Origin of the sequence: Salinibacterium xinjiangense (assembly GCF_014645015.1) — a bacterium.
In the GTDB taxonomy this organism is placed as follows: domain Bacteria; phylum Actinomycetota; class Actinomycetes; order Actinomycetales; family Microbacteriaceae; genus Rhodoglobus; species Rhodoglobus xinjiangensis.
On record NZ_BMLC01000001.1, the window covers coordinates 1220096 to 1276885 of the forward strand.

General features: G+C 62.6%; 55 protein-coding genes, 2 tRNA genes and 2 pseudogenes (2 of these 59 only partly in view). 22 read left to right on the forward strand and 37 right to left on the reverse strand.

The window, feature by feature from the left end:
• From IEW81_RS05720 to IEW81_RS05745, 6 genes are all read right to left on the reverse strand, one after another.
• Positions 1 to 243, reverse strand: partial view of an L-fuconate dehydratase gene (locus IEW81_RS05720; RefSeq protein ID WP_097060044.1) — the 5' portion only. 1167 nt of this gene lie to the left of the window's left edge; only the first 243 of its 1410 coding nucleotides appear in the window; it begins with the start codon at positions 241 to 243; its stop codon lies beyond the left edge, outside the window.
• Positions 244 to 351: 108 nt separating this feature from the next.
• On the reverse strand, positions 352 to 675 hold the full coding sequence (locus tag IEW81_RS05725) for an L-rhamnose mutarotase (RefSeq protein WP_097060043.1): 324 nt from the start codon (positions 673 to 675) through the stop codon (positions 352 to 354).
• Positions 672 to 1514, reverse strand: a complete 843-nt coding sequence (locus IEW81_RS05730) for an amidohydrolase family protein (protein ID WP_218839983.1) — start codon at positions 1512 to 1514, stop codon at positions 672 to 674. Before IEW81_RS05730 ends, IEW81_RS05725 begins: the two co-directional genes overlap by 4 nt.
• Positions 1515 to 1528: 14 nt before the next feature.
• The gene (locus IEW81_RS05735) at positions 1529 to 2281 is read right to left on the reverse strand and encodes an SDR family NAD(P)-dependent oxidoreductase (protein ID WP_097060042.1); all 753 of its coding nucleotides are present in this window, start codon (positions 2279 to 2281) and stop codon (positions 1529 to 1531) included.
• 11 nt (positions 2282 to 2292) lie between these two features.
• Positions 2293 to 3141, reverse strand: coding sequence for a fumarylacetoacetate hydrolase family protein (locus IEW81_RS05740; RefSeq protein WP_097060041.1), 849 nt, complete (start codon positions 3139 to 3141; stop codon positions 2293 to 2295).
• Positions 3142 to 4300: 1159 nt separating this feature from the next.
• Positions 4301 to 5575 (reverse strand): alpha-L-fucosidase, encoded by a 1275-nt coding sequence (locus IEW81_RS05745; protein WP_179691788.1) that lies wholly within the window; start codon positions 5573 to 5575, stop codon positions 4301 to 4303.
• A gap of 258 nt (positions 5576 to 5833) precedes the next feature.
• Here IEW81_RS05745 and IEW81_RS05750 point away from each other — a divergent pair, with 258 nt between their 5' ends.
• The 5 genes from IEW81_RS05750 to IEW81_RS05770 all read left to right on the forward strand — a co-directional run bounded on the left by IEW81_RS05750 (position 5834) and on the right by IEW81_RS05770 (position 11928).
• Positions 5834 to 6664, forward strand: coding sequence for a fumarylacetoacetate hydrolase family protein (locus IEW81_RS05750; protein ID WP_308421885.1), 831 nt, complete (start codon positions 5834 to 5836; stop codon positions 6662 to 6664).
• Entirely contained in the window at positions 6657 to 7247 is a 591-nt protein-coding gene (locus IEW81_RS05755) for an SDR family NAD(P)-dependent oxidoreductase (RefSeq protein ID WP_308421886.1), read from the forward strand. The genes IEW81_RS05750 and IEW81_RS05755 overlap by 8 nt, the downstream gene beginning before the upstream one ends.
• Positions 7240 to 8241, forward strand: a complete 1002-nt coding sequence (locus IEW81_RS05760; RefSeq protein ID WP_229671250.1) for an aldo/keto reductase — start codon at positions 7240 to 7242, stop codon at positions 8239 to 8241. Before IEW81_RS05755 ends, IEW81_RS05760 begins: the two co-directional genes overlap by 8 nt.
• A gap of 101 nt (positions 8242 to 8342) precedes the next feature.
• Entirely contained in the window at positions 8343 to 9617 is a 1275-nt protein-coding gene (locus IEW81_RS05765) for an enolase C-terminal domain-like protein (RefSeq protein ID WP_097060036.1), read from the forward strand.
• The gene (locus IEW81_RS05770) at positions 9610 to 11928 is read left to right on the forward strand and encodes a DUF5703 domain-containing protein (RefSeq protein ID WP_097060035.1); all 2319 of its coding nucleotides are present in this window, start codon (positions 9610 to 9612) and stop codon (positions 11926 to 11928) included. Before IEW81_RS05765 ends, IEW81_RS05770 begins: the two co-directional genes overlap by 8 nt.
• Here IEW81_RS05770 and IEW81_RS05775 read toward each other — a convergent pair.
• The 5 genes from IEW81_RS05775 to IEW81_RS14760 all read right to left on the reverse strand — a co-directional run bounded on the left by IEW81_RS05775 (position 11925) and on the right by IEW81_RS14760 (position 16933).
• Positions 11925 to 12614 (reverse strand): FadR/GntR family transcriptional regulator, encoded by a 690-nt coding sequence (locus IEW81_RS05775; protein ID WP_097060034.1) that lies wholly within the window; start codon positions 12612 to 12614, stop codon positions 11925 to 11927. The genes IEW81_RS05770 and IEW81_RS05775 overlap by 4 nt on opposite strands.
• A 53-nt stretch (positions 12615 to 12667) precedes the next feature.
• Entirely contained in the window at positions 12668 to 13510 is an 843-nt protein-coding gene (locus IEW81_RS05780) for a carbohydrate ABC transporter permease (RefSeq protein ID WP_097060033.1), read from the reverse strand.
• A 4-nt stretch (positions 13511 to 13514) separates the two neighbouring features.
• The gene (locus IEW81_RS05785) at positions 13515 to 14405 is read right to left on the reverse strand and encodes a carbohydrate ABC transporter permease (protein WP_097060032.1); all 891 of its coding nucleotides are present in this window, start codon (positions 14403 to 14405) and stop codon (positions 13515 to 13517) included.
• 123 nt (positions 14406 to 14528) lie between these two features.
• Entirely contained in the window at positions 14529 to 15746 is a 1218-nt protein-coding gene (locus tag IEW81_RS05790) for an ABC transporter substrate-binding protein (protein ID WP_188732685.1), read from the reverse strand.
• Positions 15747 to 16786: 1040 nt separating this feature from the next.
• Positions 16787 to 16933, reverse strand: a complete 147-nt coding sequence (locus IEW81_RS14760; RefSeq protein ID WP_097060030.1) for an L-rhamnose mutarotase — start codon at positions 16931 to 16933, stop codon at positions 16787 to 16789.
• Between the two features lie 227 nt (positions 16934 to 17160).
• On the opposite strand from IEW81_RS14760, the gene IEW81_RS05800 reads away from it, so the two are divergent.
• A complete protein-coding gene (locus IEW81_RS05800; RefSeq protein ID WP_097060029.1) occupies positions 17161 to 20058 on the forward strand; it encodes a ricin-type beta-trefoil lectin domain protein in 2898 nt (965 codons plus the stop codon).
• A gap of 1379 nt (positions 20059 to 21437) precedes the next feature.
• Here the strand turns inward: IEW81_RS05800 and IEW81_RS05805 are convergent.
• The 3 genes from IEW81_RS05805 to IEW81_RS05815 all read right to left on the reverse strand — a co-directional run bounded on the left by IEW81_RS05805 (position 21438) and on the right by IEW81_RS05815 (position 22818).
• On the reverse strand, positions 21438 to 21878 hold the full coding sequence (locus IEW81_RS05805; RefSeq protein ID WP_097060028.1) for an ATP-binding protein: 441 nt from the start codon (positions 21876 to 21878) through the stop codon (positions 21438 to 21440).
• Positions 21871 to 22203 carry an STAS domain-containing protein gene (locus tag IEW81_RS05810; RefSeq protein WP_097060027.1) on the reverse strand — a complete coding sequence of 111 codons (333 nt, stop codon included), beginning with the start codon at positions 22201 to 22203 and terminating at the stop codon, positions 21871 to 21873. The genes IEW81_RS05805 and IEW81_RS05810 overlap by 8 nt, the downstream gene beginning before the upstream one ends.
• A 180-nt stretch (positions 22204 to 22383) precedes the next feature.
• Positions 22384 to 22818, reverse strand: a complete 435-nt coding sequence (locus IEW81_RS05815) for a hypothetical protein (RefSeq protein ID WP_097060026.1) — start codon at positions 22816 to 22818, stop codon at positions 22384 to 22386.
• Positions 22819 to 23063: 245 nt separating this feature from the next.
• Between IEW81_RS05815 and IEW81_RS05820 the strand changes: the two genes are divergently transcribed.
• The 4 genes from IEW81_RS05820 (at position 23064) to IEW81_RS05835 (ending at position 30296) form a co-directional block, all read left to right on the forward strand.
• Complete coding sequence (locus tag IEW81_RS05820) at positions 23064 to 24308, forward strand: glycoside hydrolase family 26 protein (RefSeq protein ID WP_229671251.1); 1245 nt, start codon at positions 23064 to 23066, stop codon at positions 24306 to 24308.
• A 193-nt stretch (positions 24309 to 24501) separates the two neighbouring features.
• The gene (locus IEW81_RS05825; RefSeq protein WP_097060024.1) at positions 24502 to 24912 is read left to right on the forward strand and encodes an ATP-binding protein; all 411 of its coding nucleotides are present in this window, start codon (positions 24502 to 24504) and stop codon (positions 24910 to 24912) included.
• Positions 24909 to 26201, forward strand: coding sequence for a PP2C family protein-serine/threonine phosphatase (locus IEW81_RS05830; protein WP_097060023.1), 1293 nt, complete (start codon positions 24909 to 24911; stop codon positions 26199 to 26201). The genes IEW81_RS05825 and IEW81_RS05830 overlap by 4 nt, the downstream gene beginning before the upstream one ends.
• Before the next feature lie 1071 nt (positions 26202 to 27272).
• Complete coding sequence (locus IEW81_RS05835) at positions 27273 to 30296, forward strand: fibronectin type III domain-containing protein (protein WP_097060021.1); 3024 nt, start codon at positions 27273 to 27275, stop codon at positions 30294 to 30296.
• A 552-nt stretch (positions 30297 to 30848) separates the two neighbouring features.
• Here the strand turns inward: IEW81_RS05835 and IEW81_RS05840 are convergent.
• A tRNA-Arg gene (locus IEW81_RS05840) sits at positions 30849 to 30924 on the reverse strand.
• A gap of 215 nt (positions 30925 to 31139) precedes the next feature.
• On the opposite strand from IEW81_RS05840, the gene IEW81_RS05845 reads away from it, so the two are divergent.
• Both IEW81_RS05845 and IEW81_RS05850 read left to right on the forward strand, forming a co-directional pair.
• Positions 31140 to 32345 carry a kynureninase gene (locus IEW81_RS05845; protein ID WP_097060020.1) on the forward strand — a complete coding sequence of 402 codons (1206 nt, stop codon included), beginning with the start codon at positions 31140 to 31142 and terminating at the stop codon, positions 32343 to 32345.
• A gap of 218 nt (positions 32346 to 32563) precedes the next feature.
• Positions 32564 to 33091, forward strand: coding sequence for a MarR family winged helix-turn-helix transcriptional regulator (locus IEW81_RS05850; protein WP_229671252.1), 528 nt, complete (start codon positions 32564 to 32566; stop codon positions 33089 to 33091).
• A gap of 41 nt (positions 33092 to 33132) precedes the next feature.
• On the opposite strand, the gene IEW81_RS05855 is transcribed toward IEW81_RS05850, so the two are convergent.
• From IEW81_RS05855 to IEW81_RS05870, 4 genes are read right to left on the reverse strand one after another with little or no spacing between them, the layout of a single operon-like run.
• Positions 33133 to 33909 carry an enoyl-CoA hydratase gene (locus IEW81_RS05855; protein WP_097060019.1) on the reverse strand — a complete coding sequence of 259 codons (777 nt, stop codon included), beginning with the start codon at positions 33907 to 33909 and terminating at the stop codon, positions 33133 to 33135.
• Positions 33906 to 34820 carry a 3-hydroxyisobutyrate dehydrogenase gene (mmsB, locus tag IEW81_RS05860; RefSeq protein ID WP_097060018.1) on the reverse strand — a complete coding sequence of 305 codons (915 nt, stop codon included), beginning with the start codon at positions 34818 to 34820 and terminating at the stop codon, positions 33906 to 33908. The genes IEW81_RS05855 and mmsB overlap by 4 nt, the downstream gene beginning before the upstream one ends.
• A complete protein-coding gene (locus tag IEW81_RS05865; protein WP_097060017.1) occupies positions 34817 to 35872 on the reverse strand; it encodes an enoyl-CoA hydratase/isomerase family protein in 1056 nt (351 codons plus the stop codon). The genes mmsB and IEW81_RS05865 overlap by 4 nt, the downstream gene beginning before the upstream one ends.
• Complete coding sequence (locus tag IEW81_RS05870) at positions 35872 to 37008, reverse strand: acyl-CoA dehydrogenase family protein (RefSeq protein ID WP_097060016.1); 1137 nt, start codon at positions 37006 to 37008, stop codon at positions 35872 to 35874. Before IEW81_RS05870 ends, IEW81_RS05865 begins: the two co-directional genes overlap by 1 nt.
• A gap of 155 nt (positions 37009 to 37163) precedes the next feature.
• Between IEW81_RS05870 and IEW81_RS05875 the strand changes: the two genes are divergently transcribed.
• From IEW81_RS05875 to IEW81_RS05885, 3 genes are all read left to right on the forward strand, one after another.
• Positions 37164 to 37943 carry an electron transfer flavoprotein subunit beta/FixA family protein gene (locus IEW81_RS05875; protein WP_097060015.1) on the forward strand — a complete coding sequence of 260 codons (780 nt, stop codon included), beginning with the start codon at positions 37164 to 37166 and terminating at the stop codon, positions 37941 to 37943.
• 9 nt (positions 37944 to 37952) lie between these two features.
• On the forward strand, positions 37953 to 38945 hold the full coding sequence (locus IEW81_RS05880) for an electron transfer flavoprotein subunit alpha/FixB family protein (protein WP_097060014.1): 993 nt from the start codon (positions 37953 to 37955) through the stop codon (positions 38943 to 38945).
• A 71-nt stretch (positions 38946 to 39016) separates the two neighbouring features.
• Entirely contained in the window at positions 39017 to 39913 is an 897-nt protein-coding gene (locus tag IEW81_RS05885; RefSeq protein WP_097060013.1) for a glucose 1-dehydrogenase, read from the forward strand.
• Positions 39914 to 39984: 71 nt separating this feature from the next.
• Here IEW81_RS05885 and IEW81_RS05890 read toward each other — a convergent pair whose 3' ends face one another.
• The 12 genes from IEW81_RS05890 to IEW81_RS05945 form a co-directional block, all read right to left on the reverse strand.
• On the reverse strand, positions 39985 to 41160 hold the full coding sequence (locus IEW81_RS05890; RefSeq protein WP_097060012.1) for an alcohol dehydrogenase catalytic domain-containing protein: 1176 nt from the start codon (positions 41158 to 41160) through the stop codon (positions 39985 to 39987).
• Between the two features lie 61 nt (positions 41161 to 41221).
• Positions 41222 to 41839 (reverse strand): DedA family protein, encoded by a 618-nt coding sequence (locus IEW81_RS05895; protein WP_097060011.1) that lies wholly within the window; start codon positions 41837 to 41839, stop codon positions 41222 to 41224.
• A 45-nt stretch (positions 41840 to 41884) separates the two neighbouring features.
• Complete coding sequence (locus tag IEW81_RS05900; RefSeq protein ID WP_097060010.1) at positions 41885 to 42232, reverse strand: LysR family transcriptional regulator; 348 nt, start codon at positions 42230 to 42232, stop codon at positions 41885 to 41887.
• Positions 42233 to 42237: 5 nt separating this feature from the next.
• Positions 42238 to 42582, reverse strand: coding sequence for a DUF202 domain-containing protein (locus IEW81_RS05905; protein ID WP_179691784.1), 345 nt, complete (start codon positions 42580 to 42582; stop codon positions 42238 to 42240).
• 13 nt (positions 42583 to 42595) lie between these two features.
• Complete coding sequence (locus IEW81_RS05910; RefSeq protein ID WP_097060008.1) at positions 42596 to 42976, reverse strand: YidH family protein; 381 nt, start codon at positions 42974 to 42976, stop codon at positions 42596 to 42598.
• 11 nt (positions 42977 to 42987) lie between these two features.
• Positions 42988 to 43992, reverse strand: coding sequence for a sugar phosphate isomerase/epimerase family protein (locus IEW81_RS05915; RefSeq protein ID WP_097060007.1), 1005 nt, complete (start codon positions 43990 to 43992; stop codon positions 42988 to 42990).
• A 1-nt stretch (position 43993) separates the two neighbouring features.
• Positions 43994 to 45157 (reverse strand): Gfo/Idh/MocA family protein, encoded by a 1164-nt coding sequence (locus IEW81_RS05920; RefSeq protein WP_097060006.1) that lies wholly within the window; start codon positions 45155 to 45157, stop codon positions 43994 to 43996.
• A gap of 152 nt (positions 45158 to 45309) precedes the next feature.
• Positions 45310 to 46176 carry an NmrA family NAD(P)-binding protein gene (locus IEW81_RS05925; protein WP_179691783.1) on the reverse strand — a complete coding sequence of 289 codons (867 nt, stop codon included), beginning with the start codon at positions 46174 to 46176 and terminating at the stop codon, positions 45310 to 45312.
• Positions 46173 to 46541, reverse strand: a complete 369-nt coding sequence (locus tag IEW81_RS05930; RefSeq protein ID WP_179691782.1) for a MarR family winged helix-turn-helix transcriptional regulator — start codon at positions 46539 to 46541, stop codon at positions 46173 to 46175. Before IEW81_RS05930 ends, IEW81_RS05925 begins: the two co-directional genes overlap by 4 nt.
• A 59-nt stretch (positions 46542 to 46600) precedes the next feature.
• Positions 46601 to 47233, reverse strand: coding sequence for an NAD(P)-dependent oxidoreductase (locus IEW81_RS05935; protein ID WP_097060003.1), 633 nt, complete (start codon positions 47231 to 47233; stop codon positions 46601 to 46603).
• Positions 47234 to 47589: 356 nt separating this feature from the next.
• On the reverse strand, positions 47590 to 48000 hold the full coding sequence (locus IEW81_RS05940; protein WP_097060002.1) for an ester cyclase: 411 nt from the start codon (positions 47998 to 48000) through the stop codon (positions 47590 to 47592).
• A gap of 67 nt (positions 48001 to 48067) precedes the next feature.
• Entirely contained in the window at positions 48068 to 48985 is a 918-nt protein-coding gene (locus IEW81_RS05945) for an alpha/beta fold hydrolase (protein WP_097060001.1), read from the reverse strand.
• Between the two features lie 683 nt (positions 48986 to 49668).
• Between IEW81_RS05945 and IEW81_RS14690 the strand changes: the two genes are divergently transcribed.
• Positions 49669 to 49983, forward strand: a complete 315-nt coding sequence (locus tag IEW81_RS14690) for a site-specific integrase (RefSeq protein WP_097060000.1) — start codon at positions 49669 to 49671, stop codon at positions 49981 to 49983.
• A 160-nt stretch (positions 49984 to 50143) separates the two neighbouring features.
• Positions 50144 to 50413: pseudogene (locus IEW81_RS14765) on the forward strand (DEAD/DEAH box helicase family protein); the annotation flags it as partial.
• Positions 50414 to 50615: 202 nt separating this feature from the next.
• Here IEW81_RS14765 and IEW81_RS14770 read toward each other — a convergent pair.
• Positions 50616 to 50922: pseudogene (locus tag IEW81_RS14770) on the reverse strand (transposase); the annotation flags it as partial.
• A 63-nt stretch (positions 50923 to 50985) separates the two neighbouring features.
• Here IEW81_RS14770 and IEW81_RS05965 point away from each other — a divergent pair.
• Both IEW81_RS05965 and IEW81_RS05970 read left to right on the forward strand, forming a co-directional pair.
• Entirely contained in the window at positions 50986 to 51627 is a 642-nt protein-coding gene (locus IEW81_RS05965) for a DNA-3-methyladenine glycosylase (RefSeq protein ID WP_229671253.1), read from the forward strand.
• Positions 51628 to 51663: 36 nt separating this feature from the next.
• Positions 51664 to 52026 (forward strand): DUF488 domain-containing protein, encoded by a 363-nt coding sequence (locus IEW81_RS05970; protein ID WP_097059999.1) that lies wholly within the window; start codon positions 51664 to 51666, stop codon positions 52024 to 52026.
• A gap of 311 nt (positions 52027 to 52337) precedes the next feature.
• On the opposite strand, the gene IEW81_RS05975 is transcribed toward IEW81_RS05970, so the two are convergent.
• Entirely contained in the window at positions 52338 to 52505 is a 168-nt protein-coding gene (locus IEW81_RS05975) for a hypothetical protein (protein WP_179691781.1), read from the reverse strand.
• 66 nt (positions 52506 to 52571) lie between these two features.
• A complete protein-coding gene (locus IEW81_RS05980; protein ID WP_097059998.1) occupies positions 52572 to 53186 on the reverse strand; it encodes a transketolase C-terminal domain-containing protein in 615 nt (204 codons plus the stop codon).
• A 38-nt stretch (positions 53187 to 53224) separates the two neighbouring features.
• On the opposite strand from IEW81_RS05980, the gene IEW81_RS05985 reads away from it, so the two are divergent.
• Positions 53225 to 54631, forward strand: coding sequence for an LLM class flavin-dependent oxidoreductase (locus tag IEW81_RS05985; protein WP_097059997.1), 1407 nt, complete (start codon positions 53225 to 53227; stop codon positions 54629 to 54631).
• A gap of 626 nt (positions 54632 to 55257) precedes the next feature.
• Here the strand turns inward: IEW81_RS05985 and IEW81_RS05990 are convergent.
• Positions 55258 to 55347 (reverse strand) — tRNA-Ser (locus tag IEW81_RS05990).
• 43 nt (positions 55348 to 55390) lie between these two features.
• Between IEW81_RS05990 and IEW81_RS05995 the strand changes: the two genes are divergently transcribed.
• Together IEW81_RS05995 and IEW81_RS06000 are read left to right on the forward strand one after the other, a co-directional pair.
• Entirely contained in the window at positions 55391 to 56116 is a 726-nt protein-coding gene (locus IEW81_RS05995) for an SGNH/GDSL hydrolase family protein (protein ID WP_097059996.1), read from the forward strand.
• The gene (locus tag IEW81_RS06000; RefSeq protein WP_097059995.1) at positions 56113 to 56475 is read left to right on the forward strand and encodes a hypothetical protein; all 363 of its coding nucleotides are present in this window, start codon (positions 56113 to 56115) and stop codon (positions 56473 to 56475) included. Before IEW81_RS05995 ends, IEW81_RS06000 begins: the two co-directional genes overlap by 4 nt.
• On the opposite strand, the gene IEW81_RS06005 is transcribed toward IEW81_RS06000, so the two are convergent.
• Both IEW81_RS06005 and IEW81_RS06010 read right to left on the reverse strand, forming a co-directional pair.
• Positions 56441 to 56746, reverse strand: coding sequence for a hypothetical protein (locus tag IEW81_RS06005; protein ID WP_097059994.1), 306 nt, complete (start codon positions 56744 to 56746; stop codon positions 56441 to 56443). The two genes, IEW81_RS06000 and IEW81_RS06005, sit on opposite strands and share 35 nt — an antisense overlap.
• On the reverse strand, positions 56743 to 56790 hold the 3' end of the coding sequence (locus IEW81_RS06010; protein WP_097059993.1) for a hypothetical protein. It continues 417 nt past the right edge of the window; only the last 48 of its 465 coding nucleotides appear in the window; its start codon lies beyond the right edge, outside the window; the stop codon is at positions 56743 to 56745. Before IEW81_RS06010 ends, IEW81_RS06005 begins: the two co-directional genes overlap by 4 nt.

A 56790-nucleotide genomic window follows, 5' to 3' on the forward strand; every position in this document is an offset into this window, starting at 1 on the left:
CTCCTCAACATTGCGACCGACGAGGCGCGATTCGAGTGCCGCGATCGCAACCTGCTGCACATCGTTGCCGCGGCCGATCGTGAAGACGAACCCGTGGCCTTCCAGGCGGTCAGCGGCATCGGTGACGATCCGCACGTAGGCGGCGGAGTAGTCAGGGTCGGCATTCATCGCATCGGAGCCGTCAAGGCTCGTTGAAGTGGGGAACCTGACATCACTGGTTTCCAGTGCCACGATTTCAGACAAGAAACTCTCCTTTAGCACGCAAGTCGAGCATAGACATCCGATGTATTTGATGTCAAGTTCCTCTTAGGGGGCGGTCGTAACAGCTTTCACTTCCGATAGCTCGGAGGTTTAATCCAAATGCCATAGTTCGTCGGCGTCGGCCCACAGGGTGCCGGGCTCGGCGCCGGAAACGGGAATCTGACACGGGTCGGTTAACTGCCACCACTGCCGCGTCGTCGGATCGGCGGCAATCAACTCGCAGTCCCGCTCGAAGTCGCCGCCGCGGTACTCGAAGTATGCGATGAGCAAGTCATCACGGATGAAGATCGAATAGTTCGTGATGTTGCTGGCGGTGAGGCGCTCCTCGACCTGAGGCCACACTGCGGCGTGAAGCCGGAGGTACTCATCGCGCTTTTCAGGTCGCACGTGGACCAGTTGGACGTGCCGTTTCATGATGTTCCCGCGCGGCTGGAGAGCCCATAAACCGACGTGGCCGTTCCGCGCCACAAAGAGTCGCGTTCGGCGGCAGTCAAACCGGGGATCGCCGCCTCTACAAGATTTACGACTTCGCCATACTCCGCCGCCAGCAGGGAGACCGGCCAGTCGGAGCCGAACATGCATCGATCGGGGCCGAAGAGTTCCAGTGCTGCGTTGATGTAGCGCTTCAGGTGCTGCGTTCGCCACGAGCGCCAGTCGGCCTCAGTGACCAGTCCGGAAATCTTGCAGAACACTGCAGGATGCGAGGCCATGGCCACCATCCACGCGTACCAGCTGGACCACTCCCCGGCGGCGATCTCGGGTTTCGCCAGGTGGTCGATCACGAAATATTGATCGGGCATCGACGCCACCAGCCGCAATGCGGCCGGCCGTTGTTGTCGGCGCACCAGCAGATCGAACGGAAGGCCGGCGTCACGGACCGCGCCGAGCCCCTGGATGACCTCCGCCCGGACGAGCCACGCGGGATCAGGTTCATCCTGAGCCTGATGCCGGATACCGACCAACGGCAGGTTGGAGAGCTGCATCAGCCGCTCAGAGACCCCTGGCCGCAACAGGTCCACCCAACCCACGACTCCCAGGATCAAATCCGAGCTCTGCGCTGCATCGAGGAGCCAGCGCGTCTCCTCATCCGTGGAGGTAGCTTGCACGACCACCGTGCCCTTCACGGGGAGTTCGGCGATCGCCGCCGAGAGATCCGATGACTCGAAGGCCCGATCGAGTGAGGGCACGTCCGAAAGCCATGGGTACCGACGCGAGCGGGGATCCCAGAGATGGTGATGGGCGTCGATAATCACACCCTCCCGGATCGTCACGGCGTGCGCATCCTGAGATTCTGCATCCCGCCGTCGACCGCAAGACTAGCTCCCGTCGTCGACCCCGCGCCCGGACTCGCGAAGTAGAGAATTGCCTGTGCGATCTCTCCCATCGACACCAGTCGCCCGTGCGGCTGTCGCGCCGCGAGCGCCGCACGCTCCGCGTCCGGATCCGGCGCCGTCGCAAGAAGCCTGCCGACCCAGGGGGTATCCGCTGTGCCCGGATTAACGCAGTTGACGCGAACTCCATCCGCCAGATGGTCTGCTGCCATCGCCCGCGTCAACGCCAGGACGGCTCCCTTGCTCGCGCTGTAAAGAGCGCGTTGCGGTAGCCCGGCCGTTGCAGCGATGGAAGCCACGTTGACAATGCTTGCCGTCGGCGAGGCCCGCAGCCAGGGCAGCGCTGCTGAGGCCACGCGTGCCATTCCCGTCACGTTCACGGAGAGCACTCTGGCCCATTCAGCGTCATCGACGACCTCGACCGAGCCCTGTGCACCGATGCCGGCGTTGTTGACCAGAATGTCGATCCCGCCGTACTGAGCGACGACCTCGGCGATCGCCGCCTGGACCGACGCGCTATCGGAGACGTCGGCGCTGATCGCTAGGCCTCGAGGATCGGCACTCTCCACATGAAGGTCGAGCACGGCCACGCGTGCACCGAGGTCGAGCAGTTGGCGGGCAACCTCTGCTCCGATGCCTGATGCGCCTCCCGTGATGATCGCGACACGATCGATGAACTCTGATGTCATTCCCGTCCTCCTCATGCTTGGCCAAACACTTGACGCTGGCGCCCGAGACCCTCGATTTCGATCTCGACCACATCGCCCGCGCGCAGATAGGGAAACCTGCCCGACAAAGCGACGCCTTCCGGCGTACCGGTGAGCACCACGTCGCCGGGCTCCAAGGCGAGGAACTGGCTCAGGTGCCAGATCACGTAGTCCACATCGAAGATAAGGTCGGCGCTGTTGGAGTCCTGACGAGGCTCTCCGTTCACCCAACTTCGCAGCCTCAGATCGCTTGAATCGATCTCGTCGGCCGTCACGAGCCAGGGACCGAGGGGGCTGAACCCCGGAGCTGACTTCCCCTTGCTCCACTGGCCGCCGGAGACTTCGAGTTGGAACTCGCGCTCGGACAGATCATTGGCCGCGAGGAAGCCTGCGATGTGCGCCCGAGCCGCGGCCGGGGAGTCGAGATAGAGGGCACGAGTGCCAATGACGACACCGAGTTCGACCTCCCAGTCGGTCTTCCGGCTCTGACGAGGGATGTCGACGGGGTCGTTCGGGCCCACGACCGTGTTCGGCGTCTTCAGAAAGACGATCGGCACCTCGGGCGGCTGTGAGCCGGACTCCGCAGCGTGTGCGGCATAGTTCATCCCGATGCAGATGAGCGCACTCGGTCGGGCCACGGGCGCGCCGATGCGAAGAGTCTCAGCGCCAACCAACTCGGGTAAGCCTCCACTATTCACGACCTCAGCAAGGTGTGCGAGACGGGATGGAGAAAGGGTCGACCCGTCGAGATCGGAAACCACCGAGCTCAGGTCGATGAAGCGATCGCCGATGACGGCGACCGGAATTTCGGAGCCCTGCGCTCCCAGTCGTGCCAACTTCATTGATCCGCCTTCCTTGTCAGGGATACCATACATCGGATGTCTCGTCTTTACTGTGCACCTGAGCACGGCGAGCGAGTCAGCCACTAGACGACTCGGCAGACAAAGGCCGCCGCACCCCGCCGAGCAGGAGGGGCAATGTGCTGCTTGGAACCCCGCCACAGCATCGACCGTGACCCACTGAGCGCCGGCGGTGCAATGCGGCTCTCTGGGCGACGTGTGCCCGGCCCCTTGCATTGGAGGATTCGATGCGGTCACGTCCCCCGGCCGGGCTGCACGTTAGCCCCAGCTGATCAATTGACCAAAGGTCAATAGGTCAACTTCGCCCGTTGGTCAGATCCCATATAAACACTCGGCTCGGACTCCATGTGGAGATCAGATATCAGCCCAGAAACGGTCTCAGATGATTTCAAGTGTGGGCAGGATGTGGGCAGAAACCACAACAGGCCCGACCGCATTCCTATGATGTCTCAGGACATCGGTAAGACTTAGAGAGTTTGGCGTGGTCCGCGTGGTCCGCGTGGTCCGCGTGGTTCGTGTGGTTCGTGTGGTTGGCCGCTGCCGACGTGTTTGGTTCCAAGTTCCGGCCAGGGGTGCTCGATGAGAAGGGTGGCCTGGTCGTCGAAGACCTGCGAGATCTTGTTGAACGGCTACCTGATCGGGCACCGTACTCACCGATCGAACCCAGATCGACGTGGCATCGGCCGTTGGTCCCCGGCACCAACGTTTTGGAGATCGTTCTAGCGAATACGCTCGCCAATCACTGCCGTCATCTCCCATCCCCCTATTCGCGCATGCAGAAACCGGGCGGGGAGATCGTTGGGGTGAAGTTCTGGGCGTCGAAGGGATGAGCAGTTATTCGCTATGACCCTCTAGCCTTGACTCCCACCATGGATCTGATTCGTGTTCCCGGAGCGAGATTTGAAGTGGCGCGGTGAGCTCTCACCACCGCTGGGTTATTGGATCTGCGGCGATGAGTGCCGTGTCGGCGTCCTAGTCCTCGCCGACGTATTCCATGGAGGAGCGGAGCAGTTCGCCGTAACGGTAGATGGAGTAGCTGCGGATGTTGCTCAAACTGAGCCGTTCGAGCACCCCTCGCGATGGAGTTGTTCATACGTCTCCATGTCGCTGCTGGCCACAGCGATGACGGACGCGATCCGCTTCATTGCTCCCCCTCGCCCGGGTATCGGAGCTCGATAACAGTGTGGTGCTCGTCCCACGACTCCATTCGCATAGTGAGTCCGAGTGCCGACTCGGTGACTGACACCCCCACCTCGGCTCCTGATCTCACGCAGAGGGCGCTCCTGGGGATATCGTCGGACGCTCGTCGGGGGAGCAATACACGGCCGCTCGTGGGTCGGCGAAGGACGTGAACGTAAGTCGCCTCGTCGTTCTCAGTCGCGACAACCCAATCGAGGGAAGTGGCGGTGGACCGGTCCGGCGCTGGCCAACGACTACTTGGGCGCGCCCCGACGATCGACTTCCGGATGGGTTTTAGGCGTCGCCCTAGCTCGATCAGCGCCTCGCGGACACCGGGCTCCCACCCGCCACCGACCAGGGGACCGGCCGCAATTGCTAATCCTCCACCGGTGATGTTGACCGCTGTCTGGATGGCCAAGTATCCCAACAGGTCCTCCGGGCTGAAGCCGATCTCGAATTGAGTGGCTCGACCGGCCCACCAGATGCTTCCCAATACGGTTGAGACGCTCTGGGTGCGGTACGCCGGCCAGTGGTCAAGGGTCGATTCGGCGAAGTCTCCCCAGCGGTAATACTCATGGTCCGCGACATCCGCAGAATAGAGATTGCCGTAGAAGTTCTGCTGGATGACAAGGTGTTCCGCTCTGCTGAGAATCGTTTGCCTCAGGCGTTCATAGTCCACGACCCACGTACTGTCGGCCCGCTCGGACCCTTCGTCCCAATAGATCGACTGCACGCGAGACCCGTATCTGTCTACTAGCTCGGCGTACGCCTCCGTTATGAAGTCGTTCCACCGCGAGAACACGAACGAGCGGGGATCCGGATCCGGGTTGCCGATCGGGGCGGTCGCGCCCCAGCCTGTCCGCTCCTGATCACGCCGATCCATATCGTGACCATCGCGGGGGTGAGTGTACAGCTGGGTCGCAATCCCCTCCTTCGATAGAGCTTCGATCAGTTCCCCGATGATGTCTCGTGACGAACTCGAGCGCTCGCCCCGCCAATGTGTCATTACGTCGCTGGGATACAACGGGAACATGCCTTGATGCCACGCCGTGAAACGAACGTATTCGACACCGAATGCAACGACGTCGGCAACGAACCCCTCAAGATCGAATAATGAGCACAACTCGTCCAGGCTGGCGGGCTTTCCAAACCCGTCGACCGAAAGCCCTGGGACGTAGTGGACGAAGATTCCGTAGTTGACATCCAGGCGACGCGGTCCATCTGGTGGGCCAGCCATTCCGCTCGCATTAGGGGCGTGAGCTCGGGGAACGGAATCGACTGCCATTTAAACGAGTCTCTTTCTAGGAATTCATCGGAGCTATCAGGAGTCAAGTCGCAATTATCTCACTATAAGTCGCGGAAAAATAGATAATGTATGTCAACTGCACTCTTATAGTTCGGATGATTACCATGGTCGCGCAACATTGTTGTCGACGAAATAGATAGGAACAGGATGAGATTGGGGCGTCTGGGGCACCCGGAGCGGGAGCTCCCGGTGGCGATCGTCGATGAACGGACTTACGACCTTCGGAGCGTCACGAACGACATCGATCCAGAATTGTTCGAGTTGGGCGGGTTTGACCTTGTCGAGCGGGCGATCCGGGACGGCGCGGTCGTGGAGTACCGCGAGCCGTTCGGACCCCGGTCTCCGCGGATCGGCGCTCCGCTGTCACAGCCAACCGCGTTAATTTGCATCGGCATGAACTACGCGGTGCATGCCGTCGAGTCTGGGTCGGCACCGCCGTCGGAACTCGTCCTCTTCTTCAAGCATCCCCATACGATCGTGGGGTCGAACTACGCGGTTCTGGTTCGGCCGCGCTCTGAGAAGACGGATTGGAAGGTCGAGCTCACGGTGATTGGCGGCAGACGGGCGAGGTATCTGAACTCCGAGGCCGAAGCTGTGACCCACGTCGCCGGGTTTGCAATCTCGAACGATGTTTCCGAACGCAAGAATCAACTTGAAACCGCGGGCGGTCAGTGGAACAAAGGCAAGTCTTCGGAGACTTTCAACCCGTTCGGCCACTGGATCATCAGCGCCACCTCAATTGATCATTCGGACGACCTGCGCATCCAATCGTGGGTGAACGGGCAACCACGCCAAGATTCGAATACGAGCGACCTTATCTTCCGAATCGGGGCGATCATCCAGCAGCTCATTAATGTCATGGTGCTTGAACCGGGCGACGTGATAAACACCGGAACACCGCAAGGTGTAGCGCTTTCGGGCAGATTCCCATTCTTGAGGGCGGGAGATGTCGTCGAGTGCGAGATCGAAGGACCAGGACCGCAGCGCCAGGTTGTCGAGAATGGATGGTCCGATGAGTGAGTCCGAGTTCTCCGGCTTGGTGGCCGAGGTGACTGGAGGGCGATCCGGCCTCGGCCTAGCAAGCGCTCGAGAGCTGTCCCGACGGGGGGCGTCGACCTGGATCCTCGACCTGGATCCTCGACCTCGATGCGTCCCCGCTAGATGGGCAGTTCACCGTCGTCGAATGCGACGTGGCCCACGATCAATCGGTGGAAAGGCCATCGATATCGTTGTCTCCTCCGCAGGGCAGCTGGATATCGTGATCGCCAACGCAGGGATCGGCGCACAGGGGACCATCGAGGACAACGACGGCGCCGAGTGGCGAAGAGTCTTCGAAGTTAGAGTCAACGCCGTCGTCCCCGGGACCGCGGACACACCGTGGATCGGTCGTCTCCTCTCCAGAGCCGCAGATCCTCAGGCCGAACGTGACGCTCTCGAGCAGCGTCAGCCACTGGGGAGCCTCGTGGGGCCTGAAGAAGTCGCCGACGTGGTAGCGCACCTCGCCTCGCCTCGGTCGGGGAGCACGACCGGAGTTATTCTTCCCGTCGATGGAAGAATGAACACTCTGCGCGTGAGACCCGGCAGAACGCATGATCATGGCTGATCGCATCCACCACCACCCGATGGAAGCACGTCGCCCTCTGGGGCGTCACGGTCTGATGGTCGGCCCTATGGCTCTGGGGTGCGCTCCGATCGCGAACCTCGGCCGAGAGGTGACTCCCGAGGACGCGTATGAAGCGATTCGAGCGTCATGGGACGCGGGAGCGCGGTACTTCGATGTCGCGCCCCACTACGGTCTCGGGCTCGGGGAGTCCCGCCTGGGTGCCGCTCTTCGCGACAAGCCCCGCGAAGATTACATTCTCTCGAGCAAGATTGGGCGACTTCTTGTCGAGTCGGGCGACTCTCAAAGCGACGACGAGGGATTTGCTGTCACGACGGCATTGAGGCGCCGGCGAGACTACTCCCGCGACGGAGTTCGGAGGTCAATCGAGTCGAGCCTCACGCGACTCGGAGTGGACAGGCTTGATATCGTCTTCGTTCACGATCCTGACGACTTCCGGGAGATTGCCCTCAAAGAGACTTTCCCCGCCCTTGAGGAGCTTCGCGAGGACGGACTTATCACCTCATATGGAGCGGGGATGAATCAATCCGAGATGCTCCTTGATTTCGTCATCGAGACTCAATCCGACGTCATGATGTGCGCGGGACGATACACGCTCCTCGACAGATCCGGGGCTGAGCTCATGAATGCGGCGATGAGTAGGGACGTTTCGATCGTTGCGGCGGGTGTTTTCAACTCGGGTCTCCTCGCTCGGGATGTGCCGGATGCCAGCGCAACATTCGACTATCTTCCGGCACCGTCCGAGCTCTTGGAACGTGCCCGCGGCCTCGCTGAGGTGTGCGCCGATTTCAAAGTTCCGCTCCCGGCTGCCGCAGCTCAATTCCCCTTACGACACCCCGCCGTCTCGACGGTCTGTCTAGGAGCCCGCACTGCTGAGCAGGCGACCAGAAATGCTGGCCTGTTTGGGGTGGGGATTCCGGAGGCTCTCTGGGCCGCGATCGATTCGCGTCGCTTCGAGCAGTCATCCTATCAATAGCTGTCATTTATGCTGGTGGGCTGCATAAATCTGGCGTTCTTCGGCCTTGTTCGCTTAACACCTCCTACCTTTAGGATGGTCGGATTGCAGAAAAGAGAAATATGAGCGTGATCATATCGATGGAGACCAGTGACATCCGGTTTCCTACCTCGATGAGTCTGGATGGCTCGGATGCGATGAACCTGGACCCCGACTACTCTGCCGCCTACGTACGGATCCGTACCGACGACCCCGACGAGCTCGAAGGACACGGGCTTGTATTCACGATCGGTCGCGGCAACGAGGTCCAGATCGCGGCGATCAGGGCGGTGGAGCACCACCTTCTTGGCCGTGACGTCGAGGAGTTGCTTTCGGACATGGGTGCCACTTCCCAGCTGATGATGACCGACTCGCAGCTGCGATGGCTTGGGCCTGAAAAGGGAGTGATGCACATGGCGATCGGTGCAGTGGTGAACGCGCTGTGGGATCTTCGTGCGAAGCGCGAGGGCAAGCCCCTCTGGAGGGTCCTGTCGGACCTCTCCCCCGAGGAGATCGTCAAATTGGTGGATTTTCGGTACTTGGGAAACGCTCTCACGCGTGACGAGGCGCTCGAAATCCTCCACCGAGCTCTTCCCTACCGGCAGTCGCGGGTGAATGAACTGCTCACCGCTGGTTACCCGGCGTACACCACCACTCCGGGATGGCTCGGCTACGACGACGCCAAGCTGGATCGTCTCGCTAGGGAAGCCGTTGCCGCTGGATTTCGGCAAATCAAGCTCAAGGTGGGAGCAAGCGTCGACGACGACATCCGAAGGCTCGGAATCGCGAGGGCTGCCGTGGGCTCAGAGGTCAAGATCGCGATTGACGCCAACCAACGTTGGGAACCGCAGGAGGCGATCGATTGGGTGGGTCGGTTGGCCGAGTTCGATATCGCGTGGGTCGAGGAGCCGACTAGTCCGGATGACGTTATTGGTCACGCTCAGATCGCAGAGGCCATCTCCCCCATCCCTGTCGCCTCGGGTGAGCACATTCACAACAGGGTTATGTTCAAGCAGTTTCTCCAGGCGCAGTCTCTCTCGGTTCTGCAGCTCGACGCGACCCGCGTCGGCGGTGTCAACGAGAACGTTGCCATCCTTCTTCTCGCCGCAAAATTCGGCCTGCGAGTGCGCCCGCACGCCGGTGGAGTGGGTCTATGCGAACTCGTCCAGCACCTCTCTATGTTCGATCTCGTCTCGGTTTCGGGGTCCTCGGAGAGCAGGATGATCGAGTACGTCGATCACCTGCACGAGCATTTCGTCGACCCGGTCGTGATCAAGGACGGTCAATACATTGCGCCGATGATGCCTGGTTCGGGCGCCGAGATGTACGCGCACAGTCGGATCGCATTTAGTGTTTGATCCTGTCGACCCGCTCGCCACGGTTGACGAGTGCAGCCCGATCTTCCACGGAGTTGGGGCGTCGGACCGTGGGTCCATCCCCATTGGTAATGGCGAACTCTGTGCCAATGTCTGGGTGGAGTCGGACGGCCTCCATTTTTATCTTGCTAGGTCCGATGCCCTGAGCGAACTCGACCGGACTCTTAAACTCGGCGAGTTCGTGGTCGGAGCTGTTCCCAATCCCTTTGACCAAGCGAGCCGCATCACCCAGGCACTGCAACTGCGGTCGGGCTCCATTGAGGTCGTGGTGGCCGGCGATCAAGGTGACGTGCACATCCAGTTCTTCATCGACGCCCAAGAGAACGACGCGTTCGTTCGTTTCCGGTCCGATGTCGAGCGGGACTTCTGGGTTGAACTACGGCAGTGGCGCACCGAGGCGAACTGGGTAACGGCGTCAGCCTCTATGTTCTGGGGAGACGAGGACCAGTCAGGCGCGCCGGGACTCGCTGAGGTGAGAGAATCCGCAGACGCGGTGGAGAGCCTCCCCGACGGGGTGCTCTGCTATCACGCGAACGGCGCGACGATCGTTCCTCACATTATTAGTCTCCACGGCCTCGACAGCGCAGCCGAGGCCGTTCCTGATCTGTTGACCGGGCGAACATTTGGGACTTTCCTCTGCACTGACCGTCCTTCGGAGGTAGTCGGGCCTCGGTTGACTGTGCGGCGCGCGCACAGTGTGAACGCGAGAGTCTCGACATTCAGTTCCCAAACAGGGCGACCGGCGCTCCATGTTTCCGAGGCTCGGCGAAGGCCTATCAACCTGGACGAGTGCCGTGAGCGTACAGCGCAATTCTGGATCGATTACTGGCGACGGAGCTGGATCGTCGTGCGCGGTGACGTGGGGACCCAGGCCGCAATGACCGACGAAGTTCGAAAGGCTTCACAGGGCAATTCGCTCCCGAAGTTGACCGCCACAGCGGCGTCCGCCGTGACTCAAGCCTATGTACTCTCGAAATGGATGAACGCGTGCGGGTCCCGCGGCGCGATGCCCATCCGATACAACGGTGCACTTTTCACCACGATGCCCGGTGGCGGCAAGCACCTCGCGCTCGAGTCGTTCGGCGAAACATTCACGGCGGAGCCTCTGGGCCACCCCACGATTCATTCGAATCCCGACGAGCGCTCATGGACCATTGAGCATTTGTGGCAGAACTTGAGGCTTCCGTACTACACCCTGCTCGCTCAGGGCGAGCCCGACGCTCTGCTTCCACTGTTTGCCTACTTCAGGCGATTCTGGGGAGTAAATCGTGCGCGAGCTCGGCTGCACTACCAAGCCCAAGGTCAATGGAACACCGAGATGACGCTGAGCTGCGGTCTGCAATCGCCGGGAATTTACGGGCTCGACAGGTCAGACGTTGCCGCCGGCTACGCGAAGAATCGATGGGGTGGAGCAATCAATCTCTCGCCGGGTCTGGAACTCTGCAAGCTCCAGTTCGATTACTGGCGCTTCACCGCCGATGATGTTTTCCTCGAGCGAGAGGTCCTTCCCTATGCTCAGGACCTGATCGACTTCGCGCTTTCCTTCTACGGGAACAGTGAAGGCGCACAGATCGAGTTTGGACCATTGAACTCGCTCGAGACCTACTTCGACACCACAAATCCCGTGGCGGTGGTGGCGGGCTTCCATCGACTCTTGCAGGACCTCCTTGGACTGCCAGCTCATATATCGATCGATCGCCGGTCGCTGGAATCCTTCCGTGACGCGCTGCCTGCGATTCCGACGGAGACCGACAGTTTCGGACAGACTTCGATCGCTCCAGCGAGCCAGTATGAGGCCCGCAGGATGAATGTAGAGAATCCCGAGCTGTATTGCGTGTTCCCTTTCGACCTTCGAAATTCGATCGGCTCGGATCTTCTCATGCATACGTGGGACAAGTGTTTGGAGAAGAGTGGGGTCTTCCGGCCGCGAGTGATCGGCGAGGAGCTGGGTGCGCCCTGTTTCGCAGGGTGGCAGTACATGGGGCCCGTGGCGGCAATGCTTGGTCGGCTGGATCTTGCCGCGCATGCGCTCGAATCGAACGCGGCGCTGTCGAACCCGGGATTCGCGTTTCCCGCAATGTGGGGACCGGTCTACGACGCGGTACCTGACACCGACCACGGGGCCAACATTGTGAACACCCTGCAAGCCATCGTGCTTCAGTCCGTGTCGGATCCCGAGTCCAGACTCCGACTGCCGAGCGATTGGACCATCGACTTCAAATTGTTCCAGCCGAACGGCTCAGCGGTCCAGGGAACAGTAACGCACGAAAGTATGAGGCTGTCCGCCCTCTAGAGGAGCCGCGCGATGTCGATGTTGTCCCTCAACCACCGCTCCACTCCAGCCACGTGTGCCATAGCAAGAGCCTCGGCGAGGCGAGAGTCGCCAATCTCGAGAGACTCGATTATTGCGCGGTGCTCAGCGAGGGTTTGCTCGACGGCATCCGACTGTGTTAGTCCGCGCCAGATCCTGGCGCGAACCGTGTTGCTGGAGAGCGACTGAGCGAGGGCCGACAAGTACGTGTTGCCTGAGGCCGCAGCGATCTGGGCGTGGAACTCCAGATCGTGCTCTACCAATTCTTCGACCGAGTTAGCAGTGTCCGCTAAAGCGACGTGATCCCGGAGCGCCTGGATCTGCGCCGGCGTTATCCTGTTCGCCGCCATCCCAGCGGCGGCGCCCTCCCAGATGCGTCTGACTTCGAAGAGCTCGATGACCGAGCTATCGGTGTGGAGATCCACGACGAACGTGATCGCTTCGACGAGTAATCGAGGCTCCAGACTGGTGACGTAGGTGCCGTCTCCCTGACGCACGTCGAGGACCCGGATGACCTCGAGCGCCTTGATAGCTTCTCGCATCGAATTGCGAGACAGCCCGAGTCGCTCACTGAGTTCTTTCTCCGGGGGAAGACGGTCGCCCGGACCGAGCTCACCTGAGATGATCATCGCCTTGATTTGAGTTATCGCTTCGTCGGTAACCGCCATAGCAAAACCTTACACATCCGATGGTTGGTGGGCGCCGTACGGTTGGGCTGTCGCTATCCCTTCGTGGAGCCAGAGGTGAGCCCGCTGATGAAGCTCCGCTGAAGGGCAAGGAACAGGATTAAAAGGGGCACACTGGCCACGAACATATACGCGAATGTTGTCCCGAAGTCCGAGGTGTACTGGCCGAGTGTTCGATAGAGCCCCGCCATGATCGTGGTGCCGGTGGCCGGGCCCAGGAGGATCAGAGGATTCACGAAGTCATTCCAGACCCACACGCTGACGAAGATCGCCACCGAAGCGGCAGCCGGGCGCGTCAATGGGAAGATGATCAAGAAGAAGCTACGCAACGGCCCCGCTCCATCGATGCTTGCCGACTCGTCCAGCTCCTTCGGGATACTCCGCACGAAGCGCGAGAAGATCAGCACCGAAAAAGGAACGAAAAAGCCCACATCGCTGATGATGAGAGCCGCATAGGTACCCATGATGCCAAGACCTCGGAAAGTCTGAGTCAGGGGGATAAGCAGAACCTGCGCCGGCACGGCCAGTCCCAGCAGAAGCGTGAGCATCAGAACCCGTGTCGCGGCCGAGTCATGCCTGGCGACGTAGTAGCCCAGCATGGCACCAAGAAGCACAACGAGAGTAACGACGGTCAAGGTGATGAGGCTCGTTCGCAAGAGGGTTGGCGGGATGTCTGATTCGGGGTTCGTGAGCACATTTATGACGTTGCCCATGGTGAATGGCGCCGGTGCACCGCCCGGATCGGCGATAATCTGCTCGTTGGTTTTGAACGTATTGATGATCGCGAGGTAGAGCGGCAGCGCATAGGCGGCAATCGCTGCGATTGCAACGATGTAGCGCATCGGAGAAGCGTGATCGGGATCGTAACGGTGCGTCATGTTCCTACTTCTCCCGCTTGGCGCTGATGGTGTAGCCCACGACGGAGATGAGCACGATGATGGAGAGCAGGATTATTGCCTGCGCGTTTGCAAATCCTGCCCGGTTCTCCTCAAAGCCGTGGCGGAGGATCTGAAGGGCGGGTGTGTCCGTGGCCCCAGCCGGACCTCCGCCCGTGAGCACGGCCGACACGTCGTAGCTCTTCACACCTCCGATGATCATCATCGTGGAAACGACGAATAACGACGGCTGAAGCAGCGGCCATGTGATGGCCCGGAACGTGCGGACGGGACCAGCGCCGTCAACCGATGCCGCCTCGAGGAGCTCGGACGGTATGGACTGGAGGCCCGCCAGGTAGACGACCGTCGAGAATCCGATCGAGGGCCATCCGCTGATAAAGATGACGCTCGCCTGTGCAGCGAGGGGAGTGCCCAGCCAGCTCGTCTGGAGCTCCGCGAGGCCGAGGAGCCCCAGGGTGTTGTTGAGAACTCCCTTGTCGGTCAGGATGGTAGACCAGATATAGGCGAGCACGACGCCGCTGAGGATCGACGGAACGAACGCGATCGTGCGCAGTCCGTTGAAGACCCGGCGACGACGGTTGAGAAGAAGGGCAAGGAGCAAACCCCCGATATTCGCGGCCAGAAGCAGGTAGACGGTTAGGACTGAGGTGAAACCCAACGCGCTCCAGAAGTCGGGATCGGTCAGCACGTCCCGGTAGTTGTCCAGACCGACGAATGGTCCCTTTGACGTTAGGAGGTTGAAGTCGAGAAGGGAGTATCTGATCGCGAGGGTGAGGGGGATGATGACCGCCACCGCGTACAGCGCGATGCCGGGTAGGCCCAGAACCGCGAAGGTTTGCGCTCCGTTCAACCGCTGGCGACTCAAGAACTTAGACATGGTTGTGTATTTCTCTTCCTACGAACGATCGACGGCCGAAGATGGCAGATGTTCGATTGTCTCGAATGGCGCAGCCGGGACCGGGTATTGAGCGCCCGGTCCCGGCTGTTTAGCTGTCGCCGTCTACTTCGAGAGCGTCGCCCAAGCGTCGTCCAGCGCCTTCACGAAGTCAGCCGATGAGCCTCCACCGATAAGAGCCTGGATCGCCTTGTCGTACTCGCCGGTCCAACCCGACGGGGCCATGTCGTCTCCGCTGAGTGTGTTCGGGAATCCGTACACCTGCTTGATCGACTTGTCCTCGTATAGCTTGAGGCCATCCAGAGTTGCCTGCGTGGTCCCCTCCGGAGGCGTGATGCCATCAATAACCGGGAACTGAGCGTCGTTCTTCATCTGAACCTCCTGAAGCGAAGTTAGTCCGGCCAGGGCAACCGCGACCTTCCTGGCCTCTTCGGGGTGCGCGGTTGTTGCGGAAATGTACAGCGACGGGCCGATGACAGTCGGCAAGATCGGAGTTCCATCGTCGGTCGGCATAGAGAAGACACCGGGGGTGAAGACGTCAGACTTGACACCGCCCCCCCAGCCGCCCATCGGCCACATCGCGTAGTCACCCGTTGCCCAGGCCGCGTTGGCCTGCGAGTAGTTAATGCTGAGCGCGTCAGAGTTGAAGGAACCAGCGTCGCGCAGCTCCACGAACTTGTTCACGGCCTTGACGAATTCCGGGTCAGAGAAGCTGACTTTGTCGGCCTTTCGCTGGATGAGCCAGTCCGGGTTCGAACCGAGCACGTCAGTACAGACCAGCGCGTTGAGGAGGAACTCCGTCGACCAGGTGTCGGAACCACTGGACAGCAGGAAGGGGGTCTTCCCGTTCGCCTTGATCGCCGCGGCGGCGTCGACCAACTCGTCGAAGGTCGTCGGCACACCCACGCCCGCTGCGTCGAAGGCGTCTGGGTTGTAGAAGACACCTGGGTAGATGAAGGTGCCGTTCGCCAGACTGTACTGCTTGCCATCTACGGCATTGAAGCCCGCGGGGATATTCAGCCCCTCGAAGTCAGACGCCTCATAGGGAAGGAGAGCACCGGCGTCGACGAAGTCCGTCAGCGGTACATCCCACAGAATGTCCGGCAACTGGCCGCTGGCCAGAAGTTGCTTCGCATACCCCTGGCGGTCAAGATCCGGCGTGTACAGGAGCTCAATCTTGATGTTGGGATTCTCCGCCTCGATGTCGGCGACGGCCTTCTCCCACGTCTCCTTAGTCACATTGGGGCTCGTGTAAGTCAGGAAGCTGAGCTTCACCTCTTCGGCCGGAGCCGCGGGCGCGCAGCCCGAAAGTGCAAGTGCCATTACGGCGGTAACAGCGGCGACCGCACCTGCTTTGCGCAATCTATACATCAATACTCCTTTGGATTGAAATTCAGTCCTCAGACTGGGACATAGTCAGCACGGAGAATTCCCACGCGAACTTGGTGCGATTGTTAGCATGCTCTTTCATCCGATGTCTGTCAAGCGGAAAGGTGCGCGGAGTGGGAATTGCAGCGGAAAAAGCGGAAAATAACGATTGGTCATTGGATGTATGACTCATGGATAGGGTCTGGCATCACTGTTCATGGTCTGCTCATACTTCTTCGAACTGGATCTGGAGTCGAGGTGCTGCGGTGGAGCTGAGATCGCGCGGAAGGAACACTGGGCGGAACGTCCGGCGATCAGCGGGAACCGTCGCCCACCGCAAAACTCGACCGATCTAGATCATCAATTTGATATCTCGGTGGTTCACCTGCCGACACCAGCAGCATTTGTCCCGCTTGTCACTGAACATCAGTGATTTCACGGGATTAGCGGGTCCGCTGCGTACTTGACGGAAATGCAGGTATCGGGTGGTGCAGGTCAAGTCCCACAATGGACCAGTGGAGCCGCACAATGAGTGGACTCGAGCGACGCGCGAAGAGCTGGAACCATGGATCATGGTCGCGCAGGGCACTCGTCTTGATCGTTTCGCAATCCATAGAATTGGCGCTCCAACCCTGGGCTGATTTCTTCGATCGAGACTTGACGGCGACCCGGTGCACGAGATGACAACTTTCTCTCGGGGGCACCTCGATGCGGCAGTCGATCGTCTGATCTTATGGGCCGACCACGCCGTTCCTCTGAAATTTCATCCGGACACGATCGTCTCTACAAGCCGGTCGTGACGAGCTCCTTGGGGGCGCTCGGTGTGACCCATCGCACGTTCGTCGCCCCGGCCTATCCTGAGATGGCGCGGTTCGCAGCTGAGTTTCTCCGGTCGGCTCTAGCCGGCAGCGGCAGACGTAGCGGTGAACCCCGGCCCCGATCGCGTTGAACGGCTCTGGCGCTCCGAGGCAAGCGCGGCGCACGGCAAGCGCCACCTATTCCATGTAGGAGACGAAAAGCTCTCCGTACCGATAGATCCAGTAATTTCGAACGTTCGAATCGTGAAGCAAACACAGTACCCACTGCCAGACGCTCTTGTGCACGTCCTCATATTGCTGTCGATTTTCGCTCGGGAATACGATTACTGCATAGAGTCATCGTATATCTGCTCCCTGTATTTGATCCGATGAAACAGTAGCGAGCGGGTTCATCAGCGCTCTTTTTCAGCGTTTCCCTTGTTATCCATCCGATGTTTATGGATGATATCGGTAAACGTCTCGGTTCAGTCCGCGCACCAGGAGGAGAGTCAACGATGACAATTTCTGATCACACTCGCGCCAGCTCGAGGCCTTGGTTGCGAAGGGCGGCCATGGCCGTCGCGGTTTCTCTGACGCTGTCGATTCCGCTGTCCGTGCAGGAGACGGCAGGTGCGGCTTACGCGACCACCACACCTTCTAATCCACCCCTCGGGTCGGACGCCAACCGATACAGGTATGGGTTGAACATCACCTGGACGTCAGGTGGCCCCGGATCTGCCAACGCCATCTCCAATAGCGATGGCACAACGACGATTGGCGCAAATCCGTTCGCTGCTTCCTTCGATGTCAACAAACTCGTGACCCAGATCGCCGCATTGGGATTTGACTACGTACAAATCACCGACTTCCACGGGGCCGGGACCGTTTTGCACCCTTCAGCGGTTCTGGACTCCTGGCGTGGTGCTGGATACGCCTCCACGGTGGACGTCATTGGGCAGCTCATTGACGGCCTCGCGGCGCGAGGGATCGCAACCTTTTTGTTCACCCATCCTTTGGACGGCCACGACTACTCCGATGCGCAACAAACACTTCTGGGCGTCAACGATCCAACCGGAGGCTATAAGAAGTGGAATGACTTCATTAACGCCTTCTACGCAGAGTTGACAGATACCTATGGCGCAAGGATTGCCGGAATCGGTTTCGACAGCGAGCTGGGCCTCTCGGACAACCCCCTCTGGGCGGGGAAGCTTGACATGCCGAGACTTCGGAACACTATCCTCTCCCGCCAGCCCGACATGTGGCTGGGCGCGCTGGCGTATCCCGATTTGGGAAATGGTGCCGGGAAGAACCTCGTCGATTTCTCGCTGAAGGAGGGGTTTCGACCTAACTGGTTGGGAGGCGGTTTGTCGCCCACGAACTACGACATCAACCAATGGCCTAGCTTCCGCGCCGCTGCGAACATTGTCACGCAGAATCACTGGGCGACACTGGGCGACTACGCCGGTGCAGGGTTCGAAAGAGGTTCCGCTCTCAACAATTTCGACGCGACAAGCGGTGGATGGTCAGTCGAGAACTCCGAGCTTTCTGGAACATACGGCACGGCAGCTCTGACAATACCGAGTGGAACCCAGTCCGAGACGGGCTGGTCGGACACGTTCTCCGACGCCACCTACCAGTTCGACTTCCGAATTGCATCGGATTCTGGAAACTCCTCAAACTGGGCGGGACTAAATGTTCGAAAGAACCTCACCTCCGACGCCGCGACCTCGAGCGGATATCTGATTATTTTCAGAAATAACGGAGAGATTCAGGTTTCTAAGCCGGGCGCTGTACTTGCGAGTGTCTCAACGGGCTTGAGCTTTTCCGCCATGACTCATGTGGAGGTTCAGAACTCTGGCGGTCGACTTCTCGTTTACGTTGGCAGTGAGTCGACCCCGCGCATCGATGTCTCCGACTCGACGTACTCCTCCGGTTTCACAGGTTTCGCAGCTAGTGGAACTCACTCTTACTTCGATACGTTCTTTGTGGAGCGGCGATGGTCTGACAATTTCAGCACCGCAAACGCGTGGCAAACGGACTCAGGGACGTGGGCGGCGAGTTCGGGCGAATTCTCTGGGGACGAAGGTCGGAGCACAGTCGCCGGCAAGACATGGAAGAACGTCAGCATTAACGTTGATCTTCGGATCACCAGCAACAAGGGAAATTCAAGCAACTGGGCCGGCGTGCAACTCAGGAAGACATCACAAGCCGATCAATTCTTCACTAGCGGCTATCTCGTATACGCCCGCTCGAACGGCGAAGTGTGTATCCACAAGGCCACAGTCGGCAATCTCGCTTGTGCTCAGTCTGGATTGACATTTTCGAACAGCACTCACTTGAAGGTCGTCGCCGATGGCCCACAACTGCGTGTTTACGTTGGTGCGTCCGCGACTCCTTTGGTTGAAGCGGCAGACTCAACCTACGCAAGTGGCTACGCGGGACTATCTACCTCCGGCGCCACAGCAAGGTTCGACAATTTCGCAGTCAATGCCGCTCCCTTAAGCGCGAGCAGGCTTTCTAGCAGCCAAGTCTTCAGATACACGGTACTTCAAGCCGGAGCTGCCACCGAGGGCCCCGGAGTGGGTTGGTCCTACAGCCCCTTCAGCGACGGGCAATGGGAGGTTGGCGCGAAGGAAACTCTGATAGCGGTGAAAGCGTTGATGGATCCGGTCCGGTCTTCGATCATCGGCACCATGCCGAGTAATTCGTACCCGTTAGCCACTTCTCAACGAATCATGGATTTGCCCAACGGTATCGTCGCCACCCGGAAAGTCGATGACTCGAGAGAGTACATTCACGTTCTGAACCCGCCGACTGGAAACACGCTTCAGCTTCCGGCGCCAGCGGACGGGAAGACATTCAGCTCGGCGAGGCTCCTGGCAAATGGAGTTAGTGTCGCACTCGCGCAGAACTCCAGTGGCGTCACACTGACGCTTCCAAGCGGCCAATCCTGGAGTTCAACAGACACGGTTATCGAGCTCGTGACCTCGAACATCGGATCGGGTCGATACGGTGGCACGAACTACATGTTGAAGAGCCTCCAAGACTCGTACCTCCTTCGCGGAACCGGAAATGTCTACACAGGTACCTCAACGACGTTCAACGTCGCTGGGGTGCCGCTCTCATGGGTAGGTGTCGAGGACAGGTGGACACTCGCATACCTCGGCGGCGACCGCTACAAGATCGTCAATGAGTTTCGGGACAAGATGCTCCGGATGATGCAGGATGACTATTCTGGCAATGCTGATTTCAGCGCCGTCGCGATGGTGCCGAATGGAACGCCCTCAACCTCTGATCAATGGGTGATACAAGCCTACGTAACGGGCGGTCTCCGAATCGTGTCCGTCGGATTTGGAAGACCGCTTCACAGAACGGGAGATCCATACATGGGCAGCAGCACTGTCAAATCAATCATTGGCGTGCCGATGTTCTTCAACTCGAACGAAGACCTCTGGTCGCTCGAGCGCTAGGTGGTTGGGCGCCCTCCTCATCCGGGACGGGCGCCCGACCTTCTCAGAGTGTCGGTTCGAGGATCGTATCGGCTTTGTCCCACAATTCGGGCAAGACAGTGATGTGTGTTGCACCGGCGCGACCATGCTCCCGACAGCCTCGAAGAAACCATGTACCCCTGGCTCCCATCCATTGCCCGCGAAAGGGCCAGCGGCCAGAGCCAATCCACCACCGCTCAGATTGGCTGAGGTCTGAGCTACCAAGTGGCTAAAGAAGTCCCGGGCCTTGTAACTGATGCTCGATGAGGGATCTGGATTGCTCGCGCACCACAAATCTCCGACCACGGCTGAGACGCTTCGTGCTCGATACGCCAGGCAACGGTCAGCATCGGCGAGCGTGAGCTCTCCCCAATGGCAGTACTCGTGATCGGCGAGGTCTGCCGTGTATAGGCTTCCGTCGTAACCCTGTTGGACCAGGGTATTCGGGGCGCCGGCACCAATGAGCACATTTTCGGTGGCGTCCAGCAGCCAGCACCCGTTCAGTGGCACAGCATCCCGTTCACGCAACGTCATTGTCGTCACTCGCTGCGCATCGGCTGGCGACCTTAGGCTGCTGCGCCTGCGCAATGCCAGTGCAGATGCCGCCTCGGCCCGGCTGCCAGCGTCGGTTCCGGCAGATTGACTGGAGGTCAGTAGGTCAACTTGGTCCGGTAGTCCAGATCCCATACAAACGCTGGGCTCAGGAGAGCCGGACAGGCCGCATTCCGGCCTGAAATCGGTCCCAAATGTTTTCAAGTGTGGGCAAAATATGGGTAGAAACCACAACAGGCCCGACCGCCTTCCAGAGGAAGTGGAGTTCAGACCTGTTATTTATGGTGCATCCGGAGCGATGTGAAACCCCGGCCGATTGATCCGGAGTCGAAAGCCGGATGCCCGGAGTTATGCGGAAGTGACTGAAAACCGGCCAAAACAGGGGTGACTGGGCACGACTCCGGTGACGCGAGTTGACCAGGATGCTGCCCAAGGGTGGGTGAAATGTGGGCACGGCTTTTCTGATCTTCGCGCCAAGACAATGACCAAACCGCGGGGCAGGGCAAAACGGTTACCGTACCCTGCGGCAGACCCTGTGGAAGATGTACGGGTCAGCTGGAATCATGCGATGAATATACGGACTGATGTCGACTTAGTGTGCTGACTATTGGTCCTATTGAGTGGACCAGCCTTGATCCTTAGCTAATTACCAAAGCGGTGATTACACCGATCGTTCAGTGCCCCGTCCGACCTACGATTGCTCGCCCGGCCTGTCGCACCGCCGCGTCGGGTGAACGCCGTTCCCAGGACCGGAAACGAGACGCGCGCTCTACACCTGGCCGCACAGTAGAGGGTTCGTCGCTTGGCCGTCACAGGCCTCTGACATTCGAGGGAGGTGCAGGGCTGCGTTTCTTTGTAATAATCCAGAGGTTTCGGTCGCCAATCCTTGTGTAGTGCAGGTCGTCGACGAGAGCCTGGATGAATGCGATGCCGCGGCCGGACTCCGCCAGGTCGTCCTCAGGAAGTCCGTGGGCGACCAGCTTGATGCCGCCGTCCTCCGCGCTGTCACTGAGCTGCGCCGTCATACTGTCCTCCTCGACGCGCACGGTGAGGGTGCAGGACACGCCCAGGCCGGTATCGGCGTGCTGGATCACGTTGGAGGCCAGCTCGATGAGGGCGGTGGTGAAGGTCATCCGGTCCATGTCGTTCAGGTCGGGGTGCCGGTTGAGTTCGACCTCGACGAAGTCGTGCACGTCGTTCACGTCGGCCGGCGGGGCGATCAACCGCAGGATGCCGGCCGGTTTAGTCATTGTAGGCTGCCTCGGTCGACTCGTAGCTCTTGAGTACCCGGTCGAGGTTAGATAGCTGCAGCACCATGGTGACTTGAGCAGTCAGCTGGGCGATGCGTAGATCGCCGCCTGCTTGCCGGGCGCTCTTCAGGCAGCCGATCAGCGCGCCCAGGCCTGACGAGTCCACGAAGTCGATCCCGCTGAGGTCGACCACGATGCGCGTGCGACCAGTGCTGAGCGCCTCGCTCACGGTCTCGCGTAGCGCGGCCGCTGACACCATGTTCAGCCGGCCCACGCCACGGATGGCCGCTATCGTGTCGCCGATGGGTAGGGTCTCGAATTTCATGCGTTGCTATTCTCCTTGGGGTTGTGGCCGGTGTATCGGGCCGCGGTGACGAGAATGCCGAGCACGATGAGGTCGTACACGGCCCAAAAAATGTTCACGGCGCGTGCACGGCGTCGGCCACATTGGCGAAAGCCTGCCGGTACGCCGAGGGCTGTTGCCCCCACGACGTCCAGGAGCTGTTCATGTCGGGGGCGAAACGTAGGCAGGCAGGTCCCGTTCGCGCAGATCGTCAACCAACTCGTCGGCGACGCCCGCGTCCACATCCGACAGGTCCACCGTAGGCGTGAGGGTGATCACGGGCAATGCCCCCTGACTTTGCACCTGGTCCAGAAACTGGTCGAGGTAGAGCTTGCTCGATTCCGGTAAGGGCACGCCGGCGGCGTGTTCATACACCGCGCTTGGCGATGCCAGCCGGTCCGCCTGGTCCTCGACGCTATCGGCGGACCAGTCGAGGATGGAGCCGAAATACGCTCCGGAGTCCGGCGTCAGCAAGTCCGCGGCATCGCCGCCGCCATTCGTTTCGCCTTGAAGGGCAGCGGCCGGGAGTGCGGCAGGCCCCATCAGCAGCGCAAGAGCAAGGGTGGCCAGGACCAGGAGGACAGAACGGCGGGACACTCCTCGCACGTTGAGACCTTTCCGGGTCCCCCGCTGCACCTGCGTGAGATACCTGCATACCGTACTTTTTCTCATATTAGTGGACAGTGGACCCCGTGAATTCCGATGACCCCACGATGCCCTACTCTTACGACACAAGAGATTTTCACCGCAGCATCATGCCGTGGTACCCGAGTGAATCTCCCCCACCGGGGGCTTGCATGCGCGCACACCGTCACAGCCGATCTGCGCTCGCGGGTTTGGTCGTGCTACTGACAATCCTGGCCGGATCCGCCAGCCTTACCGGCACGCCCAGCGCGGCGGCCGCGGCCAGTACGGCCACTGGTTCGTTGAGCCCGAACCTCGGCCCGATGGGTTCCACCTCAACCGTCAACGGACGCGGATTCCCAAAGAACACAGCGGGCACGGTAACCATAGGCAGTACCAGTCTTGCCATGAAGACCAGGGCCGACGGAAACTTCAGCACCGACCTCACGGTTCCCGACGCCACAACCAGACTCCTGCCGGTGACAGCAACGCTGGGCAAAGTGACGGCCAGCACATACTTCACCGTTACTTTCGCCGCCGTCTCCACCGCCGCGGACCCGTCCGACGCCACCCTCACCCAGCAGCCCTCTATGACGAGCGCCCCGATCAGCACGTCGAAGCTCCGCTTCGGGGTCGCCACCCCGGGTGGCGCCCTAGCGAACTCCGAACTCGACGCGGTCGCGGTTCTGGTGAACGAGAACCCCTCGATAGTGATGTCGTACAAGGACTTTAACCAGTCCGTTTCGATCGCCGAGCTCGACTCCGTTCGGGCGCGCGGCGCCACGAGCTTGATCACCTGGGAGCCCTGGGCCTGGGGCGGCGGAATCAACCAGCCGGCTTACTCCTCTGACAACATCACCGCCGGCGCCCACGACGCGTACCTAACCAAGTGGGGCCAGGCGCTGGCCACCTGGGGTAAGCCGGTGATGCTGCGCTATGGCCACGAAATGAACGGCAACTGGTACCCCTGGTCGGACGGCGTGAACGGCAACACCACGGGCGACTACGCCGCGGCCTGGCGCCATGTGCACGATGTCGTCGTCGCCGCCGGTGCCACGAACGTATCTTGGGTGTGGAGCCCGAACATCCCGTACACCCGTTCCACACCGCTGACCGGCCTGTACCCGGGCGCCACCTACGTCGACGTCGTCGCATTGGACGGATACAACTGGGGCACCTCGGCCGCCTGGAGCACCTGGCAGGCGCCGGCGACCCTCTTCGACGCCGGGCTCGCCCAGCTGCGGACCCTCGCGCCCGGGAAGCAAATCATTATCGCCGAAACCGCCTCAGCCGAAGCCGGCGGATCAAAAGCCGAGTGGAACACCGCCCTAGTGGCCTACCTGGCGGAGCAAACCGACGTGACCGGCTTCGTCTGGTTCCACTTCCTCAAAGAAACCGACTGGCGCATCAACAGCTCAACGACATCCACGACCGCCCTCAACAAAGCGCTGGCTGCTCGTTAGTGCCATGCGACTGCAGTCACCCCGCGCCTCTTTGCCAACAGTGCCCTTGACAATAGCCCGTCCAAGAAAAAGGTAAGAATGTTCGCGAACGAAATAGTCGGAATTGACAACGCGGTTATTCGAGGGATGAGCCAGCTAAACCGGGTATCAACGTCTCAGTTGGGCGACACCTTTATCGGACTAATCGACGACAATGCCTGAGTGCACGATCGCCTTCCGCACCCCTCCCGATGAAGTCGGCGTCGTGCATTCCGCTCTCGAGACGCTATGGGCGCGGGAAGGCGACGTTGACGAGATGGACCGGATGATGTTCGAGACAGCGATCGTTGAACTCGTTTCCAACGTCATCCAGCACGGCACGTCCGAAACCACGATCATTTGTAACCTCACACTTTCAGCGAATGAAGCCACGCTGAAGGCTGTTCTCGAAGATACTGCGTCTCCTGCACGAATTGACTTGAGTCCACGGGACATGCCGGACGAGTTCGCGGAGACCGGCCGCGGTCTGGCGTTCATCCAGGCACTCGTCGATGACTTCGAGTACCACCGAATGCAAGATCGCAACATCTGGACTCTTACCAAGCTGCGCCACCGCAAACCATGACCGGTCAATCACACAACAAGCACTCGACGATCCGAGCGCTGTCGATTTCGGCGGTGATGTTGGATGGGTTTCCGCCGCTGGTCAAACAGCTCCCGGTTGTACTGCTATTCACGATCGCCATCTTGGTCTCGCTCATCGTGCCCACTGCCCGCATCACCAGCGTGCCTGCTCTGATCGCAGCCACGGTGTTATTGGCCGTCGCGACCGGCCTTGCGGGTTTTCTGCCACGAGTGGACCTGGGCGAGCGGTCGGTCCTGGTAGTTCCTGTGATCGATTTTCTCGTCATCGGAGTTCTACGCTTTGCAACAGGTGAGAGCTCATCGATTTTCGCATCGCTCGCTATCCTGCCAGCCGTTTGGATCGCCGCGTCACCCGGCCGCCGCCACATCGCCTACGCGTTTGTTGGTGTGCTCGGTGGGCTGCTCGTACCCTTCTTGCTCGGGTCGACCCTCGAGAACAATCCAAACGAGATCGCACGTGGCCTGTTCTCCGCTTGCGCATTCACCATGGCTGCCGCCGTGGTCAACGATCTCGTCCGTCTCGCTCGCGTAAATATTAGCGATCTCCAGGCCAAAGAACAGGCGACACTCACGGAACTGCAGCGAGCCTTTGTGGTGCAGCAGGCCCTTTTGCCTACAAGCGGCATGGGTGCCACAGGCTATGACTTTGCAGGCATGTGCCTTCCCTCTAAAGCGATTAGCGGCGATTTTTTCGACTGGTACACAGCCAGTAACGGCATCGCGATTACCTTGGGGGACGTGATGGGAAAAGGTGTCGGAGCTGGCATCATCGCCGCCACAGTTCGCGCCGTCGTGCGAAGCGCCCGCAACCATGACGACCTCGCCATCGCGCTTGATCGCGCATCTGATGCCCTCGCGACGGACTTAGCTGACGCGTCGACGTTCGCGACAATGTTCCACGCTCGACTCGACGAGAACACCGGGATCGTCCGCTACATCGATGCCGGACACGGTCTGACTATCCACGTCCGCGCCGAGGGGGCTTGGAGCCGGCTCACCTCCTTCGACCTTCCCATCGGACTGATCTCCGATGAGGCGTGGACGGTCGCCCAGTTCCGATTAGAACCCGGTGACACGCTTGTCAGTTGTAGCGACGGCATCCTGGACCTCTATGACGGCACGGTCGAATCCCTCCAGCACATCGCAGACATCGTCGATTCCTCCGAGGATGCCGCCGATGTCCTCGACCGGGTTCGCGCGGTCATCACAGGCGCCGACTTGACCGACGATGACATCACCGTCGTTGTCCTTCGTCGCCTTGCCGTGTAGATAACTCGGGTTCTGCACTACAAGCGGCCTGTCGGGCATCACTATATAGCGCGGCGTGGCATCTCCCGCCAAGGCACTCACAGCTGAACTGGCAAGGACGAGCAGAAGGGCGAAAATTCCAGACGTGCCCTACAGCTTGGTTACCTCTCTTGGTGTGGAGATCAGGCAGGGATGGATGTTTGCTCAGAGGTCAATAGGTCACCTTGGCCCAGTGGGCCAGAACTCAGACAAATAGTGGGAGATCACACGCAGAAAAGCCGCATTCGCGGCCTGAAATCGGTCCCGAATGTTTTCAAGTGTGGGCAGGATGTGGGCAGAAGCCACAACAGGTCCGACCGCATTCCAGAGGAAGTGAAGGTCAGGACTGTTATTTATGGTGCGCCCGGAGGGATTTGAACCCCCGGCCTATTGATCCGTAGTCGAAAGCCAGATACCCAGAGTTATGCGGAAGTGGCTGAGAAACCGCCAAAACACTGGTGACTGGGCGCGATCCCGGTGACACGAACTGACCGGGATGCTGCTCAAGTGTGGGTGAAATGTGGGCACGGCTTTAGTGATTACTGCTCATTTTGTGTTGTTATGCTTGAAGATGTTGGTGACAGTTCTGCATCAGAACATCGATGGCAGTCAGAGGGTTCTGGGTCGCCGTCCTCCGGGCCAACCGGAGCGAACGTATTTAGTTCCGGGCTTGGCGGGCCTGGATGATGCCGTCCCCTGCGACGGTCGCGTAGCGGATGCCCTCCCAGTCAACCTGTCGCTGGAAGTTGATCCAGCCGGGAAATCTCCGATGGAATCGGTCGGTCTTATCACTCTGGTTGAGCTGATCACGCTGGCCCTGAAACTCCTCGAGTGTTGCAGCGAGGGGATGCTCGTCGAGGAAGCGAAACAGTGCCCGGCAGGGGCCCTATTTGGTTCCCCGTTTCGGGGTCTTGCGGGGGTGCTGGGCTGCGCTAGATTTTAGCTACACAGCCCCCCGGTCCCGTCGGGTGTAGGTCTGCTGACTTTCCCGACGTAGCGGGTTTCGCTAGGTGCGGGTGGACGCGATATTTTCGCGCCAAGAAAGGTCCTCCCATGAGAGCACTGCACGGTATCGGTCGAGGTAATGGGCGTCGACGGATTACATGGCGGACACGGTCGGCGGCGCTGATCGGCGCGGTCACCCTTCTGGTCCCGTTAGCTGTACTCGGCGGCGCGGCCCCGGCGTCAGCCGCCACGATCTACGGCGTGACCGACTCCATACCCGTCGGCAACCGCCCGATCGGGGTGGCAGTCAACGAGACCACAAACACCATCTACGTTGCCAACATTGACGACGGGACGGTATCGGTGATTGACGGGACCGCCAACGCGGTGACCACCGTGCCCGTCGGCAACCGCCCGGCCTTGGTGGCAGTCAACGAAACCACGAACACCATCTACGTCACCAACAATGGCGACGATACGGTATCGGTGATTGACGGGGGCACCACAGCAGTGACCACCGTGCCCGTCGGCAGCTCCCCGATCGGGGTGGCAGTGAACGAGACTACGAACACCATCTACGTTGCCAACAACAGCGACGGGACGGTATCGGTGATTGACGGGGCCACCACAGCAGTGACCACCGTGCCCGTCGGCAGCGGCCCGTACGGGGTGGCAGTCAACGAGACCTCAAACACCATCTACGTGACCAACGCTAACGACGGGACGGTATCGATAATTGACGGGGCCACCACAGCGGTGACCTCCGTGATGGTCGGCAGCGGCCCGTACGGGGTGGCAGTGAACGAGACCACGAACACCATCTACGTGACCAACTTTGGCGACAACACGGTATCGGTGATTGACGGGGCCACCACAGCAGTGACCACCGTGCCCGTCGGCAGCTCCCCGTACGAGGTGGCAGTGAACGAGACCACGAACACCATCTACGTCACCAACAACAGCGACGGGACGGTATCGGTGATTGACGGGGCCACCAAAGCGGTGACCTCCGTGACCGTCGGCAGCGGCCCGTACGGGGTGGCAGTCAACGAGACCACGAACACCATCTACGTCGGCAACTCTGTCGACGGTACGGTATCGGTGATCGGGCCAGCAACGGCACCGGATGCACCCACGGATGTTTCAGCCACGCCCGGTAACGGGCAGGCTACGGTGACTTTCAGCCCATCGGCCCGTGACGGTGGTTCTGCCATCACCGAGTACACGGTCACCGCCAGCAACACCGCAACACCAGCCCGTGGCGGGCAGACTGTCTCCGGCACCGGCAGCCCAATCGTGGTCACTGGTTTGACCAACGGTGACAGCTACACCTTCACGGTGACCGCAACCAACGCCGTCGGCACCAGTGCTGCGTCCGCCGCATCCACCCCCATCGCACTAGCAACAACACCTGGCGCACCGACGGATGTTTCGGTGACAGCCGGCAGCAGGCAGGCGACGGTGGCTTTCACCCCTCCAGCCAGTGACGGTGGTTCGACGATCACCGGATATACGGTCACCGCCACCGACACCACGACACCAGCCAACGGTGGGCAGACTGCCTCCGGCACTGGCAGCCCGATCGTGGTCAAAGGTTTGACCAACGGTGACAGCTACACCTTCACGGTGACCGCAACCAACGCCGTCGGCACCAGTGCTGCGTCCGCCGCATCCACTCCCGTCACACCGGCAATAACACCTCGTTCACCGACCGGCTACACCGTGACCGACACCATACCCACCGGCAGCGTCCCGGCTGGGGTGGCGGTGAACGACGCTACGAACACCATCTACGTCACCAACTTCGGCGGCGGGACGGTATCAGTCATTGACGGGGCCACCAACGCGGTGACCAACACCGTGACCGTCGGCAGCTACCCGATCGCGGTGGCAGTCAACAAGACCACAAACACCATCTACGTCACCAACAACAGCGGCGACACGGTGTCGGTGATTGACGGGGCCACCAAAGCGGTGACCACCGTGACCGTCGGCAGCCGCTCGTTCGGGGTGGCAGTCAACGAGACCACGAACACCATCTACGTCACCAACCTTGACGACGGGACGGTATCGGTAATTGACGGGACCACCAACGCGGTGACCAACACCGTGACCGTCGGCAGCGGCCCGGTCGGGGTGGCAGTCAACGAGACCACGAACACCATCTATGTCGCCAACAACAGCGACGGGACGGTATCGGTAATTGACGGGACCACCAAAGCGGTGACCAACACCGTGACCGTCGGCAGCAACCCGTGGATGGTGGCAGTCAACGAGACCACGAACACCATCTACGTCACCAACGGTGGCGACGGGACGCTATCGGTGATTGACGGGGTCACCAGAGCGGTGACCTCCGTGACCGTCGGCAGCTTCCCGATCGGGGTGGCAGTCAACGAGACCACGAACACCATCTACGTCACCAACAACAACGACGGGACAGTATCGGTGATTGACGGGGCCACCAAAGCGGTGACCTCCGTGACCGTCGGCAGCGGCCCGTACGGGGTGGCAGTCAACGAGACCACATACACCGCGTACGTGACCAACACCGGTGACAACACGGTGTCGGTGATTGCCCTACCGGCAACGGTACCGGGTGCACCGAGGGATGTTTCGGTAACGGCCGGCGATGGGCAGGCGACGGTGACTTTCACCCCTCCAGCCGACGACGGTGGTTCGGCGATCACCGGATACACGGTCACCGCAACCGACACGACACCGGCCGATGGTGCACAGGCTGCGTCCACGGCTGGCAGCCTGACTGCGACGGCAGCATTCGCTAACGGTACGTCGACTGTGTCCGGCACGGGCAGCCCGATCGTGGTCACCGGTTTAACCAACGGCAACAGCTACACCTTCACCGTGACTGCAACCAACGCTGCCGGAACCGGCGCCACCGCAGCCACCTCCGCCGCCGTCACACCGGCACCATCGGCGGTAAACCCAACACCCATCCCACCGGCACCCGTCGCACCAACAGCAGTCACACCCGCAGGATCAGTGCTGGCGCACACCGGGTCGGAGCTGAAGCTCCCCCTGGGCCTGGCAGGGCTCCTACTGACAGCCGGACTGGTTGTGCTCGGAAGCGCACGAGTGCGCCGCCGCGCACAGCAACAACACACCAGCTGAACCAAAGCTCATCCGGGGTCGCCACCCGCAAAGCTGACGTGCTGACGTGCCCCATCTCCGGTTACCGGACCATGGGGCACGTCAGTTTTCGTTTAACTCACCGACGCAGCATTGGTTTAGCGCCGTCCCCGCCCCCGGTGCCCGCCTCCGATCAACAAGGACGACGACGAGCACGTCCTTCCCTCGATCAGTTCAAGTCGGCAACGGAGCAACTTCAGCTCGACGCTCACACACAGCCTGCTCAGCAGAATGCTCACGTCGCTGCCCGTCGACGTCAAGGCGGGCTGGTCCGCTCACGACATCTCATCACATGCCCGCTTACCGCCTACGCCCCGATAGACGAACACCATTGACCATCTACTCCGAGGTCAATTGGTCAACCTCGCCGAGTGGGCTAAAACCCAGACAAACACGGGGCTGAACACAGCCGGCCAGGGCAAAACCCGCACGAAAATCGGTCCCGAATGTTTTCAAGTGTGGGCAGGATGTGGGCAGAAGCCACAACAGGTCCGACCGCATTCCAGAGGAAGTGCAGGTCAGACCTGTTATTTATGGTGCGCCCGGAGGGATTTGAACCCCCGGCCTATTGATCCGTAGTCAATTGCTCTATCCGCTGAGCTACGGGCGCATGTCGTGCAGCCGGCCGAAGCCAACCTGAAAACTATACCAGCGGTTCAGGGCCCTCATGTTCGCAACAGCGATATGGCATATCCAGGACGACCGTTACTTTTCGATACGGTGGAGGAATGACGGGTGACCCATCCAGCGCCAGACCAGCGAACTCTGGTTGAAGCCCATGCTGCACGAGCTCGGCGCAGCTACCGAACCACAGGAGCTTCCCGAATGACCCACCACCTCGACGCGACAGACCCGCTCGCCGGGTTCACGAGCCGCTTCATCCAGAGCAACGAGGTACGTGCCTACCTTGACGGCAACTCGCTCGGGCGCCCCCTGACCGCGACGCTCGAGCGGCTTGCGGGCTTCGTCTCGCACGACTGGGGTTCGCGCCTGATCCGCTCGTGGGACGAACAGTGGATGCAACTGCCGCTGGCCCTCGGAGACCGCATCGGTCACGTGACCCTCGGCGCTGCCGCAGGCCAGTGCGTTGTCGCCGACTCCACCACCGTCTTGCTCTACAAGCTGATTCGGGCGGCCGTGGACGCGCGGCCGGGCCGCACCGAGATCGTGATAGACAGGGACAACTTTCCGACGGATCGCTTCATCCTCGAGGGGATCGCGGCCGAGCGTGGGCTCACCCTGCGCTGGATCGATACCGATCCCGACGGAGGCGTGACACCGGAACTCGTGGCCGACGCGGTCGGCCCGGACACGGCTCTCGTGGTTCTGAGCCAGGTCGCGTATCGCTCAGGATTCATCGCCGAAGTGGAGCAGATCACCGCGATCACCCACGAGTCCGGTGCACTGATGCTCTGGGATCTCTGCCACTCGGCCGGCGTCGTGCCGACGGAACTCGATGCCTGGAACGTCGATATCGCCGTCGGCTGCAGCTACAAGTATCTCAACGGCGGGCCGGGCGCTCCCGCTTTCGCTTACGTCGCGAGCCGGCTGCAACCCGAACTGCACCAGCCCATCCAGGGGTGGATGGGCGCGGCGGACGTGTTCGCGATGGCTGACGAATTCGTGCCCGCTGATGGTATGCGCAGGTTCCTCAGCGGCACACCGCCGGTGCTCGCCATGGTGCCGTTGCACGACATGCTCAACGTGATCGAGGAGGCGGGGCTGCCCGGAATCCGGAGCAAATCGCTCGCCCTCACCGCCTTCGTCATCGAGTGGAGCGACGCGAACCTCTCCGGGCTCGGCGTAACGGTGGGCAGCCCGCGTGCTGACGAGCACCGCGGCAGCCACGTGACACTGCGGCATCCGGCATTCCGCGAGGTGACCGAGTTGCTGTGGCGACGCGACGTCATTCCCGACTTCCGGTTCCCTGACGGGCTGCGCATCGGCCTCTCGCCCCTCAGCACCACCTTCGCCGAAGTGCAGCTGGGCCTCGAACTCGTGCGCGACATCCTGGCCGAACTGGCCGAGTAAACCGAACCTCGGGGTGCCGTCTTGGCACGGCCGCGAGGCGCGGCGCCGTAGCGCGTGGCGCCGAACTGCTCCGGTCATCGGCCGGGCACATCGCGGTCAACGATGGTGAGCCACTGTTCCGTGCATACGTGACCCGCGTCGATGCGTAGCGACCCATCCCCTGCCTCGACCCTCGATGGCGTCGGCGCTGGGGATGCCGCTCATGGCACTATGAACGTGTGACCGACTCCGTGCATCCCGACCCTATTGCAGAGGCGGCGCGCCAGTGGACAGCGCACGGCTGGGCCGACGCTGTCGACGGGATGTCTGCCGTCACGGCGATCATGCGCACCCAGCAGATCCTGCTCGCCCGCATCGAGAAAACTCTTAGGCCGTTCGGCCTGACTTTCGCTCGCTACGAGCTTCTGACGCTGCTGAGTTTCACACGAACGGGAGCGCTGCCGATGGCGAAGGCCAGCGCGAGGCTCCAGGTGCATCCGACGAGCGTCACCAATGCCGTCGACCGCCTCGAGGGCGCCGGATTCGTTCGCCGCCTGCCGCACCCCACAGACGGGCGCGCGACTCTCGTCGAGATCACCGACACCGGCAGGCGGATCGCGGGCGCCGCCACCGCGGCCCTCAACTCGACGGTCTTCGAGAACCCCGGATTCGACCAGCCCGACCTCGACATCATGATCGAGCTGCTCGGCCGCTTCCGCTACAACGCCGGTGATTTCGGCCAGCCCGAGGCCGAGCAGTTCGACTGAGCTATTCGGCCGAGCAATCCGACCGGGCGCCCCCGTGACCCTCAGCGGTGGGTGAAGTTCGGAGCCCGCTTCTCAATGAAGGCCGTCATGCCCTCCTTCTGGTCATCCGTCGCGAACGCGGAGTGGAAAAGCCGCCGCTCGAACCGCACGCCCGCGGTGAGGGTCGACTCGAAGGCCGCATTGACGACCTCCTTGGCCATCATCACGATGGGCAACGACATGCCGGCGATTGTCGCCGCCGTCGCGAGAGCATTATCGAGCAGCTCGTCGGCAGGCACGACTCGCGCGACCAGCCCGGCGCGCTCCGCCTCGGCAGCGTTCATCGAGCGGCCGGTGAGGATCATCTCCATGGCCCTGGATTTGCCGATCGCCCTCGTGAGTCGCTGTGATCCGCCGATGCCGGGGATGATGCCCAGCTTGATCTCGGGCTGGCCGAACATCGCGGTGTCTGAGGCGATGATGACGTCACACAACATGGCCAGCTCGCACCCACCGCCCAGTGCATGGCCCGACACCGCGGCGATGATCGGCTTGCGCACGGCAGACAGCCGGTCCCAGCCCGAGAACCAGTCAACGAGGTAGGCATCCATATAGGAATTGCCCGCCATCTCTTTGATATCGGCACCGGCCGCAAACGCTCGCGTTGAACCGGTGATCACGATCGCTCCGACGCTCTCGTCGGCGTCGAGCTCGGCGGCCAGCGTCACGAGGTCGTTCATCATCGCGAGGTTGAGCGCGTTCAGCGCCTCCGGCCGGTTGAGGGTGATGAGGGCGACCCGGTCGCGTCGCTCGAGGATGATGGTTTCGTAGTCGCTCATGCTGCTGCCTCATTCGAGTTGTTGCGGATGGTGTTGATGATCGCAGAGAAATCCTGGCTGGCCCCGCCCTCATCGGCGAAGGTGCGGTAGATGCTCGCGGCGAGGGTTCCGAGCTCGGCCGCGACACCGTTGGACTGCAGCGCGTTGAGCGCAAGACCGAGGTCTTTCGCCATGAGCGCGCCGCTGAACCCGGGCTGGTAGTTACGATTGGCGGGGCTCGCGGGCACCGGCCCCGGCACCGGGCAGTTGGTGGTCAGTGCCCAGCACTGCCCGGAAGCGGCGGATGCCACGTCGAACAGCGCCTGGTTGCTGAGCCCCAGCTTCTCCCCCAGCACGAACGCCTCGCTGACCGCGATCATCGACACGCCGAGGATCATGTTGTTGCAGACCTTCGCGGCCTGTCCTGCGCCGGAACCCCCGCAGTGCACGACCCGGCCGGCCATGACCTGCAGGATCGGTGCCGCGAGTGCGAACGACTCGTCGTCGGCCCCGACCATGAACGTCAGCGTTGCCGCGGTCGCGCCGACGACGCCACCGGAGACAGGGGCATCGATCGCACGGTGGCCCGCGGCCACGGCGAGCGCGGCGGCGGCACGCGCGTCATCCACGTCGATGGTGGAGGAGTCGATGAACAGGGTGCCCGGTGCGGCCGCCGCCAGCAGACCGTCGCGGTAGGCGCCGAGCACGTGCGCGCCTCCCGGCAGCATGGTGATCACGACGTCTGCGCCGGCGACCGCACCCGCCGCGTCAGTGGCGATCGTGACCCCGGCGGCTTCCGCCTGCGCGAGCGCTTCGGCGACCAGGTCGAATCCGATGACGGCATGGCCGGCCTTCACGAGGTTGGCCGCCATCGGCCCTCCCATATTGCCCAGGCCGATAAATGCGATGGTGCTGGGATTGACGGTACTCATGCCCTGCTCCTGTCCATTGCGGTGAGGCCGAGTTCCCGCTCGTCGAGTGGGGCAAAGTAGCTCTCTACCTCGGCGCGAGTGACGTCCCCGATGCTCGACGGCGACCACGCGGGGGTGCGATCTTTATCGATCACCTGTGCGCGGATGCCCTCGACGATTTCGGTGCCCTCGAGAAACCTGAGCCCGACCCGGTACTCCTGGTTGAGCACTTCTTCGAGTGTCGACTCCGCCGTCACCCGCCGGATCGCCTCGAGCGCCACGCTCACGCTTGTCGGCGACTTCGCCAGGATCGTGGATGCCGCCACCCGGGCATCCTCGACCGGCGAGGCGGCGAGGCGCGCGACGATCTCGCCGACATCGTCTCCCGCATATGCGGCGTCGATCCAGCTACGGGCGCTGTCGAGCGGCGACGGTGGAGCGGGGGTGGAGTGCCGCGCGATCACCACGCCCGCGGCGTCCGTCTGCAGCTCGACAAGCAGTTGCGGCAGCTCGACCGAGGCCACGAAGGTGTCGGCGAACCCGAGCGCGATGGCGTCTGCTCCTGTGGCCATCCCGCCGGTGAGGGCGAGGTGGGTGCCGAGTTCGCCCGGTGCGCGCGCCAGCAGCAGGGTGCCGCCGACGTCTGGTGCGAATCCGATGCCGACCTCGGGCATGCCGACCTTCGTGCGCTCGGTGACGATGCGGTGCGAACCGTGCGCCGAGATGCCGATGCCGCCCCCGAGCACGATGCCGTCCATGATCGCGATGAACGGTTTCGGGTAGCTGGCGATGTAAGAGTTCAGGCGGTACTCCTCGCGCCAGAACCGCTCTGCATCGCCGCTGCCGTCCCTGGCCGACTGGTAGACACCGACGATGTCGCCGCCCGCGCACAGGCCGCGGTCGCCAGCCCCCGAGATCACGATGGCCTGTACGGCGTCATCCTGTTCCCACGCCCGCAGTGCGTCGGTGATCGTCACGACCATGCCGTGGGTGAGCGCGTTGAGTGCTTTCGGACGATTCAGGATGATGCTGCCGAGCATCCCCGCCTGGCTCACGATCACGTCGCCGTCCATCAGCGGTCGGCCAGGCTGCGGCCGACGATCATCCGCATGATCTCGTTCGTGCCCTCAAGAATCTGGTGCACCCGCAGGTCTCGCACAATTCGCTCCAGCCCGTATTCGGAGAGGTAGCCATAGCCGCCATGCAGCTGGATCGCCGCATTCGCGACCGCGAATCCGGCATCGGTGGCGACCCGTTTGGCCATGGCACACAGCTTAACCTTGTCGGCATCGTCATTGTCGACGGCGAGGGCCGCCCTCGCCAGCAGCGTGCGCGCCGTCTCGAGCTCGGTATCCATGTCGGCGAGCTGGAAGAGCAGCGCCTGGTTCTGTATGAGGGGCGAGCCGAAGGCCTCGCGCTGCTTCAGGTAGGCGACGGACTTGTCGAGCGCGGCCTGGCCGCCACCGACTGAGCACGCACCGATGTTGAGTCGCCCGCTGTCGAGGCCGCTCATCGCAATGCCGAACCCCTCTCCCTCGCCCGCGAGCATCGCCGAGGCCGGCATCCTGATGTCGTCGAGGATAACCTGCCGGGTGGGCTGCGCGCGCCAGCCCATCTTCTTCTCCAGCGGGCCGAAGCTGAGCCCGGGCGTTCCATCGGCGACGAGGAACGCACTGATGCCGTGGCTGCCGGTGTCGGCCGTGCGAGCCATCACGATGTAGAGCCCCGCCGCCCCGGCCCCGGAGATGAACTGCTTCACGCCGTTGAGAACGTAGTCGTCACCGTCGCGCACGGCCTGGGTCGAGAGCGCCCCCGCGTCCGAGCCGACGCCGGGCTCGGTCAGGCAGTAGCTGCCGAGCGCATCCATCGAGGCGAGGCGCGGAACCCATTCGGCCCGCTGCTCGAGCGAACCGTAGGTGTCGACCATCCAGGTGACCATGTTGTGGATCGAGAGGTAGGCCGCGATGGTGGTGTCGCCCGCGGCGAGTGCCTCGAAGATCAGCACCGAATCGGCGCGGCTGAGCCCCGAGCCTCCGAATTCCTCGCGCGTGTAGATACCGCCCATGCCGAGGGCGCCAGCCTCACGCAGCACCTCGACCGGGAAGTAGTGGGTCTCGTCCCACTCGGCTGCGTACGGCGCGAGAGATTCGGCCGCGAACTGCGCCACCATCTCGACGAGGGACGCCTGATCTTCTGTGACCGGATACATCGTGACCTTTCGACCGTTGCCCCACCACGCTGGGGGACGCGGGTCTATAATACAAGGACGTCCTACTAAACACTAGGACGTCAAAGTAAACCGCCTCTGCGCTCCTGCGACTCTGGTGGGACCATGGAATCGCAGCGACGCGAACGGAGAGTGTGATGAAGATCGCCGTACTCGTCAAGGAAGTGCCAGACACCTGGGGTGACCGCAGGATAGATCCGGTAACCCTGAGGGTCGACCGCAGCGCAGACCTCGTGATCGACGAGATCAACGAGAAAGCCGTCGAAGTCGCGCTGCTCACGAAGGAAGCGCATCCGGGCTCCGAGGTCACGGTCGTCACGATGGGCCCGTCGAGCGCCCTGGCCGTGATCCGAAAGGCGCTCGCGATGGGCGCTGACACGGGCATCCACATCTCGGATGACGGCCTCGCGGGATCGGACGCCGTGCAGACGTCAGCAGCCCTGGCCGCGGCTCTCAGCGGACGAGGATTCGACCTCGTGATCACGGGCAACGAATCCACTGACGGCCGTACCGGGGCCGTTCCCGCCATGCTCGCCGAACGGCTCGGCTTCGCCCAGCTCACCTTCATGCGCACCCTCGACGTGAGCACGGATGCCGCCAGCGGCGAACGCCTCACCTCCACCGGACACGTCGAGGTGACCGCCCCGCTGCCCGCACTCGTATCGGTGACCGAGCAGATCGCCGAAGCCCGATACCCGAGCTTCAAAGGCATCATGTCGGCCAGGAAGAAAAAGGTGGAGTGCCTGTCGATCGTCGACCTCGGTCTCGATAGCAGTGAGACGGGAGCCTCCCACGCCTGGTCGGCGGTCGAACAGGTCACCGAACGACCCCCACGCCAGGGCGGCATGATCATCAAGGATGACGGCACCGCCGGAACACAGGTCGCCGAGTTTCTCATCGCAGCGAAACTGATCTAGGAGCACCCCATGACGCAGGTTCTGGTTCTCGCGCAACTGGTGGATGGTGAGCTTGCCGACACCACCGGCGAACTGCTCGCCGCGGCCGCCCTCATCGGTGAGCCCGCCGCCGTGGTCGTTATCGACAGCGGAGTTGGGGGCGATGGATCGCAGATCGCCGCGGTACTCGGCGCTCTCGGCGCCCACATCGTCTACATCGCCACCGCCCCAGACGCCTCCAACAGGCTCGTCACGCCCCAGGTGGCGGCGCTCCAGGCCGCGATGACCGCGGCGAACGCTGCCGGATCCGGTACCGGCGCGGTCATCCTCGGTACGGACACCGACGGCCGGGAGGTCGCCGCACGACTGGCCATCCGGGTCGGCGGTGCGCTCCAGTGGGACGTCGTCGGCATCGACGCTTCGGGCGATTCCGTAGTGGTCACGCAGCAGGCGTTCGGAGGCGCATTCACCGTGCGTTCGGTGGCGGCCCGCGGAATCCCCATCATCTCGCTCCGTCCGAACTCCGTAGCCGGAGCAGCCCCGGCAGCAGCCGGCAGCATCACGGCGCTCGACATCTCCGGCGACACCGCACGCTCGGCCACGATCACCGCACGGCACGTGAGATCTGAGGCGACAGAACGCCCCAGTCTCCAGACGGCTGACATCGTCGTCTCGGGCGGTCGTGGACTCGGCTCTGGCGAGCGGTTCCAACTCGTCGAGCAGCTCGCAGATTCGCTCGGGGCCGCCGTCGGGGCCAGCCGAGCCGCCGTCGATGCCGGCTATGTCGACCACAATATGCAGGTGGGCCAGACCGGGATCACGGTGTCGCCGAACCTCTACATCGCGGTGGGCATCTCCGGCGCCATCCAGCACCGTGCCGGAATGCAGGGGTCGAAGACGATCGTCGCCATCAACAAAGACGCGAACTCCCCGATTTTCGAGATCGCGGATTTCGGTGTCGTCGGCGACCTGTTTACGGTGGTCCCGCAGTTGATCGACGCCATCGCGGCACGAAAGAGCTAGGCATCGGGAAAGCATCTCGCCGGGGAGTCAACCCCTAGAGAGCGCCGACAGCCGCGGCGTACGGTCGGAAAATGACCGACCAGTACACATTCGATAACCCCGTCACCCGTTACCAGCAGTCGGCCCCTGCCGCCGAGATGCAGCAGGCGCCCCCCGGCGTCGAAGAGCGCATCACGCCGACACCCGACCTCGGCGCCGACACCTATCGCGGCTCGGGCCGACTCACCGGCCGCAAGGCGCTCATCACCGGTGGAGACTCCGGAATCGGTGGCGCAGTCGCCATCGCATTCGCACGGGAGGGCGCAGACGTCGCGATCTCATACCTGCCCATCGAGGAGGCTGACGCCGAAAATATCGTCGCGCTCATCGAGGCAGAAGGTCGCACCGCGATCGCCATCCCCGGTGATGTGATGGACGCCGCACACTGCCGCGACCTCGTGAGGAAAGCCGTCGACGGGCTCGGCGGGCTCGACATCCTCGTCAACAACGCCGGCAAGCAGATCGCCGTCGAGTCGCTGGAAGACATCTCGGACGAGCAGTTCGACGAGACATACAAGACCAACGTCTACGCGATGTTCCACATCACGAAGGCGGCCCTGCCGCATCTGAAGCCCGGCTCGACGATCATCAACTGCTCGTCGATCCAGGCCTACGCCCCGTCGCCGAACCTGGTTGACTACGCCTCGACGAAGGCTGCGATCAACAACTTCTCGAAGGGCCTCTCGCAGCAGCTCGCGCCGAAGGGCATCCGCGTGAACGTCGTTGCGCCCGGCCCGATCTGGACACCGCTGCAGGCTACCGGCGGGCAGCCGGCCAAAGACCTTCCGACGCTAGGGGAAGACACCCCGCTCGGCCGCGTCGGGCAGGCCGCAGAGCTCGCGCCAGCCTTCGTGTTCCTCGCCTCACCCGAGTCGAGCTATGTGATCGGCGAGACCCTGAACGTCAACGGCGGCATACCCTCCCCGTAACCCTGCACGACAATCTGATCCCGCGTGAGCCCCGCCTCCCGGCGGGGCCGACCTCGGGCTGCGGCCACGGGCTACGGCTTCAGCACCACCTTGATGCAGCCGTCTTCCTTGTTCCTGAACAGTTCGTACATCTCGGGGGCGTCCTCGAGAGGCACCGAGTGCGTGACGAGATCCACCACACCCAACGGATCGTTCGGGTCTTCGACCAGCGGCCACAGGGTTGCAATCCAGTCGTGCACGTTGCACTGGCCCATCTTCAGGGTCAGGTTTTTGTCGAACATCGTCAGCATGGGCAGCGGATCTGCGTTCCCTCCGTAGACCCCGCTTAGCGACACGGTTCCGCCGCGCTGCACGGCCTCGATTGCGAGCAGCAGTGCGGCCAGCCTGTCGACTCCCACGACCTTTGACAGCGCGGTGGATGCCACGCGCGGAAGCAACCCGACGGTGCTCTGCGCGAACGCCGCCACCGGGTTGCCGTGCGCCTCCATGCCGACCGCATCCAGCACGGAGTGCGGCCCGCGTCGGTCGGTGAGCGCGCGCAGCAGGTCGAGCACGTCATCCGTGAGGCCGAGCGTCTCGACCCCGTGCCGTTCCGCCATCTCGCGGCGCTCCTCGACCGGGTCGATCGCGATCACGCGGTACCCGAGGTGCCTGCCGATGCGGGACGCGAACTGGCCGACGGGCCCGAGACCGATCACCGCGAGGGTGCCGCCATCCGGAACATTCGCGTACTGCACGCCCTGCCACGCCGTCGGCAGGATGTCGCTCAGAAACAGGTAGCGCTCGTCGGGCAGGTCGGTGTTGATCTTCATCGCGTTGAAGTCGGCGTGCTGCACCCGCAGGAATTCGGCCTGCCCACCGGGGATGCGACCGTAGATCTCGGTGTAGCCGTAGAGTGTCGCGCCGGCCTGCTGGTCGCGGTTCTGGGTGGTCTCGCACTGCGAGGTCAGGCCACGCGCACACATGTAGCAAAAGCCGCAGGCGATGACGAATGGAATGACGACGCGGTCGCCCGCCCGCAGCTTCTGCACGGCGGAACCCACTTCGGTGATGACGCCCATGGTTTCGTGGCCCATCACGTCGTGGCGATGCATGAACGGGCCGAGCACATCGAGCAGGTGCAGGTCTGAACCGCAGATGGCGGTAGAGGTGACGCGGATGACCACATCGGTGGGTTCGACGATCTCGGCCATGGGCACGTCTTCGACGATGACTCTTCCGGTGGACTGCCAGGTAAGGGCTCTCATCCTTCAGGTCTACGCGGCGCCGTCGAATTCAGGAACGGGTTGACTGCCAGCGCGGCGCGATCTAGAGAGTGCTGCCATCGGCGGTCTTCCGTCGTGAGAGCCGCCCGGCGACAGCATCGATCGCAACACCGAGAGCGATCGCGACCAGCACCGAGACGATGACGGCGACGACCGGATACGCCGCCAGCCACGCCCCGAACAGCGCCCCGATGACGCAGTTGTACACCGCCCACGACGCGCCGGCGACGAGAGTCAGCGGCAGGTAGCTGCGGTAGGAGAATCCGGTGGCGCCCGCGGTCAGGTTCACGGCGATCCTCGCGAACGGCACGTACCTGGCCGTCAGGATGAGCGACGCGGGCCTGCGGGTGAGCGCCCGGCGCGCATAGTCGAAGGCTGCGTGGATGCGGCGGCGGCGCATCCACCGGAATCGGTCTGTTCCGATGCTGCGGCCGATCCTGTAGCAGAGGTTGTCACCGATGACCGCCCCGACCGCGGCAACCGCGAGCAGCAACAGGATGTTCGGCGCCCCCGTCGAGAAGGCGAGCGAGCCGAGCGCAACCACGACAGTTTCGCTCGGCAGCACCACCACGAACGCATCGGCGATGACCAGCAGGATGACGACGACGTAGAGCCACGGCCCCTGGGCTGCGACCTGGACCCACGGTGCGATACCATCCACACGGCACTGTCTAGCCGCCGAAAGTGAACAACCAGTGTCGCGGGGTCAGCGTGATTGACGGTTTCGGCCGGGCTTCGGCTGGCCTTTGACCGCCGGAGCGCGGCCCTTGCCCTTCGATGCCCTAGCCTTGCCCCCGGGTTTTGCGGCCGAGGCTGCCGCGGACTTGGCGGACTTGTCGAGCTGGCGTTCGGCATCCACCAGGAACGCCTCACCCTCGGGGCTGAGCTGGGTCGACATCGCGCTGCTGTCGAAGAGCTCGTATCCCAGTTGCGCCTCGATGGACCTGATCGCGGCAATCAGGCTCGAGCGGGGAACGCCCAGCGACTTCGCGGCGTGCGCGAAGTGCAGGTGCCGCGCGGCGGCGACGAACTGCTTGAGCAGGGAATGATCCATTGCCCTCAGAGTATGCGATCAAGCCCGACGACGATCACCCATGCGGCCGCCAGCACTCCGAACAGAACTACCCCGAGCGCGACCAGGGCGACCTGCGTGCCGGCACCGGGGAGGGTGTGCGATGCCGTGAGTTCGAGGTGAACGCGGCGGTACCGTGTGGTCGACATCGCATAGGCCGCGGCCGCGAACCCCAGGGACACGATGCCGATAATCCCTGCCGCGAAACCGAGGGTGGGGGCACCGAGCCTGATGGTGATCATCGCGCCGACTGCGAGGGCAAGGCTTGTGCGCCGCCAGGCCAGGAGCGTCCGCTCGGGCTGCAGCCCGGCGCCGAACGGAGCGTCGGTCACCACAGCAACCTGATCACCAGAGTAACCCGATCACCACGAGTACGCTCGCCACGACGATCCCGCCGACGAACACCGCACCGATGCTCAGGCCCGGCAGCGCGGCACCGATCCTCATCGACCTCTCCGTCCTGGCCCAACTGATCCAGCCCTGCACTATGGCGATAAGGCCCAGCGTGATGAGCACGAGAGCCGCCCCTAACCGAAACCCCGGCTGGGCGGGAATCGAGAGCGCCTCAAGCGCTATGCCACCCGCCAGAAGTGCGAGCGAGGTGCGCACCCAGGCGAGGAAGGTCCGCTCGTTCGCGAGGCTGAATCGTGGATCCGGCTCAGCGCCCGCCCGGTACACCCAGCGCGGGCGCCGCGCATCCCCCGGATCCTGTTCGCCGTCACCCATCGCCCGCCGCCTCAGGTGCGCGACGAGAACGCGGCATCGAACGACGCGTGCGGCGGCCTGATCTCGGCGAGCCTGCGCACGAACGCGAGGGCCTCGGGCGCGCCGACGAGTCGATCCATTCCGGCGTCTTCCCACTCCACGCTGGTCGGCCCCGAATACCCGATGGAATTGAGCGCGCGGAACAGCGCCTCCCACGGAACGGAACCGTGACCGGTGGAGACGAAGGTCCAGCCGCGACGCGGGTTCGACCATGGCAGGTGCGAACCGAGCACACCGTTGCGGCCGTCGAGGTTGGTCACGGATTCTTTGCAGTGCACGTGGTAGATCCGGTCGGCGAAGTCGAGCACGAACGCGACACTGTCGAGCTGCTGCCAGACGAAGTGCGAAGGGTCGAAGTTGAATCCGAAACTCGGCCGGTGGCTGATCGCATCGAGGGTGCGCTGGGAGGTCCAGTAGTCGTAGGCGATCTCCGACGGATGCACCTCGAGGGCGAATCGCACCCCCTCCTCCTCGAAGACGTCGAGGATCGGATTCCAGCGGTCGGCGAAATCCTGGTATCCGGCCTCGATCATCTCCTCCGAAGCCGGCGGGAACATCGCGACGTACTTCCAGATGCTCGATCCCGAGAAGCCGGTGACGGTCGAGACGCCGAGCTTCGCCGCGAACCGAGCCGTGTTCTTCAGCTCTTCGGCCGCACGCTGGCGAACACCTTCGGCGTCCCCATCGCCCCAGACCCGGTTTGACAGGATGCCGCGGTGCCGCAGGTCGATCGGGTCGTCGCACACAGCCTGGCCCGCAAGATGGTTGGCGATCGTAAAGACCTTCAGCCCATTGCGCTCGAGGATGTCGAGCCTGCCCTGCACATAGGCCGCGTCATCCCAGCGGGACACATCGATGTGGTCGCCCCAGCAGGCGATCTCGAGGCCGTCGTAGCCCCACTCACCGGCAAGGCGGGCTACCTCCTCGAACGGCAGGTCAGCCCACTGGCCGGTGAACAGGGTGATAGGTCGAGTCATGTCAGAGGCCTTCCGTGGCGGGCGGGTCGATGTGCACCCATCCTGAATTGTGGGTTGCACTCGATTCGACAGCCGCGAGCGCCCGCTGCACCTGAAGTCCATCGCGGAAGGTGGGGTGCGGGTCTGTGCCCGCGACGATCCCCTCGACGAGATCTTTCGCCTGGTGCACGAAGCCATGCTCGTAACCGAGCGTGTGGCCGGCCGGCCACCACGCGCCTACATAGGGATGTGAGGGGTCGGTCACCAGGATCTTCGTGAACCCCCGCATGCCCTCCGGCGCGGTGTTGTCGTAGAACTGCACAGCGTTGAGGTCTTCGAGGTCGAAGGCGAGAGCACCCCTGTCGCCCGAGATCTCGATGGTGAGCGCATTCTTGCGGCCCGTCGCGAACCTGGTCGCCTCGAACGAGGCGAGGGCACCATTCGACAGCCGGCCGGTGAACAGCGCGACGTCGTCGACGGTCACCTCGCCGAATCCATCACCCGCTTCTCCTGTCAACCCTGAGCCGGATGCCAGCAGCGGCCGCCGCTTCACGATCGTGTCCAGGATTCCCGACACGGCGGTGAGGTCGAGCCCTGTCACGAACTGTGTCATGTCGATGATGTGAGCCCCGATGTCGCCCAGGGCTCCCGAGCCCGCGTGCTCCTTCTGGAGCCGCCAGGCCAGCGGCATCCGGGCATCCACGAGCCAGTCCTGCCGGTAGGCCGCCCTCACCTGCTGCACGGTTCCGACGACGCCATCGGCGACCAGGTCACGCAGCAGCGTCACGGCGGGGGTTCGCCGATAGGTGAAGCCGACCATCGCGCGCACCCCGCGGGCGGCGGCACGGCCGGCCGCCTCCGCCATCGCTTCGGCTTGCTCGACGGTATTGGCCAACGGCTTCTCACACAGAACGTGCTTGCCGGCCTCGAGGGCCGCGATCGCGATCTCGGCGTGGGAATCACCGGGTGTGACGATGTCGACGATGTCGATATCGTCGCGAGCGACGACCTCGCGCCAATCCGTCGCCGACTCAGCCCAGCCCCACTTCGCCGCCGCCGCTGCCGCCGCTGGTGCGTTGCGCCCGACCACGACGGCCATCTCGACGGAGTCCGGCAGGTCGAATACCGCTGGCGCCTGCCGCCAGCCGACGGAATGGGCCGCCCCCATGAATCCGTGGCCGATCATCGCTACCCTCAGCGTCACGCGACCACCACCGCGTCGCCCAGGGTTGTGCCGCGAACAGATTTGGGGTCGAATCGCATCAGAACCTCCGGTCGATGGGCCGCAGTACCCTCTCTGCACAGGTCGAGTGAGTCAGCCCTGATCCCCCACCGACTCTAACGCTCGACCCGCCACACGTCGCGATAGTCGTCGACGAACTCTGCCAACGACGTGGCCGGGGCTCCGGTGAGTCGACGGATGGTGCGGTTCGGCACGGCCGAGAGGTTGTAACGCACCACCCGGTAGATCATCTTCTGTGCGGCGAGGTACTGCTCATCGGCGCCGTGGAGCGCCAGGTCATCGAGATACTCGGTCTCGGTCGGACGGGAATACCGGATGGGTCGCCCGAGCACCCGCGACATCATGCGCGCGACTCGCTCGTAGCTGAGCGCGTGCTCGCCCGAGAGCGTGTAGGCGCGACGCAGGTGGCCGTCGGCGGTGAAAACTTCGGCGGCGACGCGGCCGACATCACGGGCATCCACGGACGCGGTGTACGACCGGCCAGCTGGAACGAAGATCTCGTTCGAGTTCCGGATGCGATCCGCGTAGGCGGTGGATAGGTTCTGCATGAAGAAGTTGGGACGCAGCAGGGTGAATGGCGCGTCGACCTGGCGCAGGTAGGCCTCGACGGCGTGGTGCGGGGTCTGGCGGTTGAACTGCACGCCCTGCAGGGAGAGGAACACGATCTGCCGGATCCCCCGGCGCATGGCCGCATCGATCAGGGGGAAGAGGTAACGCTGCACATCTGCGATAGGCGGTGGCCGCATCAGGAAAAGTCGATCGGCTCCGTCCAGTGCCGCCTCGAGGGCGACCGGCGAGGAGTCGAAATCGAACGGCCGAGCCTGCGCACCGTGCGGCAATGACGGGAAGTCCGTTCCCCGCACCGCGGCCAATACCGGCTCGCCCCGTTCCAATAGTCGTTGCACGACGAATTCGCCGACCGTGCCGGTAGCACCCGTCACGAAGACCGCCCGGCCGGTCACGAGCGTCTCGTGACGCGTCGCAGCAGCCCGGACAGCATGTCCAGCTCGGCCGCGGTGAGGGGCTCGAAGTGCGGCAACGACTGTTCGACGGCTCGCGCTTCGAAGACGGTTAACTCCTGCTGGCCCGATCCCGTCAGGGCGAGGGTGATCGACCGGGAGTCGGTCGGTGTCGGAGTCGCGACCACAAGGCCGGCCTCCCTGAGCTTGGCTAGCAACTGGGTCACAGCGCCGGCCGTGATCCGCATGGACGACGCCAGCAGCCCCGGGGTGACGTTGTCACGGTGCGCGATGAGGAAGAGCGCCTCGAGGTGGGAGCGGCTCAGTTCGAGCCCCGCGAATGGTGCGACTCGGGGCCCTGCGAGCATCCGATTTGCCTCAATCAGTTCTTCCAGCACCCGACCGACCGCCAGGGCACGATCCGACATCAGGCCGACACGAAGGGCAGCGCATGCACGAATTTCCTGTCGTCCATCTGGGTCAGGATGAAGTCCGCCAGATCGTCACGACTGATCTGGGTGCCGGTGCCCACACCCACCCAGCCGACCCGGTAACTGCCGACACCCGGCGCCTCCGTGAGCCGCGGGCCGCGCACCACTGTCCAGTCGAGATTGGTCGTGCGCAGCACCTGCAGATGACCCGCTGCATCGGCCAGGACCTTCCCGGCGAGGGTGCGCAACAGCAGCCTGATCACCCGGTCTGCGGCCTTGGGGCGATCGTGCGGATCGTGCAGTCCGCCTCCCGACAGGGTGATGATGCGCCGGATGCCCAGCCGCTGCATTCCGTTCACGATCGCTCGCGTGCCGTCGGTCTGCAGGGTCGGGGGCGAACCTTTCACGTGGCCGAACACACTGATCACCGCGTCGGAGCCCGCGAGCGTCTCGTTGACGGCCCCGGAATCCAGAATGTCGCCAGTTATCACGATGAGGCGCTCACTGGTGGCGCTGACCGCTGTGGGATTGCGCGCGAGCAGCCGCACATCGAACCCAGCCGCGAGCGCCCGCTGCAGTACCCGCCGTCCCGTTCGACCCGTTCCTCCGAAAAGTGCGATCGTTGTCATGATTTTAGTTTAGTCTCTAAAGCACTTGACGACGAGCGTATCTTCGTTCGGTTTAGGGCCACCCGGGGTGACCATGCCTGAGCGCAACCCGCATGCCCACTTCCTCGACGGCGCCATGTCCGCTTGACCCAGCGAGGCCCAGGCGCGCCTCCGCGGCAATGGCTCTCGGCATCGACGCGAATCTGTTCGACGACGACCTCGGCCGGATTGCCGAGGCGCTCCACACTGCGCTGCGTTCTTCAATGGAACCCGTTTCTCAGCGGGGCTAATGAGTCCGATCCATCGATCCGGCGAGTCGGCGCGAGCTTGAGACTGTCGCCGAGCCGCGCAGCCGCCGGATCGCTGACTGTTGCAGGCTACGGCGCCAGGCCAAGCTGTTCGAGCATGCCCTGTTGGTCGCTGCTACCCCACCGCTCGACGAGTATCCCGTTCTCAAACCGGCTGATTTGCATGCCACGAACAGACATCGTTTTACCGCTACCGGCGTGGCCCATCAGCGGACCGCGGTGCGTGCCGGTGAGAGTGTAAGCGAATGCGACATCCGTATCGTTGGCGACGAGGCGCGCAACTTCAAGGTGCAGGTCTGGAAAAGCGGCAATCATGTCGCGGAAGAACGCTTTGTAACCCTCGGGGCCCGGGCCTTGCCCAGGGGCCGGATCGTTGTCGACTGCATTTTCGGCCACGAGATCATCGAGAAGGTCGAGTTGCCCGCTGTTCACGGCGTGACCAAAACTCTTCTGGGCTGCGATGTTCACTTCTTCACTCATGTGCTTTCTCTTTTCGTTGGATGTGCATTGGATGGGTTTGTGTGGGCCACGGAAGACCATGCCGCTGTCAGCGTTTATCGTTTCGCCGGTGACAGGGCGAACTCTCACGGCGTCGGTGCGGGCCCTGTTGCGTTCGGCTACTTCGCGAGGAAGGGAGCACGTGCCGGTTCCACTCGTCCCTATGTGAAACGGTGAGACCGTGAGGGGCATCTTCAATTAGCACAAGTTCGCTGCCGGAAATGGCCTCGTGGGTGCGTCTGCCACTGACCTCGAACGGCACGACGGTGTCTGAGCCACCGTGAATCACGAGGGTCGGCACGGTGATTTTCGTCAGATCAGCACGAAAGTCCGTTGTCGCGATTGCGGTTGCGCAATCCAGCGTGCCCTTCGGCGACGCCATTTCGGCGATATCGAGGTTGTAAGCAATCTGCTCCAGGCTGACCCTCGGCATGTTCACCGGAGATGGGGGCCCAGCGGTGAAGAACATCCGAACGAATTCATGCAGGAATGCCGGCCGGTCACCGGTCAGCCCGTCGTGAAACCACTGGGCCAATGCGGCATCAATGCCTCCATCAGGGTTGTCCTCCGATTTCCAGAGGTAAGGCGGCACGGCACTGGCGAAGACGAGCTTCGCTATGCGATCAGTACCGTACGTGCCCACGTATCGGGCGACCTCACCGCCACCCATCGAGAATCCGATCAGGGAAACGTCCCGGAGGTCGAGCGTGTCGAAAACGACCTTCAGGTCCGCGGCCAGCTTGTCGTAGTCGTATCCATTCCATGGTTGCGACGACTGGCCGAATCCTCGGCGATCGTACGTGCTCACTCGATAGCCTGCATCGACCAGCGCAGGCACCTGGCCCTCCCACGACCGGCTACTGAGGGGCCAGCCATGAACCAGGACGACAGGCTTGCCGTCCCCGACATCGTCATAATGAAGCTCGACGTCAGGATCGTTCTGGCCGGGGACGGTGATGAAGGGCATGCTCTCTCCTCGTGATCGTGATCGTGATCGTTCGTTAGAGGTAACTGAGATTGCGCAAAACCAGACAATCGCGGTTCGCTGGGAGAACGCTGAAACGGTCTTCGCCGAGGGAAGTCGTGTCTCCCGATCGGCCCGACTGACGGGCGCCTTCGGGTGTCACTCGTCGCAGGTTCCGCAGGGTGTGCCTCAGCCCCGGTCGGCGGCGGCTCCTGCGGCACCTCCGATTCCCGAGCTGTGTCATAAACATTTCACCGCGCGCCCGTACCCCGCGCCGTTAGCCGCAGGACTTGACCAATCGGAACAGCTCTGGCTCGGCCTTGAGTGCCACATCCTCACCTGAGCACGCATAAACGCTTGCCGCATCGCTGTCGTCACACCGCGGTTCTCTCAGCCCAGGATGCGACGTATCGCGTCGTGAAGATCGCGCAAGCGTTCTAGAGGATCGCTGCAGGGACAACGACCGTGGAAGGCTCCACCGTTCGCCCATGGCAAGACCGAATCACCCACTGGATCTCGCCGCTTTCACCGAAGCCCTCGAAAAAATGACGCCGTCGAGTTCGACGCCTGGTTCCGGGCCTGCCTGAGGACACGACTCGCACGGCGAGTGAGGCAGACCCCAACGAGTGAACTAAACCGCAAGCTTTTCGCGAACTCGTAACCTGGCGAAGGAGCGATGCCTCCGGATGATGTTGATCCTCGAGAGCGAAGCGGCCAGCCCCGATGCCTTTACTCACGTGCTCGCTGGTAGCAGCGAGGGGCACCTCGACGGCACGGGCCCGCTCGCTCGCGCATGCGAAGGCAAGGGTCACGACAGCGTCACGGGCCGGTTCGTTGGGGCAGTGACGCGATCGCAGGCGCTGCATAGCTCGTTCCGCACGATCTCTCCGCACGATCTCAGGCACCCGGTCGCGAGTCTTGAAATCTCAGCCCGCGCGAACCCCAAAGCCGTGCAGCGGGTGCTCGGTCACGCCTCGGCCGCGATAACGCTCGCCACGTAAGCGGACCAGGTCAAGGACGACCTGGACTACGCGCCAGAACGCAGTGATGCTGCCCATCCCAGACAGTTAGGGGGTTTTCGCGCGCAGCTCAAGCTGCGGCTCGCAGGGCATCCCAATCATGTCGCTGATCCACTCCTAGGCATAAGGCCAGGCCGTCTTCGGCGTCGAAAGCATGCGGACACTCTGGTCCGCCCCCAACGTGGAGCTGAACCTTGGAGGAATATCGGAAGCCGATTTCCTTCGCGAACTCTCCGAACTCATCGGCGACGACAACCCCACCTCCTCCGTTAGCAATAAAGGCCTTTGGCCCACCAGCTACGCCGTGAACGCATCCGGGACGCTGCGGAGTGTGCCGCCCTATCCCGGGGCATGCGGTGATGCTGTCCTCCGGAACCCCGGCAGCCCTCATCGAAACGGGGGCCCTGGATAACAGGCGAACACGCCCGCAGAATACGCGCCTCCATCGCCGCACACGACCCCGACGGTATGCCCACGGTTATCCCGACGCCGACCACAGCAGCCGTGGCCAGGATCGGTGATGTCGCCAAATGGGACGACGAGCCACGCACAGCCACTGGTGCAGCAGACCCGATCTCGAACGCATTCATCGCGCGTTTCCACCCGTGGGTTCAACGGGCCCGTCCTTGTCCGGTCGGGTTCAGACTCATCACCGCGAGACAGACGCATTTCAGTGCAGCGTGCTTGTTTGGGAAGTCACCGCGAGCTCGGACGGCTCTACAGATCCTCCCGCTGACGGATTCGATCGCGTTGGTCATGCACACGATCCCGCGAATCTCCGCATCGAATTGAAGGAAGGCGCAAATCCAGCCCAGCTGCTTTCCCACAGGCGCACGATCGCCGGGTACTTCCTGCCGCCTCTTTCTCACATTTGAGGAACCTCTGCTCCGCTGCTTCCACAGTTTTTTCGTCGTACGTCGGATGGGACGTGGAACGCTGTGTCCTGCTCGAAAGTTTCTCTCCGGGAATGAATACGCTGGCTAGGTGAGTGTGTTGAATGGATTTCATCTAGCAAGTCGAAGTTTCTTCGCCCGAGACGTGCTCGATGTCGCACCTGAAATTCTTGGCTGCATGCTTCAACGCACCGATGCCGATGAGGTTGTGACGATTCGGATCACCGAAGTCGAGGCGTATGCGGGTGAACTCGACCCCGGCGCGCACACCTACCGGGGCAAGACGAATCGGAATAAGACGATGTTCGGTCCCGCCGGGCACCTGTACTGCTACTTCACCTACGGAATGCACCACGCGCTGAACCTCGTCACCGGACAACCAGGTCAGTCATCGGGTTGTCTCGTCAGAGCGGGAGATGTGATCGTGGGCACCGACATTGCCCGCGGTCGGCGAGAAAGTAAACCACGAAAAGTTCCGCTCCCAGATGTCAGTTTGGCGAGGGGCCCTGGTTGCGTTGCTCAAAGCTTCGGGGTGAACCTGGATAACGATGGTGATGATCTTTTCGGCGGGCAGTGGACATTTCTCATTCCCGATAATGGTGTGGTGCTACCGCATCGGATCGGACCGCGCGTTGGCGTCAGCGGGCCTGGCGGCGATGGGATCGATTTCCCCTGGCGATACTGGTTGCCTGAAGCGTCATCCGTTTCGACCTACAAACCGGGGCGCGCGTAACCTTGTCGGTGACACGACGTGCAGGGAGGTTGAAGGATGGTCGCGAAACCGGACGTACAGGTTCGCCGCGTGTATGACGAAGTTGAGGACCAGGACGGATTGCGGGTCCTGGTGGATCGCATCTGGCCACGCGGCATGACAAAGGTCAAAGCGGCCTTGGACGAGTGGTGCAAGGACGTTGCCCCATCGACGGAGTTGCGGAAGTGGTACAGCCACGACCCGGCCAAGTTCGAGGAGTTCACCCGGCGCTACCACGTCGAGCTGGAACAAGAGAAGCGGGGCAAGGCGCTGCAACATTTGCGGGATTTGGCCGCAGATCACCGCCTGACCCTGCTGACTGGGACTAAAGAGCCTGACATCAGCGAGGCCAAAGTCCTCGCCGACATCCTGACCGGGTAGCAGGCGTACATCGTATTCAGGTCATGGCGCAATCAATTTGCAGGGAGACGCTGAGGGATCACAGCGATAATGACCATTGCGGTACCGGGGCTCGAATAACCCGGGCGAGGCGCAAGACAGGGTCTCCGAAGGCCGCCGGAATCCTCGACGAATCGTAGTGGGGTGGACGGACCAGCTGGGTTGGGGGCCGCGACCGGCCTCGGCGATCGGTGAAGCTCAGCTGCGCAGGGTGCCCGTCCACGCGGTCATGACCTGGCAGGAACCGCGATTCTATGGAGCCGCGGGGATTGGGCTTTAAGAACCTGCTCGCATCACTGGAGGTCTTCTCCGTTCTCGGCGGTCCACACGAGGTACTGGATGCCGATGGCTCCAGTGAAACGCGGCGCCCGTTTTCCCATGCTGCGCAGATATAGCTGGTACCCGTCGGAGCTGACCAGAAACGTGGCTTCGTCGCTGCGGATAAGTGGCCTCTCGCCCAAGGAGATCCTGATAGAAAACCACCGACCGGTCCAGGTCGGCCACGAACATCAACGCGGACGCCAGCATCAGGCGTGGTTGCCGGGCGGGTTTGTCGGTCGTATCGTTGGCGTCCATTCGCGGACCTCCGTAAGTTTTCGTGCCGCAGCGACGATGTGCCGCGCGAAGATGCCTGCGGCGTCCAAAGGCTCGGCGGGCTGCCCCGACATGGGGAGGCCGTTGACGCCCAGCAGCGTGACGTGAAGTTCGTCCAGCTCCGCGTCCGCCAAGGCCTCCATCACCTCACCGCTGATTCCGCCCTGCGGGTAGTGGTCCTGCACCACAACCAAACGGCCCTCGGTGGCCCGACAGGTCTCGATCAGCATGGCGCGCTCGAGCGGTTTGACCGAGTACAGGTCGATGACCCTCGCGGCAATGCCGACTTCGGCCAACTGCTCCGCGGCGGCCAGACATTCGTGGAGCGGCACCCCGGCCCCGATCAACGCCACGGCATCGTTTTCCCCGGGCCGGTGGATCTTGCACCCGGCGATGGGAGCCCGGCCCAGCGATGGTCGACCGTGGTACCGGGGTGGTCTGGCGTTGTCAGTGTCATCAGCATTCCTTCGTGGTCGGTGTACGTGCAGGTTGGGGCACGTGAGTGACGGTCGGTGAGTATTGCCGTATGTGACTCCCCGCGTCGCTATCTGTCATGCTCCGCTCGACGGTGGCAGAGAATTGGGGGATGACCGCTGCCAGCCCCGCCCGCCAGATCCGTTTCAACGCCTTCGACATGAACTGCGTTGCACACCAGTCATCCGGAATGTGGCGTCACCCGGACGACCAGGCCTGGCGTTATAAAGACCTGTCGTACTGGACCGACCTTGCGAAGCTGCTTGAGAGCGGCACTTTTGATGGCATTTTCATCGCCGACGTCCTCGGAACGTACGACGTCTACGGCGGCAGCAATGAGGCAGCTATCCGCCATGGCGCCCAGGTTCCCGTCAACGATCCGGTGCTTCTCGTATCGGCGATGGCTGCGGCGACGACACATCTTGGTTTCGGTATCACCGCGGGCACCGCCTACGAGCATCCGTATCCATTCGCCCGTCGCATGTCGACACTGGACCACCTCACCAACGGCCGCGTCGGCTGGAATGTGGTGACCGGCTATTTGCCGAGCGCTGCGCGCAATATGGGGCACGAAGACCAGCTTGAGCATGACGACCGCTACGACATGGCTGACGAGTATCTCGAGGTCTTGTACAAACTGTGGGAGGGGTCGTGGGAGGACGACGCCGTGATCAGGGATCGTGAGACCGGGGTGTTCACTGATCCGAAGAAGGTGCATGAGATCGGCCATGCCGGCAAGCACTACACGGTTCCGGGCATCCACCTGTCAGAGCCGTCGAGCCAGCGCACACCCGTGATCTACCAGGCCGGGGCATCCACTCGGGGAATCGACTTCGCCGCTGGCAATGCCGAAGCGATCTTTGTCGCGGCGCCGACGAAAAAGGTGCTGGCGGGCACCGTTGGAAAGATTCGTGATGCGCTCGAGGCCGCGGGTCGCGATCGGTACTCGGCCAAGATTTACACGCTGCTGACGATCATCACTGATGAGACACCCGAGAAAGCCCAGGCCAAACACCGCGACTTCCTTCAATATGCCAGCGATGAGGGTGCGCTCGTTTTCATGTCAGGGTGGATGGGCATCGACCTTTCGCAATACGATCTCGATGAGCCGGTCGGCAACGTGAAGAGCAACGCGATCCAGTCAGTGATCTCGAACTACGTCGAGTCGGCGGAGAACGGTCAGGAATTTACGGTCCGCGATATCGGCAGGCTCGGCGCGATAGGCGGCCTGGGGCCGATGATCGTCGGGTCGGGCGAAGAGATCGCAGACCAGCTTCAGGAGTGGGTCGCCGAGACCGACGTGGACGGCTTCAACCTCGCCTATGCCATTACTCCGGGTACGTTCGAAGACATCGTTGACCACGTGATTCCTGTGTTGCGCGCCCGCGGCGCCTACCCCGATGCCTACGTAGACGGCACACTGCGGCAGAAACTGCACGGCCGTGGCGACCGGCTTCCGGCGGAGCACAAGGGCGCCACGTTCCGGCTGGGGGGCAGCGGTTCGACCGCACCGCGCTAATCGGCCCGTGAGGATGTGTGGCACCCGCAGGTGACGGCGCTGAAAACAGCGTGGACGATCGCGAACGAGGCGTTCGAGGCATCCGGCGAGCCAGGGTCGGAGGAGTAGGGGCGTCAGATCAGGAATTCGGCGGAAGACCCGTACCTCGAGAATGCCGCCGACGATGAAGTCGATGAAGCTCAGGCCTACACGCTGAACATCGTCGGCACTGAAGACGCCCGCCCGCGCATGTAAAGGCAAGGGTCGAGATGGGCTGATCTTTGGCGATGGGGTGTCTCACCTCAAGGGCTCGCAGAGCGTCACCGGCTGGTTCGTTGCGGCGCTGACGCGATCGCAGGCGCTGGATAGCTCCTTCCCCACGATCACCCCTCACGACCTCAGGCACACTGCTGCGAGTCTTGCGATTTCCGCAGGGGACGAACCCCAAAGCCGTGCAGGAGATGCTCGGTCACGCCTCCGCGGCGATGACGCTCGACACCTATGCGGACCTTTTCGAGGACGACCTGGACAACGTCTCAGAGCGCCTCGATGCAGCCCGGTCTCAGACAGTTGTGGGGTTTTCCTGGGGTCTCGAAGGTTTGGACAAGCAAAAAGCCCCGTAATCACTGAGATTTCGGGGCTTTTACTGGCGGAACCGGTGGGATTTGAACCCACGGTGGACTTTCACCCACACAACTTTTCGAGAGTTGCACCTTCGGCCGCTCGGACACGGTTCCGGGGTCGAGTTTAGTACACGCTCGGGCCACGTACGCTCGCAGGGTGAGGATAGCGATCAGTGCGATAGCGGTGGCCACTGTCGGCGGCGGGATCTGGGCGTGGGCGCGCTGGCTGAAGCGCCGCCAGGACGAGTGGCGCATCCGGTTGGCAAACAACATTCCGGTGAATTCGAAATTCTGGCGTGAGCGCAACAAAGGGGTCGGCGACCTGCTGTACGTCGCCATCGGTGACTCGGCCGCGCAGGGTATCGGCGCCAGCAGGCCCGACCACAGCTACGTCGGGGTGCTGGCAAAGAACATCCGGGGTCGTACCAATCGCACCCTGCGTGTCGCGAACCTCGGGATCTCGGGTGCCACGCTGGGGCTCGCCATCGAGTCAGCGCTGCCGAAGCTGGCGAAGCTCGACCCCGACATCGTGACGGTCTGCATCGGCGCGAACGACATCGCCAACTTCGACGCGCAGCGGTTCGAGCGCGAGATCGCCGTGATCTTCGATGCGGTGCCGCCGCATGCGATCGTTGCCGACCTGCCGAGCTTCTACTTCCTTCCTGGACAGAAGAATGCGCGCATCGCGAACCGGATACTGCGAGCCGCCGCCGCGGAGCGCGGACTCACTGTCGTCGACCTGCACACCCTCACCCACCGGCAGGGGCTCTGGGGCATCACCACCCAGTTCGCGGGCGACCTGTTCCACCCCAACGATCGCGGATATCGGATCTGGGCTGCAGCCCTCGAGCCGGCCGTGGCCCGACGACTGGCCGAGCTGTGACCGAGATCGTGGGGTATACGGGCATCTACAACGCCGACGGCGGCATCATCGGCGAGGTGCGCTACGTGATCGGCCACCTCCTCGGCACCGCCGAATGCGCGCTCTGCGACATTACCCACTCCCCCGTCAGGCGCAAGCCGCAATGGGACATGATGGTGGCCCGCCTCGCTGTGCCGGTGATTGTGCTGCACCGCAACGAACTCGACGCCGACCTGCTGGCCGCCGCCGCATCGACACCGCTTCCCGCAGTATTCGCACACCATGCCGATGGCACCATCACCGTCGCCCTCAGTGCGCAACAACTCGCTGGCATCGGCGGATCGGTCACCGGATTCGAGAACGCCATCCTCGGCCGCTGACGGGCTTACCGCGCCACAGGACCGCCAGCAGGAAGAGTGACGCAAACACCAGCACCCCGCCTGCGATGATCAGGATCGGGCCCGCCCCGGGCTCGAAGAGGTCATACGAAACGAGCTGCCCGTCTGCATCCTTGAAGACGGTTCGGCCCGAGGTGCTGCTGATGGCCAGCGGATGCCCGAGGTAGTCGTTCACGGTGAACACCAGCACCGCGCATCCGACCAGCACCGCAGCTATGCCTGCACCAAGCATCGCCAGGGGCGCGCGCCTCATTCCGCGGCGCGCCAGCGCACGGCGTGCAGGAACACGACACCGAC

What these genes read in the sequence shown, in the direction of transcription:
- IEW81_RS05725 (WP_097060043.1), bottom strand. Translation starts at nt 675, where the DNA reads ATGAAACGGCACGTCCAACTGGTCCACGTGCGACCTGAAAAGCGCGAT.
- IEW81_RS05735 (WP_097060042.1), bottom strand. Translation starts at nt 2,281, where the DNA reads ATGACATCAGAGTTCATCGATCGTGTCGCGATCATCACGGGAGGCGCA.
- IEW81_RS05740 (WP_097060041.1), bottom strand. Translation starts at nt 3,141, where the DNA reads ATGAAGTTGGCACGACTGGGAGCGCAGGGCTCCGAAATTCCGGTCGCC.
- IEW81_RS05745 (WP_179691788.1), bottom strand. Translation starts at nt 5,575, where the DNA reads ATGGCTGGCCCACCAGATGGACCGCGTCGCCTGGATGTCAACTACGGA.
- IEW81_RS05755 (WP_308421886.1), top strand. Translation starts at nt 6,657, where the DNA reads ATGAGTGAGTCCGAGTTCTCCGGCTTGGTGGCCGAGGTGACTGGAGGG.
- IEW81_RS05760 (WP_229671250.1), top strand. Translation starts at nt 7,240, where the DNA reads ATGGCTGATCGCATCCACCACCACCCGATGGAAGCACGTCGCCCTCTG.
- IEW81_RS05765 (WP_097060036.1), top strand. Translation starts at nt 8,343, where the DNA reads ATGAGCGTGATCATATCGATGGAGACCAGTGACATCCGGTTTCCTACC.
- IEW81_RS05775 (WP_097060034.1), bottom strand. Translation starts at nt 12,614, where the DNA reads ATGGCGGTTACCGACGAAGCGATAACTCAAATCAAGGCGATGATCATC.
- IEW81_RS05780 (WP_097060033.1), bottom strand. Translation starts at nt 13,510, where the DNA reads ATGACGCACCGTTACGATCCCGATCACGCTTCTCCGATGCGCTACATC.
- IEW81_RS05785 (WP_097060032.1), bottom strand. Translation starts at nt 14,405, where the DNA reads ATGTCTAAGTTCTTGAGTCGCCAGCGGTTGAACGGAGCGCAAACCTTC.
- IEW81_RS05790 (WP_188732685.1), bottom strand. Translation starts at nt 15,746, where the DNA reads ATGGCACTTGCACTTTCGGGCTGCGCGCCCGCGGCTCCGGCCGAAGAG.
- IEW81_RS05800 (WP_097060029.1), top strand. Translation starts at nt 17,161, where the DNA reads ATGGCCGTCGCGGTTTCTCTGACGCTGTCGATTCCGCTGTCCGTGCAG.
- IEW81_RS05805 (WP_097060028.1), bottom strand. Translation starts at nt 21,878, where the DNA reads ATGACTAAACCGGCCGGCATCCTGCGGTTGATCGCCCCGCCGGCCGAC.
- IEW81_RS05810 (WP_097060027.1), bottom strand. Translation starts at nt 22,203, where the DNA reads ATGAAATTCGAGACCCTACCCATCGGCGACACGATAGCGGCCATCCGT.
- IEW81_RS05825 (WP_097060024.1), top strand. Translation starts at nt 24,502, where the DNA reads ATGCCTGAGTGCACGATCGCCTTCCGCACCCCTCCCGATGAAGTCGGC.
- IEW81_RS05830 (WP_097060023.1), top strand. Translation starts at nt 24,909, where the DNA reads ATGACCGGTCAATCACACAACAAGCACTCGACGATCCGAGCGCTGTCG.
- IEW81_RS05835 (WP_097060021.1), top strand. Translation starts at nt 27,273, where the DNA reads ATGAGAGCACTGCACGGTATCGGTCGAGGTAATGGGCGTCGACGGATT.
- IEW81_RS05845 (WP_097060020.1), top strand. Translation starts at nt 31,140, where the DNA reads ATGACCCACCACCTCGACGCGACAGACCCGCTCGCCGGGTTCACGAGC.
- IEW81_RS05855 (WP_097060019.1), bottom strand. Translation starts at nt 33,909, where the DNA reads ATGAGCGACTACGAAACCATCATCCTCGAGCGACGCGACCGGGTCGCC.
- mmsB (WP_097060018.1), bottom strand. Translation starts at nt 34,820, where the DNA reads ATGAGTACCGTCAATCCCAGCACCATCGCATTTATCGGCCTGGGCAAT.
- IEW81_RS05865 (WP_097060017.1), bottom strand. Translation starts at nt 35,872, where the DNA reads ATGGACGGCGACGTGATCGTGAGCCAGGCGGGGATGCTCGGCAGCATC.
- IEW81_RS05870 (WP_097060016.1), bottom strand. Translation starts at nt 37,008, where the DNA reads ATGTATCCGGTCACAGAAGATCAGGCGTCCCTCGTCGAGATGGTGGCG.
- IEW81_RS05875 (WP_097060015.1), top strand. Translation starts at nt 37,164, where the DNA reads ATGAAGATCGCCGTACTCGTCAAGGAAGTGCCAGACACCTGGGGTGAC.
- IEW81_RS05880 (WP_097060014.1), top strand. Translation starts at nt 37,953, where the DNA reads ATGACGCAGGTTCTGGTTCTCGCGCAACTGGTGGATGGTGAGCTTGCC.
- IEW81_RS05885 (WP_097060013.1), top strand. Translation starts at nt 39,017, where the DNA reads ATGACCGACCAGTACACATTCGATAACCCCGTCACCCGTTACCAGCAG.
- IEW81_RS05890 (WP_097060012.1), bottom strand. Translation starts at nt 41,160, where the DNA reads ATGAGAGCCCTTACCTGGCAGTCCACCGGAAGAGTCATCGTCGAAGAC.
- IEW81_RS05900 (WP_097060010.1), bottom strand. Translation starts at nt 42,232, where the DNA reads ATGGATCATTCCCTGCTCAAGCAGTTCGTCGCCGCCGCGCGGCACCTG.
- IEW81_RS05910 (WP_097060008.1), bottom strand. Translation starts at nt 42,976, where the DNA reads ATGGGTGACGGCGAACAGGATCCGGGGGATGCGCGGCGCCCGCGCTGG.
- IEW81_RS05915 (WP_097060007.1), bottom strand. Translation starts at nt 43,992, where the DNA reads ATGACTCGACCTATCACCCTGTTCACCGGCCAGTGGGCTGACCTGCCG.
- IEW81_RS05920 (WP_097060006.1), bottom strand. Translation starts at nt 45,157, where the DNA reads ATGATCGGCCACGGATTCATGGGGGCGGCCCATTCCGTCGGCTGGCGG.
- IEW81_RS05930 (WP_179691782.1), bottom strand. Translation starts at nt 46,541, where the DNA reads ATGCTCGCAGGGCCCCGAGTCGCACCATTCGCGGGGCTCGAACTGAGC.
- IEW81_RS05935 (WP_097060003.1), bottom strand. Translation starts at nt 47,233, where the DNA reads ATGACAACGATCGCACTTTTCGGAGGAACGGGTCGAACGGGACGGCGG.
- IEW81_RS05940 (WP_097060002.1), bottom strand. Translation starts at nt 48,000, where the DNA reads ATGAGTGAAGAAGTGAACATCGCAGCCCAGAAGAGTTTTGGTCACGCC.
- IEW81_RS05945 (WP_097060001.1), bottom strand. Translation starts at nt 48,985, where the DNA reads ATGCCCTTCATCACCGTCCCCGGCCAGAACGATCCTGACGTCGAGCTT.
- IEW81_RS14690 (WP_097060000.1), top strand. Translation starts at nt 49,669, where the DNA reads ATGATGTTGATCCTCGAGAGCGAAGCGGCCAGCCCCGATGCCTTTACT.
- IEW81_RS05970 (WP_097059999.1), top strand. Translation starts at nt 51,664, where the DNA reads ATGGTCGCGAAACCGGACGTACAGGTTCGCCGCGTGTATGACGAAGTT.
- IEW81_RS05985 (WP_097059997.1), top strand. Translation starts at nt 53,225, where the DNA reads ATGACCGCTGCCAGCCCCGCCCGCCAGATCCGTTTCAACGCCTTCGAC.
- IEW81_RS06005 (WP_097059994.1), bottom strand. Translation starts at nt 56,746, where the DNA reads ATGAGGCGCGCGCCCCTGGCGATGCTTGGTGCAGGCATAGCTGCGGTG.